Genomic DNA, 56,349 nt, shown 5'->3' with positions numbered 1-56,349 from the left:
ATCAGCGCCGAACCGGAATAGCCACCGGTGACCTTCTTGGCGGGGCAACCCATATTGATGTCGATGATGTCGGCGCCGTTATCGGCGGCAATCTTGGCAGCCTCGGCCATCCAGCGGGCCTCGCGACCGGCGAGCTGGACCATATGCGGAGAAATGCCGGCACCTTTCAGCCGGGCCCAGGACTCGCCGCGGTTCAGCACGAGTTCGCGGCTTGCGACCATCTCGGTCACGACCAGCCCGGCGCCGAAGCGCCATGCGAGCCGCCTGAACGGCAGATCCGTAACTCCCGACATCGGCGCCAGAACCACGCGATTACGGATGGAAACGGGCCCGATATGGAAAGGTTCGGCGAGATCTGGAAAACGCAAATGATGATCTTTCGGGCACATTGGATTGTTGCACTATTTTTATTCAGTCCCGAAGCATTTGCCAAGAGCAAATCGGGAACTGCGTTATTTTTGAGCGGCCTGCTGGAAAAGCCGCTTTTCATTCTATAGTTCTCGCCCTGTCAATCCTTCAGAACGCAGAAATGGGTACGGCGCGTGGACGACAACTCCATGACAATCGGCATCGTCATCGTCGCCGCAGGCCGCGGCGAACGGGCGGGATCGCCCGAAGACGGGCCGAAGCAATACCGGCGTATCGGGGGAAAGCCGGTGATCGCCCATACGCTCGAACGGTTTCTCAACTGGTCGCGTAGCGGCCCGATCGTGGTCGTCATCCATCCGGACGACGAAGCGCTGTTTGCGGCAGCGGCAGCGGAACTGCCCGGTGCGGCGAAGGTCGTCACGACTTTCGGCGGCGATACGCGGCAGCGCTCCGTTTACGAAGGCCTCAGAGCTTTGTCAGCGACCGAGGCCACCCATGTGATGATCCACGATGCGGCCAGGCCGTTCGTGGATCATGCGCTTCTCGATCGGATCGCCGAGGCGCTCGACCAGGGACAGGAAGGCGTGTTGCCGGCTATGCCTGTCACCGACACGCTGAAGCGAGGCGGACCGGATCACCTGGTTCACGAGACGGTGCCGCGGGCCGGGCTTTTTGCCGCACAGACGCCGCAAAGCTTTTCCCTCCCGTCGATCCGCACCGCCCATGAAAAGGCGGCAGCGCTCCGACGCGAGGATTTCACGGACGACGCCTCGATCGCCGAATGGGCTGGGCTGCCGGTCCTGCTGGTCGAAGGTTCCGTCGACAACATCAAACTCACCGTGAAGCGAGATATCGCCATGGCCGACGAAAAACTTTCGCACCATCCACTGCCCGACGTGCGCACCGGTAACGGCTACGACGTGCATCAGCTCGAGCCCGGCGACGGCGTGACGCTCTGCGGCGTCTTCATTGCCCACGACCAGCGGCTCGTTGGCCATTCGGATGCCGACGTCGTCATGCATGCGCTTACCGACGCGCTGCTCGCCACCTGCGGCGCCGGCGACATCGGCGACCATTTCCCGCCCTCCGACATGCAATGGCGGGGCGCGCCCTCCCAGATCTTCCTGGATCACGCGGCAAAGGTTGTACGAGAGCGCGGGGGCACGATCATGAATGCGGATATCTCGCTGATCGCGGAAGCGCCGAAGATTGCGCCGCACCGGCAGAAGATGCGCGAGAACCTGGCGGAGATCCTCGGTATTTCCCTGGACCGATGCTCGGTCAAGGCGACGACCAACGAGAAGATCGGTTTTGTCGGCCGCCGCGAGGGCATTGCCGCCATCGCAACCGCCACAGTGGTCTACCGGGGAGATGCCGGGTGAACCTGTTTCCCGCCGACATCGAAGACCAGGCAAGGCGGATCGTCGCCGACTTTTCCGCCTGCGGGCTGATGGTTTCAACGGCTGAGTCCTGCACAGGCGGGCTGATCGCCGGCGCGCTCACCGAAATTTCAGGCTCCTCGGCCGTCGTTGACCGGGGCTTCGTCACCTACACCAACCAGGCGAAGATGGATATGCTCGGCGTGACCGAAGCGACATTGGCAGCCTTCGGCGCGGTATCCCGGGAAACGGCGCTGCAGATGGCGGACGGCGCGCTGTTCCGTTCAAGGGCAAACCTCACCGTCGCCGTGACCGGCATCGCGGGACCGGGCGGCGGGTCGGCAGACAAGCCGGTCGGCCTGGTGCATCTTGCGGCAAAAACCCGCTCCGGCATCTCGCTCCATCGCGAGATGCGCTACGGCGATATCGGCCGAACGGCGGTGCGTCTCGCGACCGTCAGAACGGCGCTGGAGATGCTGACCGACGCCGCCAAAACGACGCTCGCAAATCAGGCGTAAATCTTGTCCGCCCGCGTCTCGAAAGCTTCGGCGAACATCCGGAAAGCGCGGTCGAACATCGATCCCATCAGTGCACCGAGAATCATGCTCTTGAACTCGTAGTCGATGAAAAAGTGCACCACGCAGCCGGCGGAAGAGCCATCAGAGGGCGGTTCAAAACGCCAGCGGTTGTCGAGATATTTGAACGGTCCTTCGATGTATTTGACATCGATGGCGCGTTCGGCAGGGTTGAGCAGAACCTGGGTCGTGAAAGTCTCGCGGATCGCCTTGTAGCCGACCGTCATATCGGCAAGCAGTAGCGTCTTGCCGTCGCGCTCCTTGCTGGACCGGATGACCAGCGCCTCGCAGAGCGGTAGGAATTCCGGATATTTCTCGACATCGGCAACGAGCGCGTACATCTGATCGGCGCTATGCTTCACGGGGCGGCGGATTTCGAACTTTGGCATGATCCGCAGTTAAGCGCGCGCTTCCAGAAGATCAAGAAGTTCGCGCATCCGTCGGCGGGATTTCAACACCAGGACAGGCTTCCCGCCCGCATGTTGTTCCAGCCCGGCGAGAACCCTCGGCGCGAATTCCCTCTCCCAGGTCCAGACAAACCGGAAAAACTCCCAATCCATTCTTTCCGGGCAGCCGGGCGCCATTTCCGGCCGAGTGCGTCCGATATATTTAAGCCAGCGGCTGAGGATACCCCAGACATTGACGGCACGCGGCATTCGCACCCAGATAACGATATCGCTTCGCGGAACGCGAATATCGAAGGTGGAGGTGCTGGTGCCATCCATGATCCAGCGCTCCTGCCGGATAAGCTCTTCGATGATCCGCCGCTGCTCACTTCCCTCCCGCTGAACCCAACCCGGCAGCCAAAGCACGTCCCGATCGTTGGAAATATAAGTAAGCGCAAACCGCTGGGCGATCTGCTGCGCCAGGGTCGATTTGCCGCCGCCCGAACAGCCGACGACCAGGATTCTCTCCGCATGGCGGATTTCATCGGCGGCTTCCGAGATTCCGACACAGCGAACCCCGGCTGGACCGGATTTGATATCCATCATGATCTCCCGACAACCGGATGTCAGGCGGCCACAGCCGCTCAACACAGCCCAAACAAATGCTGGTTAACGGAATTTAATGTGCTAATGCCAATTCAATTTGGTGCATTGCCGCAATCGCGGGTAAAATAAACACATCAGGTGACCCACTGGCGTAATCGGACGAAGCATACATGGACGATTTTTCTCAGATGATAAAGCTGCTGGAATCCGCAAAGCAGCTCGCCGACATGAACGAGCTACCCATGCTTGCCTATCTGATCGAAATGGCAAAAGGCGAAGCGCGCGGTCAGCGCTTCACGCTGCGGGGAAGACGGCGCGGCCAGAGCAAGAGCGAAAAGGTCGAGGCGGCAGAATAGCTCGGACGCCGCCTATTCGGCGGCAGCCAGAAGCTTCTTTTCGCGGGCAGCCTTCAGCCGCGCGAAATCGTCGCCGGCATGGTGCGAGGACCGGGTCAGCGGGCTCGACGACACCATCAGGAAGCCCTTGGTATAGGCGACGGTCTCGTAGGACTTGAATTCGTCCGGGGTTACGAAGCTCATCACCTTGTGATGCTTGCGGGTCGGCTGCAGATATTGGCCAATGGTCAGGAAATCCACATCCGCAGTTCTGAGATCGTCCATCAGTTGTAGCACTTCGTTGCGTTCCTCCCCGAGGCCTACCATGATGCCCGACTTGGTGAACATGGTCGGGTCGAGTTCCTTGACCCGCTGCAGCAGGCGGATGGAGTGGAAGTAACGGGCCCCGGGGCGGACCGTCAGATAGTTGCCGGCTACGGTTTCGAGATTGTGGTTGAAGACATCGGGCTTGGCGGCCACGACGCGTTCCAGAGCCCCGGGCTTCTTGAGGAAGTCCGGTGTCAGGATTTCGATAGTCGTCATCGGGGATGCGGCGCGGATCGCCCAGATCACCTTCTCGAAATGTTCGGCGCCGCCATCTTCCAGATCGTCGCGATCGACCGAGGTGATGACGACGTGGCTGAGCCCCATCTGCTTCACCGCCTTGGCGACGTTTTCCGGCTCGTCCATGTCAAGCGCGTTCGGCTTGCCGGTCGCCACGTTGCAGAAGGCGCAGGCGCGCGTACAGATCTCGCCCATGATCATGAAGGTGGCGTGCTTCTTGTCCCAGCATTCGCCGATATTCGGGCAGCCGGCCTCCTCGCAGACAGTGACGAGCTTGTTTTCCTTCACGATCGAGCGCGTTTCCGCGTAGCCTTTGGATACCGGCGCCTTCACGCGAATCCACTCGGGCTTGCGCATCACCTCCGTATCAGGACGATGTGCCTTTTCCGGATGGCGGACGCGCTTCTCTTCGTCGAGAGTGGTCCTGTCGAGGATGGTGACCATAAAAACCTGCTTTCAACCGCGACCGTCGCGGAATGTCGTCAGCGTCTGACGAGTTTGGCAACGAATAGCAAAATGCAGGAGCCCACGAAACCCTGCACCAGGTAACCCAGCCATCCGCCTGCGACATGGATGTTGGCGCTCTGGAAGATGGCATTGGCGAGCAAGGCGCCGACAATGCCGATGATGATGTTCATCAAGACGCCGAAGCGGAGATCCATCAAAATGCCGGCGAGCCAACCCGCCAGGCCACCAATGATGATCGCTGCAATCCAACCCACACCCATATGAATAGCCCCGTTTTAAAAAGATGTTCCAGAGATATGGGCGGCTGCGCGCCCTTTCGCAATGCCGGGAATGTCAGGCGTTCAGCGCCCGGCCGTAGGCGTCGAGCACGCTTTCCTTCATCGTTTCGGAAATGGTCGGATGCGGGAAGATCGTGTGCATCAGTTCTTCTTCCGTCGTCTCCAGGTTCATGGCAACAACGAAACCCTGAATGAGTTCGGTCACTTCCGCGCCGACCATATGCGCACCGAGGAGTTCGCCGGTCTTCTTGTCGAAGATCGTTTTTACCAGCCCCTGATCCTCGCCGAGAGCGATCGCCTTGCCATTGGCCACGAAGGGGAAACGGCCGACGCGGATGTCGCGGCCCTCGGCCTTCGCCTTGGCTTCCGTCAGACCGACGGAGGCGACCTGGGGGTTGCAATAGGTGCATCCGGGGATTTTCTGCTTGTCCATCGGATGGACGTTCGGCAGGCCGGCAATCTTTTCCACGCAGATGACCGCCTCGTGTTCCGCCTTGTGAGCGAGCAGAGGAGGACCCGCGACGTCGCCGATGGCGTAGATGCCCGGCACGTTGGTCTTGCCGTAGCCGTCGATGACGATGAAACCGCGGTCGGTCTTGACGCCGACCGCCTCGAGGCCGATGCCCTCGATATTGGCCTGCACGCCGACGGCGGAGATCATCCGGTCGGCCGTGATCTTCTCGACCGATCCGTCCTTCTTCTCGACATGGGCGGTGATCGAGTTTGCGCCCTTCTCCACCTTGGCGACTTTCGCCTCCAGATGGATCTTCATGCCCTGGCGCTCGAACTGCTTCTTGGCGACGGCGGAGATCTCCGCGTCTTCGACCGGCATGACCTGGCTCATGATCTCGACGACTGTGACGTCCACGCCCATGGTACGGTAGAAGCTCGCGAACTCGATGCCGATCGCGCCCGAGCCCATGACGAGTAGTGATTTGGGCATTTCCTCGGGCTTCATCGCCTCGAAATAGGTCCAGATCAGCTTGCTGTCAGGCTCGATGCCCGGAAGCGCGCGCGGACGGGCGCCGGTGGCGATGATGATGTGCTTGGCGGTATAGGTTCCCTCGCCGAGCGTATTTTTCGGCACCGGTCCGACCGGCTCGACCGGCTTCTTGGTGGGCTTGCCGACGACGACTTCGCCGGGCTTGGTGACCTTTGCCTCGCCCCAGATGATATCGACCTTGTTCTTCTTGAACAGAAAGCCGACGCCGTTGTTCATGCGATGCGCAATGCCGCGCGAACGGGCGACGATCGCCTTGACGTCCGGCTTGATCGTGCCTTCGAGCGTCAGGCCGTAATCCTTGGCGTGGCTCGCGGTGTGCATGACATCTGCGGAACGCAGGAGCGCTTTGGTCGGGATACAGCCCCAATTGGAGCAGATGCCGGCGAGATGTTCGCGCTCGACGACTGCAACCTTCATGCCGAGCTGGCTTGCGCGGATGGCGGCGATATACCCCCCTGGACCGGAGCCGATAACGATGACGTCGTAGGATTGAGCCATTGCTTTCCTGCCTTTTCATTGGGCGGCCAGCCTGACGCGACCCGCCTTTTGGAATTTTCTCTAGAGCCCAAGCATCATCCGGACGATCGGCTCGAGGCCGCGTCCGATCGCACGGGTATTTTCCGCAGTCAGATGTACGCCGTCGATCGGCGTCGTCTTGGCGACCGAGCCGGCATCGAAGAACCCGCAGCCGAGCTCGTCGGCCAGATCCCGATAGAGCGACGCGAGCATGGCGGACTGCTCGATGCCACCCCGGAAGATCGCCGAAAACACCGGATCGGCGGTTTCACAAAGCGGCGGCGGCGAGACGACCAGGATTTCCGGCACCTCGTATTCGAAGGAATAGTCGTGCCGGCGGATCAGCCCGACCAGCCGCTGGATGCCGGCACGCGCCGCATGCGCCGTCCCGGCGATCATGGGCTTCATGTCGTTGGTGCCGAGCATGACGATCACCAGATCGAGCGGCATGTGGGTATGCAGCACGGTCGGCAGGTTCTTCACGCCGTTGCGGTCGCAATCGGCGAGATGATCGTCATAACCCGTCGTGCGGCCATTCAGGCCTTCGGCAATCACCGTCACCTCAGGCCCGAGCGCCGTCTGAAGGACGCTCGACCAGCGGTCCTCAAAGGCATGCCGGCCCGGTCCTTCCGGGTCATAACCCCAGGTGAGTGAATCGCCGAAGCAGAGAACGGTCTTCACGACGACGCCCTCCCGCTCAGACGAGCATCGCCATCGGGTTTTCGATGTAGCGCTTGAACGCGGAAGCCAGTTCCGCACCAAGCGCGCCATCGATGACGCGGTGGTCGAAGGCGAAGGTTGCCGTCATCACCGTGCCCACCTCTATCTTGCCGTTCCTGACGACCGGCTTTTCGACGCCGGCGCCGATCGAGACGATCGAGGCCTGCGGCAGGTTGACGATCGAGGTGAATGAGGAGACGCCAAACATGCCGAGGTTGGAGACCGAGGTCGTACCGCCCTGGTATTCTTCCGGCTTCAGCTTCTTGTCGCGGGCCCGCTTGGCAAGATCCTTCACCTCGTTGGAGATGACGGAGAGCGTCTTTGTTTCCGCCTTGCGGACGATCGGGGTGATCAGACCGTCCGGGATCGAGACGGCGACGCCGACGTCGGAGTGCTTGTGCAGCACGCGGGCCGTCGACGTCCAGGAGGCGTTCGCCATCGGGACTTCGCGCAGCGCCAGCGCCATCGCCTTGATGATGAAGTCGTTGACGGAAAGCTTGAAGGCCGGGACCTCACCCTTCTCCGTCTTCTTCACCGGTGCCGATGCGTTGATCTCGGCGCGCAGCTTCAAAAGCGCGTCAATCTCGCAATCCATCGAGACGGTGTAGGACGGAACCGTCTGGGTCGACTCCGTCAAGCGCGCGGCGATCGTCTTGCGCATGCCGTCATGCGGCAGAAGCTCGTAGGAGCCTTCCGGGAAAAGCTTGAGCGTTGCATCATCCGACGGACCTTTGGCCATTGCCGGAGCTGCGGCGCCGGCAGGTGCTGCCTGCGGGGCTGCGGCCGGAGCAGCCTTGCCGGTGCCCGAGGCGACAGCCTTCTCGATATCGGACTTCACGACACGGCCGTGGGGGCCGGAGCCGGAAACTGCCGAGAGATCGAGACCGGCTTCCTTTGCGAGACGGCGGGCGAGCGGCGAAGAGAAGGGGCGAGCACCGGAAGCAGCCGGTGCCGGTGCAGCAGCGGCCGGAGCCGGCTCGGCAGCTTTTTGTGCCGGAGCCGCTTCCGCCTTGGGAGCAGGCGCAGCCTCGGCCTTCGGCGCAGGGGCAGCAGCCCCGCCCCCGGACGACGCAGCCGCCGACACGTCCTCGCCTTCGCCGGCGAGGATCGCGATGAGCGCGTTTACCTTGACCGCCTCGGTACCCGCCGGCACGACGATCTTGGCGACGGTGCCTTCATCGACGGCTTCCACTTCCATGGTCGCCTTGTCGGTTTCGATCTCGGCGATCACATCGCCGGACTTGACCTTGTCGCCTTCCTTGACGAGCCACTTGGAAAGATTGCCCTCTTCCATGGTCGGCGAAAGGGCAGGCATGGTGATGTTGATCGGCATCGAGACATCCTCCCCTTATTTGTAGCAGACGGTCTTCACCGCCTGGACGACCTCGCCGACATTCGGCAAGGCGAGCTTTTCGAGGTTCGACGCATAGGGCATCGGAACATCCTTGCCGGCGATCGTCAGGATCGGCGCATCAAGATAATCGAAGGCCTGCTGCATGACGCGGGTGGCGATTTCGGTGCCGACCGACGACTGCGGATAACCCTCTTCCACGGTAACGAGTCGACCGGTCTTCTTGACCGATTCGATCACCGTCGGCAGATCCATGGGCCGGATGGTGCGAAGGTCGATAAGCTCGACATCGATGCCTTCCTTGGAAAGCTCTTCTACCGCCTTCACCGCATAGGTCATGCCGATACCGAAGGAAACGACGGTGGCGTCCCTGCCCTGCTTGTGGATGCGCGCCTTGCCGATCGGCAGGACGAAGTCATCGAGCTTCGGCACTTCGAAGGACTGGCCGTAGAGGATTTCGTTTTCCAGGAAGATGACCGGGTTCGGATCGCGGATAGCCGCCTTCAACAGACCCTTGGCGTCGGCAGCCGTGTAAGGCATGACGACCTTGAGGCCCGGGATCTGGCTGTACCAGGCCGCGTAATCCTGGCTGTGCTGGGCCGCAACGCGGGCAGCCGCGCCGTTCGGGCCGCGGAAGACGATCGGAGCGCCCATCTGACCGCCGGACATGTAAAGCGTCTTGGCGGCAGAGTTGATGATCTGGTCGATCGCCTGCATGGCGAAGTTGAAGGTCATGAACTCGACGATCGGCTTCAGGCCGGCCATGGCCGCACCGACGCCGACGCCGGCAAAGCCGTGCTCGGTGATGGGCGTATCGACGACGCGGCGTGGGCCGAATTCCTGGAGCAGCCCTTGCGTGATCTTGTAGGCGCCCTGGTATTCGGCAACCTCTTCACCCATTACAAAAACGTCTTCATCGCGGCGCATTTCTTCGGCCATGGCGTCGCGCAGCGCTTCGCGCACGGTCGTCATCACCATTTCCGTGCCGGCCGGAATATCCGGGTCGGAGGCGACGTCCACCTTCGGCTGGGCCGGGACCTTGCTGTCAGCGGCAGCCGTCGGCTCTTCCGTCGATTGACGGGCCTTGCCCCCAGCGGCGTCGGACGCCGCAGCGGGCGTGTCCGCATCAGCCTTTGGCGCGGCCGGCGCGGAAGAACCGATGGAATCGGCGCTTTCGCCTTCGGCAAGGAGCACGGCTATCTTGGTGTTGACCTTGACGTTCTCGGTGCCGGCCGGAACCAGCAGCTTGCCGATCACGCCTTCATCGACAGCTTCCACTTCCATGGTCGCCTTGTCGGTCTCGATTTCGGCGATAACGTCGCCGGAGGTGACCTTGTCACCTTCCTGTTTCAGCCATTTGCTGAGCGTGCCTTCCTCCATGGTCGGGGAAAGGGCGGGCATAAGGATGTCGATAGGCATAAGGTTCCCTCCCCTCGATCAGAGCAGAATGTCGGTATAGAGCTCGGACACATCCGGCTCCGGATCGGCCTGGGCGAAATCGGCGGAATCGGCCACGATATCGCGCACGTCCTTGTCGATCGCCTTTAACTCGTCCTCGCTTGCCCAGCCCTTTTCAAGAAGGCGGGCCCGTACCTGTTCGATCGGATCATGCTCGGAGCGCATCTTCTGCACTTCGTCCTTGGAGCGATACTTCGCCGGGTCGGACATCGAGTGACCGCGATAGCGGTAGGTCAGCATTTCGAGGATGATCGGACCCTTGCCGGCGCGGCAATAGGCGACAGCCTCGTCCGCTGCCGCCTTGACGGCGCGCACGTCCATGCCGTCCACCTGATAGCCCGGAATACCAAAGGAGGCACCGCGCTGGGAGAAATCGGTCTGAGCCGAGGCGCGGGCAACGGAGGTTCCCATGGCGTAGCGGTTGTTCTCGATCACGTAGACGACCGGCAGCTTCCAGAGATTGGCCATGTTGAAGCTTTCATAGACCTGCCCCTGGTTTGCCGCACCGTCGCCGAAATAGGCAGTCGAGACATTGTCGTTGCCGCGATATTTGTTGGCGAAGGCGAGACCGGTACCGAGCGACACTTGCGCGCCGACGATGCCGTGGCCGCCGTAGAACTGCTTTTCCTTGGAGAACATGTGCATGGAGCCGCCCTTCCCCTTGGAATAGCCGCCCCTACGCCCGGTCAGTTCCGCCATGACGCCGCGCGCGCTCATGCCAGTCGCCAGCATGTGACCGTGGTCACGATAACCGGTGATGACCTGGTCCCCTTCCTTCAGCGCCATCTGCATGCCGACAACGACAGCTTCCTGGCCGATATAGAGGTGACAGAAACCGCCGATGAAGCCCATACCGTAAAGCTGGCCGGCCTTTTCCTCGAAACGGCGGATCAGCAGCATATCGCGATAGGCGGCAAGCTCCTGGCCCTTGTCGAACTCGGCGAAAATGCCGCCGTTGAAATCTTTCCTGGCTGGCTTGGAGCTGGTTTTGGTAGCAGACCTTGCCGCGGATTTGCGGCCGGATACAGACGCGGTTTTAGTCGGCGCCATTCATCCCTCCCTCTGTGCTGCGTTTTAGAACGGAACAGATGCCGAGACTTACGCCGCCCGGAATCCCATTCTGGTTTCGGGGCGTACCATAGGGAAGAAACCGCGCCCCAGCAATGCCATAAATGCATGGCTCACATTCCGTACAACCCACTGAAAAGATTGACGAAAGATAAAATTAACCGAATATTGGTTAATTCAGAAGTAGTTATTGAAGATGACGATCTCGTCCGGGCGCGAGACATTGAGCTGATAACGAGCGATTTCGTCCAGCATATCCTTTTCCAGCGAACCATCACTCATGAGCCGCACCTGGCGCTCGAGTGCCTCCCGTCTCGCGGTCAGTTTTGCGAGCTCTTCCGCACGCGCCTGCCGCTGACGTTCGAATTCCTCCGTGGCGATCAGCCCGAGATCACCATGCACGGAATGATAGCCGAAGTATGAAAGAAAGGCGACGGTAATGGCGGGAAGGACGAAACGGCCAAATTTTCTTTTTTTATGATGCTTGGTCCACATGCCGTTCAACGCCTTGCCACACTTGCCGGATCACGCGAACGATCCGAAACAGAAGGTAAAATTCGCAGAACTTGCTTAAGCAATCGTTTCCATTGCCGCGACGCAAAAAGCCCGCGCTTTCGGCGCGGGCTCTATAGACACATAAATGGAGCTGGTTCAGCCCTTCAGGACGGAGCGGCCGGCATAGGCGGCCTGCGGACCCAGCATTTCCTCGATGCGGATAAGCTGGTTGTACTTGGCAAGCCGATCCGAACGCGAAAGCGAGCCTGTCTTGATCTGACCGCAATTGGTGGCGACGGCAAGATCCGCGATCGTCGAATCTTCCGTCTCGCCGGAGCGATGCGACATGACGGCGGTGTAGTTTGCCTTATGCGCCGTTTCGACCGCATCCAGCGTTTCCGACAGCGAGCCGATCTGATTGACCTTCACCAGGATGGAATTTGCCACGCCCATCTTGATGCCGTCGCGAAGGCGCGCGGAATTGGTGACGAAGAGGTCGTCTCCGACGAGTTGGACCTTGGAGCCGATCTTGTCCGTCAGGGACTTCCAGCCATCCCAATCGTCTTCAGCCATGCCGTCTTCGATCGAGATGATCGGATACTTCGCCGCAAGCTCGGCGAGGTAATCCGCCATGGCTTCCGGCTCCAGCGTACGACCCTCGCCTTCCATCTCGTATTTGCCGTTCTTGAAGAATTCCGTCGAAGCGCAATCGAGCGCAAGGCAGACGTCGTCGCCCGGCTTGTAGCCTGCCTTCTCGACCGACTTCATGATGAAATCGAGAGCTTCCGGAGCGCTTTTCAGCCCCGGCGCAAAGCCGCCTTCGTCGCCGACATTGGTGTTGTGGCCCTGGGCCGCGAGTTCCTTCTTGAGAACATGGAAGATCTCAGATCCCATGCGCACGGCATCACGCAGCGTGTCAGCGCCGACCGGCATGATCATGAATTCCTGGAAGTCGATCGGGTTGTCGGCATGTGCACCGCCATTGATGATGTTCATCATCGGCACGGGAAGCACATGCGCATTCGGGCCGCCGACATAACGGTAGAGCGGCAGGCCGGTGGTTTCGGCCGCAGCCCTGGCGACGGCAAGCGATACGCCGAGAATGGCATTGGCGCCGAGGCGCGACTTGTTCGGCGTGCCATCGAGAGCGATCATCGTCTTGTCGATGTGGATCTGGCTCTCCGCATCGAAACCGCCGATCGCGTCGAAGATCTCTGTATTGACGGCTTCCACAGCCTTCTCGACACCCTTGCCGTGGTAACGCTTTCCGCCGTCACGCAGTTCAACTGCCTCATGCGCGCCGGTCGAGGCGCCCGACGGGACGGCCGCACGGCCAAAAGAACCGTCTTCGAGATGGACATCCACTTCGACGGTGGGGTTGCCGCGGCTGTCGAGGATTTCACGGGCGATGATATCGGTGATGGCGGTCATGGCTCTTCCTGCTGTGGTGGTTTGGTGGGACCTGTCTTAATGGAAGGCGTGCAAAATACAATCCGCGGACTGGCTCCTAGCGAAAGAGCGGTATCGGAAAAATATGTCATGGTTTTGAAGGCTGCCGGCTGGACAATCGTGATCATCAGCAAAGTCGACCTTATTTCGGAATTAACTATTGTATTTTACGGTTAATGGAAGATGAGGCAAGTATAGGCCGACGGAACACGCCGCACACAAGCCATCCTCGTCTAGATTTATTTGAAGGCAATTCATGCGGGCGATGGCCGCCCAGAGGGCTCTGTGGGGGAGCAACGATGAGACTCAATATCGCACGCAGCCTGGCAATCTTTGCCGCGGTGGTCACTACTGGACTTGTCATTTCGATCGGCATTCAAAATCACGCGTTCAACAAGCTTCGCGTCAACGGCGAGGTCTACCGGCAGATCATCTACGGCAAGGATCTCGTCGCCGATATCCTGCCGCCACCTCTCTATCTGGTGGAAAGTTACATGCTGGCGCTCGAGGCGGTCCAGAGACCAGCTGCCGCCAAACCCAATCTCGAACGTATTGCGGCCGTCCTGAAGCCGGCCTACGCGGACCGCCGGAAATACTGGCAGGAAACGGCGCTCAGTGCGGACCTCAAGCAGAAGCTTCTCGCGGACGTGCTTGTGAAAGGCGACGACTTCTGGAAGACGATGAAAGACGAGCTCTCGCCCGCAATCCTCGCCGGCAATACGCCAGTCGTCGGCGCCGCCTTCGAGAAGCTCGCCACGCAGTTTCATGTGCATGAAGCGGCGGTCAACGAGCTCGTGGAGATGGCGAACGTCTTCCTCGCGGATGCGGAGAAGGATGCGACCGAACAGACGCAGCTTCTTTCATCGATCACGCTTGCCGCAGCTGCCGCTTCCGTGCTTCTGCTGGTCGGAGGGCTCTATCTCTTCCGCCGCCGCGCCATCGTGCCGCTGTCTGTAATGCGCGACTACATGACAGTGCTGGCAGGCGGCGACTATTCGCGGGACGTGCCCTTCAGCGGCCGCGGGGACGAGATCGGCGAGATGGCGCAGGCCGTCACGATCTTCCGCCAATCGGGACAGGAGCGCGACAATATCCGGCTGCGGCAGGAAGCCGACCGGCAGGCGCAGGCCGAACGGGATCTGGCGCTGGCGAAGGACAAGGCGAGCGAAGAGGCCGAAAGAGAGAGCGTCATTTCGCATCTTCGGGCCGGCCTCTCCCGACTGTCGCAGGGCGACCTGACGGTGCAGATAGATCATCCTTTCCAGGCGGCCTATGAGGAGTTGCGGGAGGAATTCAACTCCAGCATCCGCACACTCTATTCCGTCATGCAGGAAATTTCCGGGGTAACGGAAACCGTGCGGACCGGTTCGGGCGTGATCGCTAACGGCACCGACGACCTGGCGCAGCGCACTGAGCATCAGGCAGCATCGTTGGAACAGGCCGCCTCGGCGCTCGACCAGATTACCGCCACCATGAGAAATGCGACGGCAAGAGCGCAAGAGGCGAATACCATGATGACGGCCGCTCAGCAGGGTGCCGCCCATTCTGCGGGTGTCGTGCGGGATGCCGTGGTGGCGATGGAGCAGATCGAGGCCTCCTCCACCCAGATCAGCAGCATCATAAACGTGATCGACGAGATCGCATTTCAGACGAATCTGCTAGCGCTCAACGCAGGTGTCGAGGCTGCGCGTGCCGGCGAAGCCGGCAAGGGTTTTGCGGTCGTCGCGCAGGAAGTCCGCGATCTCGCCGGGCGCTCGGCCAATCTTGCCCATGAAATCAAGCGGCTGATCGAAACCTCCGCGAGCCAGGTGGCGGCGGGGGTGTCACTCGTAAACCGCACCGGCGAGGCGCTGGGCGACATCGACGGCCAGGTCGCCAAGGTCACCGACCTCATCGGCTCGATCATGCGGGCCTCCTCGGAACAGTCGACGGCACTCCAGGAAGTCAATACCGCGATCAACCGTATGGACACGGTAACCCAGCAGAACGCTGCAATGGTGGAAGAAACAAGTGCTGCGTGCCATGAACTCGGCGAAGAGGCGGCCAAGCTCAACCGCCTTCTATCCCGCTTCAAGCTTCAGTCCACGACAGCCGGAAGTCACCGGCCGGCGACAGGCCTTCAAAAGGCTGGCTGAGAAATTTCTCAAGCCGCCTTTGCGATGGCGTCGAAGGCGAGAAGCTTTTCGAGCAGCCTCGGCATATCCTTCAGGTGCACCATGTTGGGGCCGTCGGAGGGAGCATTGTCGGGATCCTGATGGGTCTCGACAAAAAGACCGGCAATGCCGACCGCAACAGCCGCGCGCGCCAAAGTCTCCACGAATTCCCGCTGGCCTCCCGTGGAGCCTCCCTGCCCGCCCGGCTGCTGAACCGAATGGGTGGCATCGAACACAACCGGCGAACCCATGGCCGCCATGATCGGCAGCGACCGCATGTCCGAAACGAGCGTATTGTAGCCGAAGGAAGCGCCGCGCTCGCACAGCAGCACGTTCGGATTGCCGCTCTGGGTGAACTTGGCAAGCACGTTCTTCATGTCCCAGGGGGCGAGAAACTGGCCCTTTTTGACGTTGATGACGCGGCCGGTCCTCGCGGCGGCGACAAGCAAATCCGTCTGGCGGCAGAGGAAGGCCGGTATCTGCAGTATGTCCACAGTGCCTGCGACCATCGCACATTGTTCTTCGGTGTGGATGTCGGTCAGAACGGGGAACCCGAATTCCTTCTTCAGATCGGCGAAGATTTCCATGGCGTTTTCCAGCCCGATGCCGCGCTTTCCCGAAATCGAGGTGCGGTTTGCCTTGTCGAAGGACGACTTGTAGACGAGGCCGATGCCGAGCTTGCCGCAGAGTTCCTGGAGCGTGCCGGCGATCATGAAGGCATGGTCGCGGCTCTCCATCTGGCAGGGACCGGCGATCAAGGACAGGCGCGCATCCTGTGCAAAAACCACCTGGCCCTTTCCTTCGCCGACTAGGACGCGTGGATTGGCAGAAACTTCCATAAATCTATTCCTCGAAGCCGAACAAAACACCCTGGCCGGGTGCCGCCTGGACCAGAACGCGGCCTTCGCGGCGGACGAATGCCACGTCATTAGCAGCAAGGATGATCTCTGTCACGGCAAGATCGGCCGTCTTGAAGATGACGGCTCGGCCGTGCAAACCATCTGCACCAGCGACCGGCGGGAGCGCAAATTCCGCCTCCAGATCATCATTTCCCAAAATGCGAATCCGCGCGTTTGCGGCGGCCAATTTCAGAAAACCGGGCTCCACCTCCCCCCGGGCCATCAACACTTCCTCGACCAGAGGGGCGAAGTCGGACGGCGCTTGAGCGGACAGGATGACCTCGCTCAAACCGACAACCGTATTGGCGTGCCGCTCCAATTCGCCTCGGTCGGACGGCAGCGGAGCAAGGCGCTGAACGGAGAACAGGAAAAATTCGGGCGCCCGGTCATCGCCTGCAAATGCCAGCCGAAAGCTCGCCTCTGTCTCGGAACCGTCAGGCATCCTTACCGTGCGCGAAAACTCCAGAATGTCGCCGGCGGAAATTCCGCGCAGCCTGAACCGGGCATGATCGGCGACGGCATCCTGCGACGCGACGACCAGGGCAGAAAGCCCCTGCCTGTTGCGCCCTTTTCGAAAGGCGAGATCGCGCGCGGTAAAGACATTGCCCCGCTTGGCGGCAGCGCTCGCGTGACGGCGGTTGGTGATCGCCAGTGGCTCCAGATAGGTACCATCCGAGAAGAACACACAAGCATTGGCAGTGCCGAAAGGATGAAATGCATCCGGTGCGACAGTAAATCCGAGATCGGAGAGCCGCGAACGCGCGAACGCAAGGTCCGCCACCGGCAGTACGAGATGATCGATCGATCTTGCGTTCAAGCGAGGCCCCCAGGAATTTCAGAATCGCAAAGCTAAAATGGCAGCGGGCACGCCGTGCGCAAGTGGTAACGAAGCAGATATCTTGCAGACATCTATGAAGAAAAAATCATCATACTTCACGAAAATTTAGGGACTTGCGGAACACATATGGAACATATAGTGTCCGTTCTTGATTTGTTTCCGACTCTTGAGGGTGCCGAAAATGCTCACGCGCAAACAGCAGGAATTGCTTCTGTTCATACACGAACGGATGAAGGAATCCGGCGTACCGCCCTCCTTCGACGAAATGAAGGATGCGCTCGACCTTGCGTCCAAGTCGGGTATTCACCGGTTGATCACCGCGCTCGAGGAACGCGGCTTCATCCGCCGCCTGCCGAACAGGGCGCGCGCCCTGGAAGTCATCAGGCTGCCGGAAGCCTATGCGCCCAGCATTCAGCCGCGCCGGGGCTTTTCGCCCAGCGTCATCGAAGGCAGTCTTGGCAAGCCGCAACCGGCTGCCGCCTCTGCGAAGCCCCCCGCCAACGACGATAGTTCCAACTCAACCACGGTTCCCGTCATGGGCCGCATCGCGGCCGGCGTTCCGATCTCGGCGATTCAGAACAATACGCACGACATCGCCGTCCCTGCCGAGATGCTCGGGTCGGGCGAACATTATGCGCTGGAGGTCAAGGGCGATTCGATGATCGAGGCCGGCATCCTCGACGGCGATACCGTAATCATCCGCAACGGCAATACGGCCAATCCGGGCGATATCATCGTCGCATTGGTGGACGAGGAGGAAGCGACACTCAAGCGCTTCCGTCGCCGCGGGGCGTCGATCGCGCTGGAAGCCGCCAACCCGGCCTATGAGACGCGGATTTTCCCGCCGGACCGGGTCAAGATCCAGGGTAAGCTTGTGGGTCTCATCCGCCGCTATCATTGACCAGTTTGCCCAGCGGTTCCGGCAGGGATGAGCTGAAGATCTGGCGCCGCCAGTCGTAATGGCGATGGCGGGTCCATGGGCGGTCTTGGCCAAGGAGCGCTGCACGAAGCCGCCAGCGGTGGATGTCCGCGGAACCATCAAAAAACAGTTCGAGCGCTCCTGCGATCCTCAGCGCGTTGCCGTTGATCATCAGGGCTCCGGAACGGCAGCGGTCAAACCTGGCACGTGGAGCGACGACGATATGCGCAGCGTCGCAGGCGACGCCGGCATAACGCGCGTCCTCCACATGAACGACTACAGCGCCTGCGGCGGTTTTTGACGCGCACCAGGCTCGCGGGGTGCAGATGAACCGGCCGACCGGTACCTGCTTCATCCCGCGGCTTGACGTTTCTCTCTCCTCCGTCGTCAATTCAGCACGCTCGCCGAGACTGTTCGAAGGCAGCGGATTTCCTCCGGACTTTCCCTCCGGGAGCCTGTCTCCGGCCGGAGACTTGTCTTTCGCTGGCAGCAATTCCGGTTTCACCGGGTCCCCCAGCAGAAGCGCCCGCTTCCATTGATCATAGACAAATTCCGCGGGACGGGTGCGATTGGTGGCGATGCCATTACCATCTGTCAGGGCAATCATGGTGCCATCCTCGGAGATCAGGAGATCCGGAAGGGATCTCGACCGCTCCTGCCATGACAGCAACAAGCCGGCCACCAATAGAGGAATACCCAAGTATCTGAGCCGGGTTCTCAGTAGCGTCAGCAGAAGAAAGCCTGCCGTCGAGACGACCAGGAACCAGGGATGCTGGCGGCCGATGCCTACATCGCCGCCCCAGGCCGCCACATGCCTGGCGATCGCAATCACCGCTTCCAGGCCGAGGCCCATGAGCTTCAGGAACGGCCCATCGAGCCCGAAGGGCATCAGCAGCATGCCGATCAATCCCGCCGGCATGACCACGAAGGAAATGACCGGCATGGCGGCGAGATTGGCCGCAAGCCCATAAGTCGCGATGCGGTGGAAATGCTCGACAGAGAAAATCGCGGTCGATATGCCCCCAATCAACGAGGTCACGAAGATGCCGGCGGTAAAATTCCAGACCGCCGTGATCGGCATGACCACCGGGTGACGAAACGGCAGAGGCTCCGGGTCATGTTTTTTCGACCGATGCTTCCAAAGCGCGTAACCAGCGACCAGCGCGGCGGTGGCGGCAAAGGACATCTGAAAGCTCGGCCCAAGGATTTCCGAGGGAGATACGGCGATAATGACCAGTGCGGAGAGGGCCACATTGCGCAAGCTTATGGACGGCCGGTCGAAGAGGACTGCAACGAGCATGACTGCCATCATGATATAGGCCCTTTCGGCGGAGACGCCGAAGCCGGAAATGAGATAATAGGCGGTCGCCATGGCGAGAGCACCCAAGGCGGCAAGCTTCTTTACCGGGAAGGACTGGGCAAATCGTGTGAACAGCGAGAGGATAGTGCGTACGCCGACGAAGAAGATACCCGCAGCCAGCGCCATATTGAGCCCGGAGATCGCGACGATATGGGCAAGGCCGGAAAGCCTCAGCGCTTCGACGGTCTCCTCGGAAATCGCCCGCCGCTCATCGGTGACGATCGCGGCTGCGAAGGCGCCCGCGTCGCCGGGCACTGTCGCGCGGATCTTACCGCCGATCATGCTGCGAAGATCGAAGAGCCAGCGCTCGATATCCGAGAACCATCCATGAGGATGTCCGGCGTCGCGGCTCCCTTTCGGGGCTCCATAAAAGAAACCGACGGCGCCAATCCCATCGAAATAGGAAGAGAAGGCGAAATCATTGAGGCCTGGAAGCGCCGGTCCCGATGGCGGCGATAAACGAACCCTGCCGCTGATCGTATCTGCCGTCTGCACCGGCTCGTGACGCGCCCGCGCAAGCAGCGAAACGCGCTCCGGAGAGCGCCGGATTTCAGGACCCGAGGTACGCTCGACACGTACGATATAACGCCACCGGCCGCGGGCATCGATCTCCCTTCGTTCGACCACACCCGTCAGCTCGGTCGTAACCGGGGAATCGAGAATAATGGTGCCTCTTCGCCAGGTCTCCAGTTCGGCAAGCATCATTCCGCCGAGAAAAAGCGCGACAGCGGGAGGAAGCACACGCAAGGCGCCGGACGCATGACGCATGACGACTGCGTGCGTCACACAGATGAAGAAGGCCGCGAGGAGAGACCAGAACGGAGGCGTGGCAGGCAGCGAGAACCAGACAGCCGCCCCGGCACCGACGAGGACCGGTACAAAAAGAAACCCATGCCCGTGTGCTGCCTCCTCCTCCAGCATGCCGGGGAGGCTGAGGCGCAGCCGGCGGATTCCCCGAGACAGCCAATAGCCGCGGGTATAGGTCGCGGGACGGTTCCCCAGACGCGGGCGACGATCCGGAAGAGGCTCCAAAACATGCGACCCGGATTTGCCCGCATCTGGCAAAAAGCGGGCCTGCCGGAAGATCGCTCCCCTGCTCTCCACCAATTTCGGAAACGCTGTGTCTTCCGACATGAAACGCCCGCCCCACCTTGCCCCGCATGAGCGACAATACAACCTGCGCGTTTCCTCAGGCGTCGTCAACTGGCGGCGAAAACCAAGTATTCCCAAAGGACTCAAGTGAGTTGCACCGGAAAGTTGGGCATCCAAGTATGTGCCGCTGCCTCTTATCGTGCCGCGCTGCACAAAATGCTACCAAGGACTGCTTGGCATGAGCTTTCGGATCATATAGCAAAGCATGGACGCTTAATTCTTGTGGCGCTTTTTAGGCGCCACGCCGCCAAAAGGTTGGAGGATCAGCATGACGGGCAAAAGCGCAAATATGGCACTCGGCGACAAGCATGTCGACCTGCCGGTAAAGTCCGGCTCGATCGGTCCTGATGTGATCGACATCGGCTCGCTTTACAAACAGACCGGTGCCTTTACTTATGATCCGGGCTTCACCTCGACGGCATCCTGCGAGTCCAAGATCACCTATATCGACGGCGATGCAGGCATTCTTCTGCATCGCGGTTATCCGATCGAGCAACTCGCCGAGCATGGCGACTTCCTCGAAACCTGCTACCTGTTGCTCTACGGCGAATTGCCGACGGCTGCCCAGAAGAAAGACTTCGACTACCGCGTCACCCATCATACGATGGTCCACGAGCAGATGAGCCGTTTCTTTACCGGCTTCCGTCGCGACGCGCATCCGATGGCCGTCATGTGCGGCTGCGTTGGCGCGCTCTCGGCTTTCTATCACGACTCCACGGATATCACCGATCCGCATCAGCGTATGGTTGCCAGCCTACGGATGATCGCCAAGATGCCGACGCTCGCGGCGATGGCCTATAAATACCATATCGGCCAGCCGTTCGTTTATCCGCAGAACAACCTGGATTACGCGTCCAACTTCCTGCGCATGTGCTTCGCCGTGCCCTGCGAGGAATATGTGGTCAATCCGGTGCTTTCGCGCGCCATGGACCGTATCTTCATCCTGCACGCCGACCATGAGCAGAATGCGTCCACCTCGACGGTCCGGCTCGCCGGCTCTTCCGGCGCCAACCCGTTCGCCTGCATTGCAGCCGGCATCGCCTGCCTCTGGGGTCCGGCGCATGGCGGTGCCAACGAGGCAGCGCTCAACATGCTGACGGAAATCGGCTCGGTCGACCGTATTCCCGAATACATTGCCCGCGCCAAAGATAAGAGCGACCCGTTCCGGCTGATGGGCTTCGGCCACCGCGTCTACAAGAACTACGATCCGCGCGCCAAGATCATGCAGAAGACGACGCACGAGGTTCTCGGCGAACTCGGTCACAAGGACGACCCGCTTCTGCAGGTCGCCATGGAGCTGGAACGCATCGCGCTCACCGACGAATATTTCATCGAGAAGAAGCTTTATCCGAATATCGACTTCTATTCGGGCATTACGCTGAAGGCGATGGGCTTCCCAACCACGATGTTCACGGTGCTCTTCGCGCTTGCCCGTACCGTCGGCTGGATCGCCCAGTGGGCGGAAATGATCGAAGATCCGGAACAGCGCATCGGCCGTCCGCGCCAGCTCTATACCGGCGAACCGCAGCGCGACTACGTGCCCGTCTCCAAGCGCTGAGCGAGGCGCCTCCCAAACAAAAAACCGGTCAGCGATGACCGGGTTTTTTCGTATCCAAGACTTGCAGAACGATGCCGGCCGCCGCTTCGCCGGGTGGGACCGGCACCTGCAGACGCTGCCAGGTGAGATCGAAACCCTCCATCATCGCCTGGCGTTGGGTGGTATCGGAGGCGAGGCGTTCGGCCCAGCGGCACAGACTGCCAGGACGTACGACATCGTTTATATATTCCGGCACCACCGGATAATCGGCAATCAAATTGGGCAGCGCGCCCGACCAGATCTTGATGCGCTTGGACATCAAGGTGATCAGCCAGTCGGCCTTGTAGGCGGACACGACCGGCACGTTCGACAGGCCAAGCTCAAGAATCACCGTTCCGGATGCGGCGATGGCGGCGTCCGCATCGGCGAAAGCGGCCCACTTGCTCTGCGCGTCGACCGTGATCTCCGGCTTGATCGGCAAGGTCGCGGCAATCTCGCGCACCAGCTTCTCCTGACGGGGTACCGTCGGCAACAGAAAACGCGCGGGACCGTTGCGGGAGACGAATTCACGGGCGGCCTCCCCAAAGACCGGCAAAAGCGCCTTGATCTCTGCAGAGCGCGAGCCGGGCAGAAGCAGGATTGTCTTTTCTTCGTCCTTCCCCTTCACCGGGCGTTCCGCGCGGATGCTCCGCACCCGCAGCAGCGCCGGATCGTCCGTCAGGCGGTGGCCGACGAAAGTCGTTTCCGGCCCGCCAAGCCTCTTCATCGCCTCCGGCTCGAACGGCAGGACAGCCAGAACGTGATCCACATAGGCAAGCATGGCGCTTGCCCGGTATTCCTTCCAGGCCCAGACGCTCGGGCAGACGTAATCCACGATCGGCATGTCAGGCAGAGCGGCTCGAACCTTCTTCGCAACCCGGTGGGTGAAGTCCGGACTGTCGATAATGACAAGCACATCCGGCCTGGCTGCAATGATCGCATCGGCGGTCTGATTGATCCGCTTGATCAGGTTCGGCAGGCGGGCAAGCACCTGGGTCAGTCCCATGATCGACAGTTCGGAGAAATCGAAAAGCGAAGCAAGTCCCTGCGCCGCCAGTGCGTCGCCACCGACGCCTACCAATTCGACCGGTCCCGCATGAGCCGCTTTCAGCGCGGCGACCAGATCGCCGCCCAGGAGATCGCCAGAGACTTCACCGGCGATGACGCCGATCTTCAAGCTCTTCACCATCACAGTCCTCCCTGCGGCAGACCAAGGTCGATGCCGCAGACGAAGATACCTGCAGCATCCGCAGCGGCAATCATCTTCTGTTCCTCGAGCACCAGAGCCCGCCCGGCCTCAACGGCTATGCCCGCAAGCCCTGCCTTCACAGCATTCTCCACGGTGGAAGGACCTATTGTGGGAAGATCGGCACGCATATCCTGCTGGGGCTTGCACAATTTCACAAGAACACCCTTGCGGCGGGCGGAGATTCGTCCCTCGGCGCGCAACGCGGCAACGCGCTCGAGCATCCGATCGGTTCCTTCGACACCTTCGAGCGCAACGACGCGGCCGCCGACACTCACGCTTCCCTGGCCAATATCGAGCTCACCCAGCCTACGTGCGGCTTCGGCCGCCTTTTCGATATCGCGAATATCGTCCTGCGAAGGAGTATAGGCCCCGAGCTTACCGGTTTTCGCCAGAAGCCCCGGCGCAACCTCATGGGCGCCGATGACGCGGCAGCCCTGCGCTTCGATAATGCCAATGGCCACCTGCAGCAGCGCGTCATCTCCACCGGAGACGAGGGTGCGGAGCAGGAGGGGCAGCTTGCGCAGCACCTTCCAGTTCGGACGGATATCGCGCCAATCGGGCCGTCGGGTCACACCGCCGGACAACACGACCCTATCGATGCCATTTTCCTGGAAGATCTGCTCGAAGCTTTTGATATCTGCAATGCTGGCCGTCGCCGTTTCGAAACCGTCGAAACGCTGATCGGACTCATTGCGCAGCGAGATGATGAAAGGGTTTTCTCCTCCCTCCCGCGCGGCTTCGGCAAGATAGATGGGAAGAAATCCGTTCCCCGCGATGATCGCGAGCCGCCCCTTTGGCGCAAGGCTCGGGACGCCCCGCATGGCCGCTCAGCTCTTGCTGCGGAAGGGAGACGAAAGGGCGCGTTCGCTGTCGGCAGCGATGAAATCAAGGATCTCCATCACTTCCTTGCAATCGGCATAATCCTCGCGGATTGCCGCCGCATTGTTGCGGATGTTCCCTGCGCCTTCAAAGATCTGCTTGAAGGCGCGGCGTACGGTATGGATCGTGGCACGCTCCACGCCCGCACGTGTCATGCCGACGACGTTCAGGCCGCCCAGGATACCGGGATTGCCGTTCAGCATTCCATAGGGGATCACGTCGTAGTTGACGGCCGAAAGCCCGCCGATGAAGGCCTGGCGGCCGATGCGGGTGAACTGATGCACCGCACAGCCGCCGCCGAGAATTGCCTTGTCTCCCACATGAACGTGGCCGGCCAGCATGACATTGTTCGACATGATGATGTCGCTGCCAAGCTGACAATCATGCGCCACGTGGGAATTGGCAAGAAAGAGGCAATTGCTGCCGACCACGGTCTTGCCGCCGCCCCCGACGGTGCCGCAGTTCATGGTCACCCCTTCGCGCATCGTGCAATTATCGCCGACGGTGAGCGAGGAATCCTCTCCCGCTTCGTGGAGGCTCTGCGAAACGCCGCCGATAACAGCCATCGGGAAAATGCGGCAATTGCGGCCGATCTCCGTATTGCCGGTCACCACAGCGTGCGAGGACAGTTCGACGCCATCCTTCAGCACCACGCGCGAGCCCACATGCGAAAACGGCCCGACAACGACATTCTCGCCGATCACGGCGCCGTCCTCGACCACAGCAAGGGGATGAATCCGCGCGCTGGCAGCAATCTTGCTCATTCCGCGTCCTTACGCACGATCATCGCGCCGATATCAGCCTCTGCGACGAGCGCACCGTCGACCTTGGCGTCGCAATGAAACTTCCAGATATTGCCACGCTGCTTCTGCTTCGTGACGTGGTACTCCACCCGATCCCCCGGTATCACCGGCTTGCGGAAGCGGGCGTTGTCGATCGTCATGAAATAGACCAGGTTGCCGCCCTCGCCTTCCTTGCGCGCGCAAATCGCGCCGGCCGTCTGGGCCATGCCCTCGACCAGGAGCACGCCCGGCATGATCGGTCGGTCCGGGAAATGGCCGGTGAAATGCGGCTCGCTGGCGGTCACGTTCTTGATGCCGATCGCGGAGTTGTCACCATCGATTTCGACGATCTTGTCGACCAGAAGAAACGGGTAGCGATGCGGCAACAGCTTCATGATTTCCTGAATATCGGCCGCGCCGAGCATCGGCTTGGTCTCATCAGTCATTTTTCTTCTCTCCTTTGCGCTTAGCGCGCTCGTCCGACTGTGCCATCTTATCCGCCATTTCGCGGAGGAAATCCTTCATCGGCCGGGCCGGAATGCCGCCATATATGGAGCCGGCGGGCACGGAACCAATCACTCCGCTGAACGCGGCGAGCTGAACGCCGTCACCGATCGAAATATGCCCGTTGATAGCGGCCGCGCCACCAATCAACACGCCATTGCCGATCTTCGTGGATCCGGCAATGCCAACGCCCGCCGCAATGCCGCAATGCCGGCCGATACGAACGTTATGCGCAATCTGCACCTGATTGTCGATCTTCGTGCCTTCGCCAATGACCGTATCGTCCATCGCGCCGCGATCGACGGTGGTGTTGGCGCCAATCTCCACATTGTCCTGAATAATGACGCGCCCGATCTGAACGAGCTTGAGCATGCCCCGCGGGCCGGGCGCATTGCCGAAGCCATCCTGGCCGATACGTGCGCCATTGTGAATAATGACACCGTTGCCGATCAAAGCCGCCAGGACACTGGCGCCCGCCGCGATCGTACAATCGCGGCCGATCTTGACGTCCGCGCCGATCACGGTGCCCGCACCGATCCGCGTGCCGCTGCCGATTTCGGCCCGCGCGCCAACCACAGCCATAGGCTCGACCTCGACGCCGGGCTCGAGCATCGCCGTCGGATCGACATAGGCCGCAGGCGAAATACCCGATGGTGCGGATGTCACAGGCCCCGGGCGCATCGCGGCGGGATGCAGAACAGCACCGGCCATGGCAAAGGCCGTCAAGGGCGCCTTGGAAAGCAGGATCGGAATATGGTCCGGAACGATCGGCCGGATCGCCGCATCACATAGGATGGCGGAGGCGTGACACGTTTCCAGTTCGTGCCGGTTCTTGCGAGAGAGAATATAGCTGAGCTGCCCCTCGCCGGCCCTGGCAACCGGGGCGATCGACCGGATCATTCGATCGCCAGCATTCCCGTCAAGCAGTTCCACCCCAAGACGGGTGGCCAGCTCGCGCAGGCTCACGCCATCATGGGGCGGGAAAAATTCATTGTGATCCATAAAGCCAGAGCTCCGGAACAGATTCCCGCCCGTCGAGACGGGCGGAAACGATCAGAACTGGTTCGCCATGCTGAACCGGAATTCCTGAGTCTCGTCAAAGTCTTCCTTGACGACCGGAATGGCATAGTCGAAGCGGATGTTGCCGAACGGCGAAGCCCACATAATGCCGGCGCCCACCGAAGCGCGCCAGGACATATCTGTGCCCTGCGCAGTGCTGGTGCCAAGCGGTACATCGTTTCCGTAGAGCGTACCGGCATCGGCGAAGACGGCGGCCCGAAGACCGAAATCCTCCGGGAAAACCGGCATCGGCATGGACATTTCCGCAGACGCCGTAAAGTAGGTCGTACCGCCAAGAGCGTCGCCATGATCGACCGTACGCGGACCGATACCATCGTTCTCGAACCCGCGGACCTGACGACCGCCCAGCGTGAACTGGTCAAAGACATGCAGGTTGTCGCCGGTGGAAACTACATGGCCGGCACCGACTGCGACGGAGCCGATCAGATCGGCCTCGGTCGACAGAAGATGGAAGTAACGGGCACGGCCGGATATCTTGTAGAACTCGGAGTCGCCGCCGAGCCCTGCATATTCATGCGTGATCGTGGCGTAGATCCCTTCGCGCGGCAGCGACTGGCTGTCGAGCGTATTGTAGGTCAGCGTCTGCGAAACGGAAGACTGGACGAACTTGCCCTGATCGATCATGGAAATGTAAGGCGACGAAAGGTTGTCGTCGCCCGTGCCAGGAACGCCGTCGGAGCCAAACGCGCCGTCATCTTCGTAGTTGATTTCCTTATAGGTGTAGCGGAACGTCGTCGCCAGATCCTCGGTGATTGGCGCGGTCACGCGCAGGGTAACGCCCTGCTCGTCGTAATCGTAGTAGCTGTTCGAGGACGTCTTGCTCTTGAACAGGTCGAAACCGGCTGCCAGACGGTAACCGAGGAAGTAGGGCTCGGTGAACGAAAGGTTGTAGCTGCGGGCCTCTTCGAGACCGCCGCCGACGGCAACACGGATGAATTGGCCGCGGCCCAGGAAGTTCTTTTCCTCGATGGAGGCTTCCAGCATGAAGCCGTCGCCGCCTGCGGAGTAGCCGGCACCGATACCGAACGAACCGGTGGACTGGTCTTCAACATCGACCACAACGACCACGCGGTCCGGAGCGCTGCCCGGAGCAGTGGAGATATTGACCGTGGTGAAGTAACCAAGGGCTTCCAGACGACGCTTAGCGCGCGAAATCATTTCCTGATTGAATGCGTCGCCTTCGCTGAAATCGAATTCGCGGCGGATGACGTAGTCGCGGGTACGGGTATTGCCGCGAACTTCGATACGCTCGACGTAAGCGCGCTCGCCCTGATCAACGAGATAGGTCACGCCGATCGTGTGCGTTTCCATGTTGCGGTCGCCCCGCGGCGTCACGCGTGCAAAGGGGTAACCTTTCGCTGCGACGCGCTTGGAGATCGCCTCCATGGTCTTCTGGACTTCGCGGGCGTCATAGGTACGACCTTCCCGCGTCTCGACCAGACCCTGCAGCTCTTCGCTGCTGACGCCTTCAACAGTCGATTCGACGCCAACGCCGCCGTAGGAGTAACGCTGACCTTCTTCCACGGTGAAGGTGATGTTGTACTTGTTGTTCGCCTCGTCGAGAACCGCTTCGGAAGAGATGATGCGGAAATCGGGATAGCCGTGATTGTAATAGAACTGGCGCAACGTTTCCTCGTCGGCGCGCAGCTTGTCCTCGCTGTAGACGTCCTTGCGGGTGAGGAACGACAGCGGGCTGGATTCCTTGGTAATGATGACGGACTTCAGGCGACCGTCGCCATAGGCCTGATTGCCCACGAAATTGATATCGGCGATCTTGGTGCGATCACCCTCGTTGACGACAAAGGCCAGATTGACGCGGCCCTGACCGACAGGAGCGGTCTGCGTCGTGATCTCGACGTCGCTGCGGCCGATCGCGCGATAAGCCTCGCGCAGCCGCTCGATGTCGGCATTGATCATCGTCTCGCTATAAGGACCGAGCGGCTGGGTCTGAACAACAGCCTGCAGCTTTTCATCGGTAATCTTGCGGTTGCCGTTGAAGACGACCTGATTGACGAGCTGGTTCTCATTCACCGTTACGACGAGCGTGCTGCCGGAAACGCTGATACGGACATCGGAGAAATATCCGGTCGCATAAAGCTTGCGCACGGACTCATCGATGTCGTTGTTCGAAAAACTGACACCAGGGCGAATGGTCAGGTTGGAACGAACTGCTTCTTCGCCCGTGCGCTGGGCACCGCGAACCTGGACGCTCCGGATCACCGCCGCTTCTGCGGACGGCGCGGAAGCAAGCACCAGCACACCCGCGCCCGAGGCAACAACACTAGCAGACAGCGCAAACGCCGACACTGCGTTCAAAAACCTTGAACCAGCCTTCATTTCAATTCTTACCTTTTCCCGTTGTCCCTCGGCGGGTGGAGCCCGACTCCGGCCACGTGTGTCGTTTTACCTTCTTTTGCCCTACAAGCAAGGTATCGTGTTAATTTCTATTTACTTCCTTCTCAGGCGTGACCCAATGGCCACGCAAGAGTTGAAAACATAGTAAATAAACAGTTTCCTTCAACGATTTTGAGGGCATCAGCCAATGAGATTGCTGATGTCGTTGAAGGTCGCGAATACCATCAGGCTGAGCACCATTGCGAGACCGATGCGAAAGGCAATCTCCTGTGCACCGGCTCCCAGCGGTTTGCCACGAACCGCCTCTATTGCATAGAAAACGAGATGTCCACCGTCCAAAACCGGAACAGGCATCAGATTGAGAAGACCGATGGAAACGGACAGAACGGCGGCAAGCTGCACGACGGCGGCAAAGCCCAGCGTTGCCATCTGACCCGAAGCCTGCGCAACGCGCACCGGTCCCCCCAATTGATCGGCCCTCATGCGGCCGGTTACGAGGTTTCCGATATAGCGGACCGTGCCCGTGACGATGTGGCCCGTCTCCTTTACGCCTTCAGCCACCGCCTGCAGCGGGCCAAAAGTCTCGACCCGGAATTTGCCGCGCTCTTCATTGGTGACGATGCCGATCAGGCCCAGCTCGACCTTGTTGCCGAACTGATCGGTGATCTCGGTGCGCTTCGGCAGCATCGGCAGATCGATTTCCTGGCCGTTGCGGTCGACGGTCACGACAATCGGCGTTTCCGGACGGATGCTGACGTAACGCCGCACGTCGTCAAAGGTCCTGATGCGTGTGCCATCCAGCGCCACCAGTCGGTCGCCAGGCTGAACGCCGGCGGCCTGGGCCGCGCTGTTTGCCTGGACTTCGGCAACGACAGGATCGGCAACCACTTTTCCATAGACGCTAAACAACACGGCAAAGATCGCGATCGCCAGCAGGAAGTTGGCGATTGGCCCGGCCGCTACCGTCGCCGCCCTTTTCCACAGTTTCGCGCCAGCCAGCGTCTGCGCCTTCTCCTCCTCCGTCATGCCGACGAGGCCGCTCGCATCCGGCAGGCTCGCAACATCGTCATCGCCGTAGAATTTGACGTAGCCGCCAAGAGGAATCGCTGAAATCTTCCAGCGTGTACCGTGGCGGTCGGTGAAGCCCAGGAGTTCGGGGCCGAAGCCTACGGAGAAGGCGGTCGATCGGATGCCGCACCAACGTCCGACGAGGTAGTGTCCCATTTCATGCACGAACACGAGCAGCGACAGAACGAGAATGAATGGGATGATATAGCCGGTGACGAAGCTGAGGATGGCCATCAAAGTTTCCGTTTCAAATGCGATGGCGGCGAGGTCTCAAAGCCCGAAAAGAAAACCAGCCACCGGTATATCAAGATGGCCTGTAGCGGCCGTATAGACAAGAGTTAGCAGAAACGCCGCGAAACAGGCAAAAACGAGGCCATCCACCCGATCCATAACACCGCCATGCCCGGGAATGAGATGGCTGGAATCCTTGACGCCGAACCGGCGCTTGATGAACGATTCGAAGAGATCTCCGACCTGGCTTGCCACCGACAACGCGAAGGCGATGACGACGGTCCAAAAGGACAGCCGGGAAAAGACAGCCAATGTTACCGCCGAACTCGCAACCACGCCGGCAATGGTGCCGCCGATCGCGCCGGACCACGTTTTTCCCGGCGAGATTTTTGGGGCCAGCTTCGGACCCTTGAGTGCCCGGCCGACGAAATAGGCCAGGATGTCGGTTGCCCAGACGACGGCGAAAATAAAGATCGTCGCCACGAATCCGGCCTGGTCGTCCGCCCGGATTGCCGAAAGCGAAATGCCACTCAATCCTGCATAAACGATGCCGCCCGGCGACCACCAGCTGCCCTTGCGCCACAGAACCAGAAGAATGGCGGTGATGACAGACCCGCCAAGCAGCGGAATCGCCAGATCCTTCTCTCCGAAGACGATATTGACCGCGATCAGCAGAACGGCGACCCAGCTGAAGGCATTGGTGTGAAAATCCCGTTCATCGAGCCGGGTAATCGTCGACCACTCGTAATAGATCAGGACAGCCATCACGGCAGCGACGAGGCGGAAGGAAAAGCCACCGAACCATGTTGCCGCCAGCACGATCGCCGCCAGAATCAAGGCGGAGATGATCCGAAGCCTGAGTTCACTGCTCATCAGCCAACCACCGCGGCCGTCTTGCTCGACAGACCGCCAAAACGACGGTCGCGGGACGCAAAAACCTTCAATGCGTCAAAAAACAGATTCCGATCGAAATCCGGCCAGTAGTCCGGCAGGAACACCAGTTCCGAATAGGCGGCCTGCCACAACAGAAAGTTCGACAACCGTTCCTCGCCGCTTGTGCGTATAATAAGATCGGGATCCGGAATGTCGGCGGTGTCCAAATTCCTGCTGATCATGTCGGCGTCGATGTCCGAGGCCTTCAGAACGCCCGCCTCGACATCACGGGCGAGTTTTACGACGGCTCTGACGATCTCGTCTCTGGCGCCGTAGTTGAAAGCGATCACCAGCGTCAGAGCGGTGTTGTGTCGCGTCGTCTCCTCGGCCTCCACCAACAAGGGCAGAATGTCGCCTCGCAGGTTGTCTCGATCGCCGATCACCCTGATACGTACGTTTTCACGGTGAAGTTCCGCCAGATCACGACGGATGAAACGCCTGAGAAGACCAAGGAGATCGTTCACCTCCGAATGGGGGCGGCTCCAGTTCTCCGAAGAAAAGGCAAAAAGCGTCAGATATTTGACGCCCGCCTCGCCAGCGGCACGCACCGATTCCCGAACCGCCTCCACGCCTTTGCTGTGACCGATCGTACGGGGAAGCCCACGCTTGTTTGCCCAGCGGCCGTTGCCATCCATGATGATCGCAACGTGTTGAGGAATGATCGCAAGTTCGGGATTCGCCATATTTGATGCGGGTCCTTTAGCGGCCAAGATCAGGCTCAAGAGACGCCTGCGCTAGACCTGCATGATTTCCTTTTCTTTGTCGGCAAGCAAGCGGTCGACTTCGGAAATCGTATCGTCCGTCATCTTCTGCACCTTTTCCGACTGCGACCGGCTGTCGTCCTGACCGATTACGCCGTCCTTTTCGGCCTTTTTCAGGCCGTCCATCCCGTCACGCCGTACGTGGCGGATCGCGACCTTGGCTTTTTCGGCATAATCATGCGCGACCTTGACCAGCGACTTACGGCGCTCTTCGTTGAGTTCCGGAAGCGGAATGCGCAGATTCTGCCCGTCGACGATCGGGTTGAGACCGAGATGCGATTCGCGGATCGCGCGATCGACGGCGTTGACCATGGACTTGTCCCAGATAGACACGCCCAGCATTCGCGGCTCCGGAACGGTGATGTTGGCCACCTGGTTGAGCGGCACGCGCGAGCCATAGGCTTCGACCGTCACCGGATCGAGAATGTTGGCCGAGGCCCGGCCGGTCCTGAGCGATGCGATATCGCTCTTGAAAGCGGCAATGGCGCCGTCCATCCGGCGCTTGATGTCGTTGAGATCAACTGCTCCACTCATCCGTCTACTCCCGTATCATTATCTGGCGGCCTTCAGCGCCGCGCCTCAGTTGTCCGTTACGATGGTCTTGCGGCCGCCGCCGGTCAAGATTTGAGCGAAACCGCCCTTCTCGTGGATCGAGAACACGATGATCGGGATGGAGTTTTCGCGGGCAAGCGCGACCGCCGCCACGTCCATCACCGCCAATCCCTTGCCGAGCACCTCGCCATGGGTCAATGTCTCGAAACGCGTCGCGGCCGGATCCTTTTTCGGATCGGCCGAATAGATGCCGTCGACCTGCGTGCCTTTGAAGATGGCCTCGGCGCCGATTTCCGCGGCGCGCAGCGCCGCAGCCGAATCGGTGGTGAAAAAGGGGTTTCCCGTGCCGCCGGCGAAGATGACCACCCTGCCCTGGGCCATGTGGTGCACGGCGCGCCGCTGCGAAAAGCTCTCGCAGATTTCCGGCATCGAGATCGCCGACAGGACAACGGTTTCGACATCCAGCTTGCGAAGGGACGTGGCCAGCGCAAGAGCGTTGATGATCGTCGCCAGCATGCCCATGTGGTCGCCGGTCACCCGGTCGCCCCCCTTGGACGCCACGGCAACGCCCCGAAAGATATTGCCGCCGCCGACGACCACACCGACCTCTACGCCCATGGCGCAGGCTTCGGCGATATCCGAAGCGATGCGGTCGGCGACATTAACGTCGATCCCGAACCCTTGGCTGCCCATCAGGGCTTCTCCGGAGGCCTTGAGCAATACGCGCTTATAGATTGGCTTGGGCGACATGAAGGCTCCTTGAAATGAAAACTGCCTGCGGAGAACACAAACGGCTTGCGGATACACGAAGGGCACCGGCTTGTCACCCGGTGCCCTTCCGTTTTTAATCGCTTTAGAGACGGCCGCTCATCTTTTCACCGAATTGACGAGCGACCCTATCTCCTTGTTTTCCCGATGCTCCGGCAGGCCGCAAAGGCGCTCCCGAGGTCTATCGGCGGATATCAGCCCTTGGCGACTGCCGCGACTTCCGCCGCGAAATCCGTCTCTTCCTTTTCGACGCCTTCGCCGAGCAGCAAGCGGGCCATGCCGGTTACTTCGATCGGAGCGCCGACTTCCTTTTCGGCAGCCTTCACGGCGGCGCCGACGGTGAGGTCAGGATTGATGACGAAAGCCTGCGAAAGAAGAGCAACTTCTTCGAAGAACTTGCGCATGCGGCCTTCGACCATCTTCTCGATGATGTTGTCCGGCTTGCCGGAGGCGCGGGACTGCTCGATAAAGACGTTCCGTTCGCGCTCGGCTACAGCGGCATCGACTTCTTCCGGGCGAATTGCCAGCGGGTTGGTCGCAGCGATGTGCATGGCAACCTGACGGCCGATTGCGTTCAGCGCGTCCTTATTGCCGGTCGACTTCAAGGCCACCAGAACACCCAGCTTGCCGACGCGATCGGCAGCAGCATTGTGGATATAGGTCGCCACAACGCCGTCCTCGACGGAGAGCAGTGCCGAACGGCGCAGGCTCATGTTTTCGCCGATGGTAGCAACCGCGTCCTTGATGGTGTCGGTGACCGACTTGCCGGTCGCCGGAACGGTTGCCGCGCCGACGGCATCAACCGCGCCGTTGGTGCCGAGTGCTACATCGGCAACGCTGCGAACCATGGTCTGGAAGGCATCGTTGCGGGCCACGAAGTCGGTTTCGGAATTGATTTCGACGACGACTGCCTTGGTGCCGGCGCTGGCAACGCCGATCAGACCTTCGGCAGCGGTGCGGCCGGACTTCTTGTCGGCCTTTGCAATGCCCTTAGCGCGCAGCCAGTCGATCGCTGCTTCGATGTCGCCGTTGGTTTCAGCAAGCGCCTTCTTGCAGTCCATCATGCCTGCGCCAGACTTTTCGCGCAGTTCCTTGACCAATGCAGCGGTGATTTCAGCCATTTTCATGCCTCTTGTCGGTTTAAGTTGGGTATTGCCGGAAAACCATCGGCGACACCAAAGTTTTGGGACGAATGTACCCGGAAGTATGACAGCGTGATGAAGGACATCACGGCAGAGATTGTCTCAACGATTAGCGCAAGGCCGGCGGAGACCATCGTCTTGATCTTAAACGACTGAGGCCAGGGATAGCGGTATCTCTGGCCTCGGTCGAACTCGTACAGCAGAGCGGCAGTCACCGCTCCAGGCAAGCCTTAGGCTTCGGCTTCGCCTTCGAGCGCCGGCTCGATCGGAGCTTCAGCGGATGCGCCGATGTCACGGCCCGAGGCGCCCTGCTGACGGGCGATACCGTCGATGGCGGCGCGAGCGATCAGGTCGCAATAAAGAGCGACGGCACGCGAAGCGTCGTCATTGCCCGGGATCGGATAGTCGATGAGGTCCGGATCGCAGTTGGAGTCGATGATGGCGACGACCGGGATGCCCAGGCGCTTCGCTTCGTCGATGGCGATCTTTTCCTTGTTGGTGTCGATGATGAACATCAGATCCGGAACGCCGCCCATGTCGCGGATACCGCCGAGAGCCTTTTCCAGCTTCTCGCGTTCGCGCTCGAGGTTCAGGCGCTCCTTCTTGGTGAAGCCCGAAGCTTCCGAACCGAGGATCTCGTCGAGCTTGCGCAGACGCTGGATCGAGTTCGAAATGGTCTTCCAGTTCGTCATCATGCCGCCGAGCCAGCGGGAATTGACGTAATACTGAGCCGAACGCTTGGCGGAATCAGCGATGAGTTCCGAAGCCTGGCGCTTGGTGCCGACGAACAGGACGCGGCCGCCGCGAGCGACGGTGTCGGACACGACCTGCAGGGCGCGCGACAGCATCGGAACGGTCTGAGCCAGGTCGATGATATGGATATTGTTGCGATCGCCGAAAATATACGGCTTCATCTTCGGGTTCCAGCGATGGGTCTGGTGGCCGAAGTGAACACCAGCTTCCAGAAGCTGGCGCATGCTGAAATCAGGCAATGCCATGCCTTTTTCTCCTTTTCCGGTTGAACCTCCGCAAGGCGAACAGCAAACCCTTCGGGAATGCCACCGGCGGAAAAGCCCGGATTTCTCCCGGACGATCCCATGCCTTACGTGTGGAATGCCGGTGCCCATACATGCGATTTGGCGCAAAAGCAAGGGTATCGGCAAAAAAGTCTCGGATCATCGTCGAGCCGGGCCCTAACGGTAAGATCAGATCACTTTGCCGGCGCCGGGCACGGATCCTGCTGTTTCAGAAGCTCCAACCGGGTGAGGCTGCCCGACAGGACGAAGTCGCCATAATCCATGGTCAGATCGCGGGTGACGCCGTTTTCATAGAGCTTGAACGACATATTGTAGACGGGTGTCGGATCGCCCTGGGCCGTTTCGTTGAAATAGGCGATCGTCACCGGCCAGAACGGCGCCCGGGAAAATTCGCCGGCTTTGTCGGCGTCGACATCGCCTTTTTCCGGCTCCTGCTGCTTGCCGATGACGGTCGTCGTGAGCAGCGCCTGGTCGCCGTCCTCGGAACCGTCGAAGACGCGCGCTTCGAAGAAATTCTTGCCGTCCTTGGCATTCTGGATGACGTCAAGCATATGGCCGGTCGGAAAGACGCTCGCCGGCAGATCAACTTCGCGGCCGTCCGGCTGGGTGATTTCCACCTTCACGCCGTTTTCCGCCACGCTCGCCTCACCACTGATCTGTTTGTCGAGCTGCTCGTCGGTGAAGGACTTGGTCTCGAAATGGAACTGGCGGGCGGCCATGTCCTCGAAAGTCGTGGTCTGCTGGTCGCTGAGCCGCGTCTCCTCTCCCGTATTGATCTTTGTGACGAGCCGGAAGTTGGTCGAGAAACCGGTACAGGGCGAGCCGGTGAACTCGTAGACCATGCGCCCGACCATGCCTTCGATGCCGGAGCGTTCCGAGGCGTCCTTGAGCTTCAGGTCGTAAATTGCGCGATGCGGCACCAATGCGCGGGAGGCGCTATCGGTGTTGGCGTCCGCGGAAGCGCAAGCCACAAGGCTGACGCCGCCGGCAAGGATCACCCTTAGGCTTATGCGCAACATTCACAATCTCCTGTTGGACTCAGTCCGGGTGTTATAAGAACGCCATGGGTTGAGGTTATGGCCTTGATGCAAGATTTTTGAAGAATTTACAACAAAACGGGAGTCGAAAATGACCGAAGCCATCGAAGGCCGTTTGAAGGAACTGGGAATCACTCTCCCCGTAGCCGCGGCGCCTGCGGCCAATTATGTGCCTTATACGATCAGCGGAAATACGCTTTATCTTTCAGGCCAACTGCCCATCGAAGGCGGCAAAGTGGCGGTGACCGGTCTCGTCGGCCGCGACGTGGACGTGCCGGCTGCACAGCGGGCCGCCGAACTCTGCGCCATCAACATCCTCGCCCAGGCGAAGGCGGCCCTCGGGGGCGACCTCGGCAAAATCCGCCGCGTTCTCAAGCTCAACGGTTTCATCGCCTCGACACCGGATTTCGTGGAACAGCATCTCGTCATGAACGGCGCTTCCAACCTCATCGCCAATGTTCTCGGTGAAGCAGGCAAACATGCCCGCGCCGCCGTCGGCATGGCCGCCTTGCCGCTGAATGCCTCCGTCGAAGTCGACGCCATCATCGAGATCGAAGCATGAGCGCCGTTTCCTGGATCAAGAACCTTCCCGTCGCCCATCGCGGCTATCATGACATGAACCAGCAGATCTGGGAGAATACGCTTTCGGCCTTCGAACGCGCCGCCGAAGCCGGTTTCGCAATCGAATGCGACGTTCAGCTCGCCGCGGACAGCGTGCCGGTGATCTTTCACGACCACGACCTGGAACGCCTCTGCGGCATCAAAGGCGATGTGCGGGAACGGACATCGGCCGAGCTAGGAATGCTTGCCGTCGGCGGCACGAAGGACAAAATTCCGACGCTGAAGCAGATGCTCGACCTGGTGGCCGGACGGGTGCCGCTGGTCATCGAGATCAAGGGGCGCGTGGGTGAAGGCGAAGACGACGGGTTTGCAGAAGCGGTGCTGGAGGTGCTGGAAGACTACCAGGGAAAGGTCGCTCTGATGAGCTTCGACCACCACATCCTGCGTGATCTGAAAAGGGCCGGCTCACCTTATCCGCTCGGCCTCACTGCCGAAGGCAGCAAGCCGGGGGAATTTTTCGCGCATGACGAGGCGATGCAACTCGGCCTGGATTTCATTTCCTACCGCTATTCCCATCTGCCGAACACGTTCATCACCGCCCAGAGACAAACAGGAATTCCCGTCATCACCTGGACCGTAAGGGATGTAAACGGCCGCGAACATACCTATAAATACGCAGACCAAATGACGTTTGAAGGTTTTGATCCGCGGGAGGCTCCCGCCGCTTAAATTTGAGAATATGACCGGCAATCTCACCATCCGCATCGAAAAATCCTTCTGCGCGATCAGCCCACAAAGCTGGTCGCGCCTTTCAGGCGCTTCGAAAGCTCCGACCTCGGACACCCCCTATAATCCCTTCCTGTCGCATGCCTTTCTCTCGTCGCTGGAGGAATCCGGGTCAGCCACCGCCCGGACCGGCTGGCACGGTCACCACCTGCTCCTTGAGGACGACCGCGGCGCTCTGATCGGCGCGGTTCCGGGATATCTCAAAAGCCACAGCCAGGGCGAATATGTCTTCGATCACGGTTGGGCGGACGCATTCGAACGGGCCGGCGGGCGATATTATCCGAAGCTGCAGTGCGCGGTACCCTTTACCCCGGCGACCGGGCCGCGACTGCTCGTCGCCGAAAGCTATGACAAGGATACGACGGAGCTGACGCTTGCAGCCGGTCTTCAAGAGGTGACACGTCAGCTCGGAGTTTCGTCCGCGCATGTCACGTTCATTCCGGAAGACCAGCTTGCCGCCTTTGAGGACGCTGACTACCTGCACCGGACGGACAAGCAATTCCACTTCATCAACGAAGGTTATGCCGATCACGAGGCCTTCCTGGAAACGCTCGCGTCGCGCAAACGCAAGGCACTGAGGAAAGAGCGGCGTGCGGCATTGGACAACGGCATTTCGATCGACTGGCTGACCGGGCGAGATCTCACCGAGGAGATCTGGGACCAGTTCTTCAACTTCTATATGGACACGGGAAGCCGCAAATGGGGACGCCCGTACCTGACCCGCTCATTCTATTCCCTGGTCGGCGAGCGCATGCGCGATGACATCCTGCTGGTGATGGCCAAGCGCGAGGGCAAATATATCGCCGGCGCGATCAACTTCATCGGCGGGGACGCACTCTACGGACGGCATTGGGGCTGCATCGAAGACCATCCCTTCCTGCATTTCGAGGTCTGTTACCACCAGGCGATCGACTTTGCGCTCGCCAAGGGCCTCAAACGGGTCGAGGCCGGCGCGCAGGGAGAACACAAGCTGGCACGCGGATATCTGCCTGTCACCACTCATTCCATGCACTATATCGCCCATCCAGGGCTTCGCCGCGCGGTTGCCGATTATCTGGAACGGGAGCGGCAGGACGTGGAATACATGAACGAGTATCTGTCCGAGCACAGCCCGTTCCGCAAGGGCGAGCGCCAGCATGAAGATTGACGAGAACTCAAGGAGAGGATTCAGGATGAGCGGCCAGATCTACGACACCAACAACATCTTCGCAAAGATCCTGCGTGGCGAGATCCCTTGTCACCGGATTTATGAGGATGACGATACACTGGCGTTCATGGATGTCATGCCGCAGTCGCCCGGTCACCTGCTGGTGATCCCGAAAGCGCCGTCCCGCAACATTCTCGATGCCGATCCGGCGGTGCTTTCGAAGCTGATACCGGTCGTTCAGAAGCTTGCCAAAGCCGCGAAGGAGGCTTTCGAGGCGGACGGCATCACGGTGATCCAGTTTAACGAACCGGCATCCGGCCAGACGGTCTACCACCTGCACTTCCACGTCATACCGCGCTACGAAGGGCTGGCGCTGAAGCCTCATTCGGGCAAGATGGAGGACAATGAGGTGCTTGCTGCCAATGCCGAAAAGATCATCGGCGAGCTCGGCAACTAACGGTCTCCAAAGCCGGTCCACCAGAGGCCGGCGATCAGGAGCGCCATCGGCACCGCGACACCGACCGCAACCTTGCGTCCGGTCGCCAGAAAGACGGCAAAACCGATGCCGGCAGCGCCCAGCCGAAGCCAGAGCGGCGATTCCGCCAGCGTGCCGTTCGGAAAGACGATCAGCTTCGCCGTAACGGCCATCACGAGCGATGTCGCCACCGCCCTTACCCAATAAAGCGCCTCGGACTCCTCGTTCAACCGATTGCCGGCGACGACGCCGAGCCAGCGCCAGACGTCCGTTGCAAGGAAACCGGCAACAAAGATAACGATAAAGGTCCAGTACTCGTCGATCATCGTGAACCTGCCTTCGTGCCGCGCCTTTTCTTCCGCCTCCACCTATCGATGAGGTAGGCGGCAGTCCCTCCTCCGATTCCGGCATACAGTACGTCGAATTCAGGTGTGACCAGCGCAAGAAGCGGTCCGAGAACCACGCCCATGACGAAGGCCAGTTTTACCACAGGCTGGCTTGCGCTCGCCCAGATCGACGCGTTGAAATAGACCGGCGTCAGAAAGAAAAGCACGCCAGCGATCAGCGGCGGGAAGCTTGCAGCAATTCCGTAGAAAATCGCGACCACCAGTGTGCCGCTCGTCGTCAGGGTGACGCCAAAGCCTGCGAAATAGACTGCACGATGCTCGCGTGGCACGTTGCGCAACGTCGTGATCGCAAAGACCCACGCCGTGATCGCGACGAAATGCGACAGGATCAGAAGGAGCCATGTCGGCGTCCGCTTCGTCCGCATCTCCGGGATGACCGAGGCCACCATCGGCATCATCCGGATCGAGGACAGTGTGACCGCGAGAAAGCAGGCGGCTATATTGGCGCCGCTGGCCATGGTGCCGACCAAAATCACCTGTGCCGGAAGCGCCCAGATCGCGAACGACATGAAAACCGCCTCTGCGCGCGTCAAGCCGGATTCAAGTGCGAAGGCGCTGAACCCGACGATCGAAGTCATGAGGATCAGCGCCGGCAGCGAAAACATGCCCCGCATGCCGGTCAGGAACCAAGACAAGGCGCTGCGGTCGTCGCTATCTGGAGACATCGGCATTCCGGCGGTATCGGAGAGACTCACAAAAAAGACGATGCCGGGGCAAGCCCGGCATCGCAATGGCTAGATCTAAGAGCCTTATTTACTCTTCGGCACGCGCGGCACCGTCGAGCCCTTGCGCGCAGGCGCCTTGTGAGCACCCGGCGGCGTGGTCTCGGCGATCACGTCGGCATCGACCATGGCACGCGCCTTTGCGGAACCGCCATCCTTGTCCTTCGGCGCCGACTTCTTCGGTGCCTTGGGCTTCGAGACCTTCGCTTCGGTCTCTTCGACGGCCTCTTCCACCTCTGCCTCAGGCTTCGGCTTCACAGGCGTCGCCTCCGGAATGGCATCCAGGACAAGCTTGTCCTTGCCGTCCTCGCCCTTGCCGACCGTGACGTTCACCACACCACCCTTGCGCAGCTTGCCGAACAGGATCTCGTTTGCAAGCGGCTTCTTGATGTGTTCTTGGATGACCCGCGACAACGGGCGTGCGCCCATTCTCTCGTCGTATCCCTTGTCTGCCAGCCAGGCGATGGCATCCTGATGCAGGTCGAACGTGACGTTGCGTTCGGAAAGCTGCGTTTCGAGCTGCATGACGAACTTCTGTACGACTTGATGGATGACCTCCGTCGGCAGCGGCGCGAACGGGATGACGGCATCGAGACGATTGCGGAATTCGGGTGTGAACAGGCGATTCAGCGCCTCCTCATCCTCACCGGTGCGTTTCGACGAACCGAAGCCGATCGCGGCCTTGGCCATTTCCGATGCGCCCGCATTGGTCGTCATGATCAGGATGACGTTGCGGAAATCGATCTTCTTGCCGTTATGGTCGGTCAGCGAACCGTGGTCCATGACCTGCAGCAGGATATTATAGATATCCGGATGCGCCTTCTCGATCTCGTCGAGCAGGACGACGCTGTGCGGATGCTGGTCGACGCTGTCGGTCAGGAGACCGCCCTGGTCAAAGCCGACATAGCCGGGAGGTGCGCCGAGCAGCCGCGAGACCGTATGGCGTTCCATATATTCGGACATGTCGAACCGCAGCAGCTCAACACCGAGCGATGAAGCGAGCTGCTTGGCCACTTCCGTCTTGCCGACGCCCGTCGGGCCGGAGAAGACGTAAGAGCCAATCGGCTTGTTCGGCTCGCGAAGGCCTGCACGGGCGAGCTTGATCGCCGTCGAAAGGGCCTCGATCGCCGCGTCCTGTCCGTAGACAACCGAACGCAGTTCCTTCTCAAGGTTGGCGAGAACCATCTCGTCATCCTTCGACACGGTTTTTGCCGGAATCCGCGCCATCGTAGCGATCGTGGCTTCGATCTCCTTCTCGGTGATCAGCTTGCGGCGTTTGGAGGCTGGCAGAAGCATCTGAGCCGCCCCGGTCTCATCGATCACATCGATCGCCTTGTCCGGCAGCTTGCGGTCGGAGATGTAGCGCGCCGATAGTTCCACGGCGGACTTGATCGCCTCGTTGGTGTAACGCAGCTTGTGATAATCCTCGAAATAAGGCTTCAGGCCCTTCATGATCTCGATCGCATCATCGATCGAGGGCTCGTTGACGTCGATCTTCTGGAAGCGACGAACCAGAGCCCGGTCCTTTTCGAAGAACTGGCGGTATTCCTTATAGGTGGTAGATCCGATGCAGCGGATCGCACCCGAAGAAAGCGCGGGCTTCAGGAGGTTGGAGGCATCCATCGCGCCGCCGGACGTGGCGCCGGCGCCGATGACGGTGTGGATCTCGTCGATGAAGAGAACCGCGCCCGGATAATCCTCAAGCTCCTTGACGACCTGCTTCAGCCGCTCCTCGAAATCGCCGCGATAACGGGTGCCGGCGAGCAGCGTGCCCATGTCGAGCGAAAAGATGGTGGCATCTGCAAGCGCTTCAGGCACCTTTCCTTCGATGATCCGCTTTGCAAGGCCTTCGGCGATTGCCGTCTTGCCGACGCCCGGATCGCCCACGTAGAGCGGGTTGTTCTTGGAGCGGCGGCACAGGACCTGGATCGTCCGGTTGACCTCGGCGTTACGGCCGATGAGAGGATCGATGCGGCCCTCGCGGGCTTTTTCGTTCAGATTGACGCAATAGGCCTTTAAGGCATCCTGCGGCTTCTTGGCCGAACCCTCTTCCTGGTCGCGCGCAGGCTTGGCGTCGGATTCGCTTTCCTCGGCACCGCGCGGCGTGCGGGTCTGGGAGGAACCCGGACGCTTGCCGATACCGTGAGAAATATAGTTGACCGCATCGTAGCGGGTCATTTCCTGCTCCTGCAGGAAGAAAGCAGCATGGCTTTCCCGTTCTGCAAAGATCGCGACGAGAACGTTTGCTCCGGTCACCTCTTCGCGACCCGAGGACTGCACATGAATGACGGCGCGTTGAATGACGCGCTGGAAGCCGGAGGTCGGCTTCGAATCCTCGTCGTAACCGGTGACGAGATTGGCAAGCTCGTTATCAACATAATCCATAACGGTCTTGCGAAGAGCTTCCAAATTGACGTTACAAGCGCCCATAACCGCCGCCGCATCGGCATCGTCTATCAATGCCAGAAGCAGGTGTTCGAGCGTGGCATATTCGTGATGCCGCTCGTTCGCGAAGGTCAGTGCCTGATGCAGCGCCTTTTCAAGACTAGGCGAAAATGTTGGCACGTCGGGTTCCTCACTTCTTTTCCATGACACATTGCAGCGGATGCTGGTGTTGCCGGGCGAAGTCCATAACCTGGGACACTTTGGTTTCCGCTACTTCGTATGTAAATATTCCGCATTCGCCCACCCCGTGATTGTGGACATGGAGCATGATGCGCGTCGCGGCTTCCCGATCCTTCTGAAAGAAACGCTCCAGAATGTGAATGACGAATTCCATGGGAGTGTAGTCGTCATTCAGCAGGAGGACACGATAAAGGTTGGGCCGTTTGGTTTTAGGTTTCGTGCGTGTGATGACCGAGGTCCCGCGGCCCGCGTTATCTCCGTCTCCACCTTTTTCTCGTTGCATAAAGATCGGCAGTGCGATCATCTTCATTCATTCCCCAGGAATCCGGCGGCGGTTCAGTGAAGGGCCGATCAGCCGAACTTCAGTCTTCCTAACGTAGTTCACTGAGTAACGATTTTAAGCCCCCTTTGCGCCCACGCAATCACTATTCCGCTAGAGAGGCCGTGAAGATGCGGAAAAACGGGGTTTTCCGCTCGCGGTCGGAATCAAAAAAGGCCGGCAACGCGAAACGCCGCCGGCCTTCGATCATAAAGGCGTCGTTAAAAGGGCCTTGCCCGTCGTCAGGCCGCGTTTGCGGTGGCGACGGCGGTCGATTTGGCAACCGGAGCCTCGTAGGGCTTATAGGCCAATTTCGCGAGGTCCGCATACATGTCGCTCATCTTGGTCGCCTCGACGATGAAGCCATCGTAGGTCGACTTGATGTACTTTGTCTGGAGTTCGTAGGCCGCCTCGATGCTGCGCACCGACCTGAACGCCTCCATGAAAGAAGTCATGTCCTGGAATGACTTGCGGGAATAGTCGTTCGCCTCGGTCGCGATCGCCTGGAACCCCCTGGCGACCTCGGTATAGCTTTTCAGCACACCGTCCATCGCTTCCTTGCTCTTCTTGCTGGCTTCATCGAAGTTGAACATAGTCTGATCCCTTGTTCTATTCGGAGAAGCTCATACAACCGGCCTACCCGGCAAAAGTCAAGGCTGATTTGTGCAATGCAAAATAACCGACAGCCATACCTTGGTCTAGGTCGGAGCGAAAACTGATTCGATGCGATGATTTAGCAGAAATAGCTCATGTGCAGAAAAAGGGCTCTCGGTGCGGCGGCAGGTGTTTCCCTCCGCGGTTGCAATAGCCCTGAATCAAGAAGCAGACCAGAAAGCCTCCCTTAAAGGCAGGCGATCAGAGATCGACGTCGAGAATCGCCATCGAGAAGTTGTAAGAACGGTCGCCGTCCTCATCGTCTACATACACGACGCCCAGGAATTCCTCGCCCAGATAGACCTCGGCCGAATCATTCTTGCGCGGACGCGCCTTGACGACCGCCTGCGGATTGATCACGCGCTTAAAATAGGCGTCGAGCTTCTTGATTTCGTCCGGTTTCACCATTCTCTCCGTCAGCGATTCAAGTTGCGGCGCTTTTGACATGGGACAAAGGCGAAAGTAAAGCGGCCAGAACGTGTGGCCGCTCTTTCTGCTGTCGAGCAAGACGCTGGAACTCTTCAGATGTCGGCGCCCAGGAGCTGATCCATCAGGCGGGCCGGTTCGGAACACCCCGCTTCCCCGACCACCTTGGCCGGAACGCCGGCAACGGTGGACTTCGGCGGAACGGCCTTCAAGACCACCGAACCCGCAGCGACACGCGAGCAGGAGCCCACCTCGATATTGCCGAGGATCTTTGCCCCTGCTCCGATCAGCACGCCATTGCCGATCTTCGGGTGACGGTCTGCACCTTCCTTGCCGGTGCCGCCAAGCGTGACGCCATGGAGGATCGACACGTTATCACCGATCACGGCAGTCTCGCCCACCACGAGGCCCGTCGCATGGTCCAGGAATATGCCCTTGCCGATGCGGGCGGCCGGATTGATATCCGTCTGGAAGATGCTCGACGACCTGCTCTGCAGATAAAGCGCGAAATCCCGCCGACCGCGATCAAAGAGCCAGTGCGCCAACCGATGCGTCTGGATCGCATGGAAGCCCTTGAAATAAAGCACCGGCTCGAGGAACCGCAGGCAAGCGGGGTCGCGGTCATAGACGGCCTGAATGTCGACACGCAAGATTGCGCCCCATTCCGGCCAGTCTTCAAGCATTTCCATAAAAGTCTGACGCAGAAGCACAGCCTGCAGATCCGGGTGATCCAGGCGTTCGCAAATGCGGTGCACCACGCATTCTTCGAGAGAACGATGGTTCAGCACCGTGGAATAGAGAAAGGCAGCGAGCAGCGGATCCTGTTCGGCTGCCGTGCGCGCCTCTTCCCGCAGCGTATCCCAGATGGGATCCACCGTCGCGACCTGCTCCTTCTGGCGAGCTTCAGTTCTCGCGGCCATGGCCGTCTCCTCGTTCTATCGTCGGGCTCATTATATAGAATAACTTTACCGGAAGACCAACGGCCTCAAAATCGCATTCCGTTGATCGTTAGTATGAGGAAACCTGCGGCCTTTCCCCAGGCGGAGATCATTTCTCTGAAAGCTCTCCATAAAAATCGAGGACCGCTTTCTTGAAGACCCTATCGCCGACGGCGAGCATATGATCGCGGCCAGGAATGTCGAGAGCCACGGCATGCGGCATCAGGGCCGCCAGTTCCTGAGGCGACCCTGCAATATCGTCGGTAGTGCCCACTCCGATCAATGTCGGCGCGTCGATCTTGCCCATGTCGGCGCGCGAGACGAGGTCGCGTGAGCCGCGGATGCAGGCGGCAAGAGCTTCCCTGTTGCTTCTGGTCTGATCCGCGAAAGTGCGGAACGTGCGGCCGCGTGCATGGCTGACGTCATCGAGCGAAGGGGCAAGAAGGGCGTCGGCGATCGGGTCCCAATCCCCTACCCCGTCCGTCATGCCGATACCGAGACCACCGAGCACCAGCGAGCGGACCCGATGCGGATGGGCAAGCGCTGCGAAGACCGAGATCCGCGCGCCCATGGAATAACCAAACAGATGGGCTTCGGGAATGCGCAGGTGGTCGAGCAGCGCGATTGCGTCGTCCGCCATCACCCAGGGGCGATAGGCTTCCGGATCCATCGGCTTGTCGCTCGAACCGTGGCCACGGTTATCTATGGCAATCACTCGATAGCCTGCATCCCCCAGCGTCTTCAGCCAGCCCGGATGGACCCAATTGACCAGCGCGCTGGAGGCAAACCCATGAATGAGCAGGACCGGATCGCCCGAAGGATCACCCTCGTCGAAATAGGCGAGCTTCAGCCCGTTGTGGTGGAAAGAGGAAAAGGCTGGAGCATTGAGGTTCATCGAGGCATCCTTTTTTGGCGGAACATAGGCGATCCGCTCCGCGCTTTGAAGCCATGCATCAGGTGAAATCAGAAAGCCTGCGGCGGTTTTCCCACTACACATTTGGGATCGGGAACGATATTGTCCGCCGCAAATCAGACGCGCCTTCTGTTACGCATGGAGACTATCATGGCCGGGCACAGCATTCCCCATTTCCAGAACGACGGCGGACATCGCTTGGTCCAGATCGGCGTAAAGGAATTCATGTGCACCGGCGCATCCGTGCCGTTCGATCATCCGCATATCTTCATCGACATGGGCGACGACAACGAGAAAGTCTGCTCCTATTGCTCGACACTCTATCGCTATAACCCGTCGCTGAAGCCCGAACAGACGGATCCGCCCGGTTGCGTCTTCCACGTCAAGGCCGCCTGAGGCGCCGGCCCCGGGGATGCCAATCGAAAGGGTAGCAATCATCGGCGCCGGCGTGGCCGGGCTGACCGCTGCGCTGTCCTTCGCCCGCCACGGCATAGCCAGTGACATTTTCGAAGAAGCGTCCGAGCTGGTGGAAGTCGGCGCGGGGCTGCAGATTTCGCCGAATGCGTCCCGGGTTCTCGCCAGACTTGGCGTGCTTGCCTCGCTTGAAGCAATCTGGGCCGAACCGGAGCGGATCGCGCTGGTATCGGGGACCTCGCTGAGGCCCCTGGCACATGTCCCCGTCGGCCGTTTTGCCCGCGAACGTTGGAGGGCGCCCTACGGCGTTCTCCATCGGGCAACGCTGCAGAAAGCCCTGCTTGCGGCGGTCGAACGAAACCCGCTCTGCACGCTCCATCTCGATGCGCCGGTCCGGGATGACGTCCATCGGGCATTGGCGGCGATGACGGACCGAGACTACCCGTTGATCGTCGGCGCGGACGGGGTCTGGTCCAATCTTCGCGCTGCTATTCCCGGCGCTCCGGAGCCGGATTTTTCGGGCAACATCGCTTGGCGTTTCACCATTGCCCGCAGCGACGTACCCACGTGGCTGACCCCCAATCAGGTTACCGCCTTTCTCGGGCCTTCCACGCATCTCGTCGCCTATCCGCTGAAGGAGATGGACGGCTTCAACATCGTCGCGATTGCCTCGGGCGTGACACCTGGCGAAACATGGGACGCGGAGGCAAGCGAGGCCCAGAGGCACATGCTGACGTCGCAATTTTCCCGTTGGAACCGACGTATCGCCGGCCTGCTGAACCGGGCTCCAAGTCCCACATTCTGGCCGCTCTACGAGGTCAGCGCTGGACGCTGGCACAACGGAAGGGACAAGGTGCTGATCGGCGATGCGGCACATGCGATGATGCCGTTTGCGGCACAAGGCGCGGCCATGGCGATCGAGGATGCATTCGTGCTCGCAAATCGCGTCGCGGGCACCCTTACCCTCAGCGAGGCACTGGCGGCGTTTGAGGGCGTGCGGAGGGAACGGGCTGCGAAGGTTCGCGCCCGCGGCCTGTTCAACCGCTTCGCCTATCATGCCCGCGGCCCTATCCGGCTCGGACGGGACATTGTCCTGTCCCTGCGTCCGCCGCAATCGCTCGCGGCGGATCTTGACTGGCTTTACGGCTTCACGGCCGAATGATCAGACGGCTGCGGCGGCTGCGAAACCGGCCTCCAGGTCTTTTTTCAGATCCGCAACGTCTTCAAGCCCGATCTGCAGGCGGATCACCGGGCCTTCCGGCGGCGCCGTTCGGATGGTGCGATCGGAGAGATTGACCGCGACGGCGAGGCTTTCGTAACCACCCCAGGAATAACCGAGACCGAAGAAGGAAAGCGCATCCAGGAAGGCATGCGCCTTCGCCTTGGCCTTATCGGTTTCCGCCTTCAGAACGAAGGAAAAGACGCCGCTCGCGCCCTTGAAGTCACGCTTCCATATGTCATGTCCCGGGAAACTCGGCAAAGCCGGATGCAGGACACGGAAGACATCATCGCGAGTCTCCAGCCATCTTGCGATGTCGAGAGCGCTTTTCTGATGATGTTCGAGGCGGATGCCCATGGTGCGCAGACCGCGCAGGATCATGTAGGAATCATCCGGCGCCCCGCAGATGCCGAGGGTTATGCGTGCCTCTTCAAGCTTCGGCCAGTGTTTGGCATTCGCGGAAACCGAGCCCATGATGATGTCCGAATGTCCGGACGGGTATTTGGTCGTCGCGTGGATGGATACGTCGACCCCGAAATCCAGGGGGCGAAAAAAGAGCGGGGTCGCCCAGGTATTGTCCATGGTGACAACGCAATGATGCTTGTGCGCAGCATCCGCGATTGCCCGGATATCCTGCATCTCGAAGGTATTTGAACCAGGTGCCTCTGTGTGGACCAGTCTCGTGTTGGGCTTGATCAACGCCTCGATGCCGGCGCCGATTTCCGGGTCGTAATATTCGATCTCCACGCCCAGCCGCGTCAGCATCATGTTGCAGAAATTGCGGCATGGCGTGTAGACCGAATCGACGATCAGAGCATGGTCACCGGCAGAAAGATAAGCCAGGAACGGCACCGAGATTGCGGCCAGACCCGACGGGACGAGAATGGTGCCTGCCGACCCCTCCAGTTCGTCAAGAGCCTCGCAGAGGGCATCGGTCGTCGGTGTCCCGCGGGTCCCGTAAGTATATTTTTGAGAGCGCTTCTCCATGGTCGCGGAGTTCGGGAACAGGACCGTCGAGGCGTGCACAACGGGCGGATTGACGAAGCCATGGTATCCCAAGGGATCATGGCCCAGATGGGCGAGGCGCGTGTTGGCGCCAGCGCCGTTGAGCAGGGTTTCTTTCTTCTTCATATCCGGGAATGCTTTCGGTTGGCGATAGAGGCGCAGAGTTTTGCCGCCGGAACAATGCCCGGTCAACCCCGCCTTCGGGCCCCCAAACCGCCGGGTCAAGATTCTGGCGTTGGGGAGCGGCGCTTGCGTTTTGATCAAAGGCTGCTCAAACTTTGGGTATCTGATCGTTTAGCGGGCCGAGTTAACGAATTTACCTTATTTCGGTCGCAATTCGAAACTGCGACACTTGACCCTGCGTTGTTTTGCGAATGAGATAGGAAAGTCCGCACCGGGAGGTTGGCGGACGACCCGCCGTATTCGAAGGAATCGGGGAGCGGCGCGGTGTAACCAAATCACAAAGCCACAGATAAAAAGGTTGGGAAAATGAAAAAGACGCTTCTGTCAGCCGCTATTGGCGCAGCGGTCCTGGGGTTTGCCTCTGCTGCATCGGCTGCCACATTGGACAACGTGAAGGCCAAGGGTTTCGTCCAGTGCGGCGTCAACACCGGTCTTGCCGGTTTTGCCGCTCCGGATTCGGCTGGTAACTGGACTGGCTTCGACGTCGATTATTGCAAGGCTGTCGCAGCTGCGGTCTTCGGCGATGCCAGCAAGGTCAAGTACACGCCGACCACCGCGCAGAGCCGCTTCACCGCGCTCCAGTCCGGCGAAGTCGACCTTCTTGCCCGTAACACCACCTGGACCATCAGCCGCGACACCTCCCTCGGCTTGAACTTCCGCTACGTCAACTACTATGACGGCCAGGGCTTCATGATCCCGAAGAGCCTGAACGTGAAGTCGGCGCTTGAGCTCTCCGGCGCCGCTGTCTGCGTCCAGTCCGGCACCACGACGGAACTCAACCTTGCCGACTACTTCAAGTCCAACAATCTGCAGTACAACCCGGTTGTCTTCGAAAAGCTCGAAGAAGTGAACGCGGCCTATCAGGCAGGCCGTTGCGACGTCTACACGACCGACCAGTCGGGCCTCTACTCGCTGCGCCTGTCGCTTTCCAACCCGGACGACCACATCATTCTGCCGGAAATCATCTCCAAGGAGCCGCTCGGCCCGGCCGTCCGTCAGGGCGATGACCAGTGGTTCGACATCGTCACCTGGGCAGGTTACGCAATGGTGCAGGCCGAAGACTTCGGCATCACCCAGAAGAACCTCGAAGAGATGAAAAACTCGACCAACCCGGATATCCGTCGCTTCCTGGGCGTCGAAAAGGACACCAAGATCGGTACCGACCTCGGTCTCACCAATGAATGGGCCTACAATATCATCAAGAACGTCGGGAACTACGGCGAAGTGTTCGAACGCAACATCGGCGCAAACACACCTCTCAAGATCCAGCGCGGCCTGAACGCCCTGTGGTCGAAGGGTGGCTTGCAATACGCACCGCCGGTGCGCTAATCGCACATGCGAAATCGGGTAAGGCGGCAAAAGCTGCCTTACCCTCAATAACAAAAAATATAAAAAAGGCCTGAAACAGGCCGCAGGGGAAAAGGCCAGCATGACAGATCACGCTGTAATTGCGTCTACGGAGGCTCGTACGCTGAGGTCTTATGCGTATGACCCGAAGTTTCGCGGTATTTTCTACCAGGTACTCACTCTCCTTATCGTCCTGGTGGTCGGCTGGTGGATCTTCGATAACACCACCGAAAATCTTGCCCGTTCCGGAACGGCGTCCGGTTACGGCTTCCTGAGAGGTCGAGCCGGATTCGATATCGGCCAGTCGCTCATCGCCTATACGAGCGATTCCACGTATGGCCGCGCGATCGTTGTCGGCTTTCTGAACACGATGCTTGTGGCCATTCTCGGCATCTTCACGGCAACCGTCGTCGGCTTCATCATCGGTCTCGGTCGTCTGTCGCGGAATTGGCTCATTGCAAAGCTCTGCACGCTCTATGTCGAGATCTTTCGCAACATCCCGGTGCTGCTGATCATCTTCTTCTGGTACAAGGGAGTGCTGGATTCGCTGCCGCAGGTGCGGGATTCGATTGCGCTGCCCTTCAACATCTTTCTCAACAATCGCGGTCTCGCATTTCCGAATCCGATCTGGGGAGAAGGCGCCTGGCTGATCCCCGTCGCTTTCCTGGTCGGGGTCGTCGCGACCATCGTCGTCGCCAGGTGGGCCAGGCAGCGTCAGGCGGCGACCGGCAAGCAGTTCCATACGATCTGGACTGGCATCGGCCTCATCATCGGATTGCCGATCCTTGCATTTCTGATCATGGGCGCTCCGCTCACGTTCGATTCCCCGATCGCCGGCCGCTTCAACATGACAGGGGGCGCGCGCATCCTGCCGGAATTCGTCGCACTCTATGTGGCGCTTTCGCTTTATACGGCATCGTTCATCGCGGAAGTGATCAGGGCCGGCATCCGGGGCGTGGCCAAGGGACAGAGTGAGGCCGCCTTTGCGCTCGGTCTCCAGCCTTCGCATACGACACGGCTCGTCGTCGTGCCGCAGGCCATGCGCATCATCATTCCCCCGCTCACCAGCCAGTATCTCAACCTGACGAAGAATTCATCGCTCGGCGTTGCTATCGGCTTTCCCGAGCTCTTTTCCACGACCAGTACGACGCTCAACCAGACGGGCCAGGCAGTGGAGGCGATCTCCATCATGCTGACGGTCTATCTGGCGATCAGCATCGCGACATCGATCTTCATGAACTGGTTCAATGCCAAGATGGCGCTGGTGGAAAGATAAGCTCATGAATACCCAAAACCTCTCTTATGTCCGCAGCGACATGCTGAAGGCCCAGCCCGCCCCAATCAGTACCAGGACGGTCAGCGGCTGGGTCCGTACCAATCTTCTCGCCACTCCGAAGGACACCGTGCTGACGCTTTTGGCCGTCGTCCTGTTGATCTGGGCACTGCCCGGCATATTAGACTGGCTCTTCTTCAACGCCGTTTGGTCCGGTAGTGATCGCAGCGCCTGCACCACCGTCGCGCAGGGCGGCATACAGCCGGAGGGCTGGAAAGGCGCCTGCTGGGCATTTGTGGGCGACCGGTTCCAGCAGTTCATGTTCGGCCGGTATCCCTTGGACGAGCGCTGGCGGCCAATGCTCGTTGCCGCACTCTTCGTCGTGCTGCTCGTGCCTCTGCTGGTTCCCAAACTGCCGCGCAAGGGGCTTACCGCCCTCCTCTTCTTCGTCGTTTTTCCGGTTGTCGCCTTCTTCCTGCTGCATGGCGGCGTCTTCGGTCTTGAGGAAGTCGAGACCCCTCTCTGGGGCGGCCTGATGGTGACGCTCATCCTCTCCTTCGTCGGCATCGCCGTCTCTCTGCCCGTTGGCATCCTGCTTGCTCTCGGGCGCCGGTCGAAAATGCCTGTCATCCGGATGCTGTGCGTCGGCTTCATCGAAATCATCCGCGGTGTGCCGCTGATCAGCGTTCTCTTCATGGCGAACGTGATGCTGCCGCTCTTCCTGCCGACAGGCTGGACGATCGACAACTTTCTCCGTGCCTTGGTGGGGGTCGCGATCTTTGCGTCGGCCTATATGGCCGAAGTCATCCGCGGCGGTCTCCAGGCAATTCCCAAAGGCCAGACAGAAGGTTCCGAGTCCCTTGGCCTCAGCTATTGGCAGACGATGCGGCTGGTCATCCTGCCGCAGGCGATCAAGCTGGTTATCCCGGGCATCGTCAACACCTTCATCGGCCTCTTCAAGGATACCTCGCTCGTGTCGATCATCGGCATGTTCGATCTGCTCGGTATCGTGCGGCTCAACTTCACCGACACGACCTGGATCACGCCGGTGACGCCGATTACCGGACTCATCTTCGCAGGCTTCATCTTCTGGCTGTTCTGCTTCGGCATGTCGCGCTATTCCGCATTCATGGAACGGCACCTCGACACGAGCCACAAGCGCTAAACGCCGCAAAACGATAACAAAGGGGAAAAAAATGGCTGACGCCCAACCCAAGAAACTGACTGTCTCCGCTACCGACGTCGCCGTAGAGATCGTCGGTATGAACAAATGGTATGGCGACTTCCACGTGCTGCGCGATATCAACCTGAAGGTGATGAAGGGCGAGCGCATCGTCATCGCCGGGCCCTCCGGCTCCGGCAAATCGACGATGATCCGCTGCATCAACCGTCTTGAGGAGCATCAGGCCGGCACGATTATCGTCGATGGAATCGAGCTGACTAACGACCTGAAGAAGATCGACGAAGTGCGCCGAGAAGTCGGCATGGTGTTCCAGCACTTCAACCTCTTCCCGCATCTGACCATCCTGGAAAACTGCACGCTTGCGCCCATCTGGGTCCGTAAGATGCCGAAGAAACAGGCCGAAGAAATCGCGATGCATTACCTGAAGCGCGTGAAGATCCCGGAACAGGCCAACAAATATCCGGGCCAGCTTTCCGGCGGTCAGCAGCAGCGCGTGGCGATTGCCCGCTCGTTGTGCATGAAGCCGAAGATCATGCTGTTCGACGAACCGACCTCTGCGCTCGATCCTGAAATGGTCAAGGAAGTGCTGGATACGATGGTAAGCCTTGCCGAAGAAGGCATGACCATGCTCTGCGTCACCCATGAAATGGGCTTTGCCCGCCAAGTGGCCAATCGGGTCATCTTCATGGACCAGGGCCAGATCGTCGAACAGAACTCGCCTGCGGAATTCTTCGACAATCCGCAGCATGAGCGCACCAAGCTCTTCCTCAGCCAGATCCTGCATTGAGCAACGGGCAAACTGCGGTTTTCCAAGGGGCGCCAGACGCCCCTTTTCATTTTACCACCTGAAGAAATAGCGAGCCTTGATACTCGCCGCGGGTTCTGCGGAGTCCGATGAGCGGTCGATCGAGCCGCTCACCGTCATCCGCGTGCCGAGCTTCTTTTCCATGACCACCCCGGCAGTCACCGTCCTGAAGCCATCGCGGCCGGTAGCACGGCCGATCAGCGCGGTGCCGCTTGCGGCATGCGAAAGCCGCACCGACTGGCTGGCGTCGAGGCCCCGCCACTCGCCCGAAGCGCCGTCATAATGAACGCCGTAGCTGCTGCGCCTCTCGATATCGATCTGGGGCGTCGCAATTTCCTTGTCGTAATAGTTCATGGTGATCCCGGCGCTGCCTGTATTGCCGTCGAGATCGACACCGATGTCGCGACCAAACTGGCCCGCCGGGGTCTTGATTTTCTCGGCGGTAAAATTGCTCCAGAATCTGAGGGGCGTATCGACCGGTGCTCCGCTGCTTGTGGTATTGACGCCCATGGATATGCCAGCCTCGGTCTCGATCCGGGTGGGCAGTTTAAGGCCGAGCTTGACCGAATAGCTCGTATCGGAGGTTTTGGAAGGCTTCCAGATCAGCGGGTTGTCGTCCGCAAAACCCGGACCAGGTACAAAGACAGCCACAAAGACGCATACCGCTGCGGCATAGGACATCCTATTCATGCGATCCCCGCTAAAAGCGTAAAAACGATGCGAAGCGTGCGAGCAACCATCAGGCCGCCCGGACAAAAGTGATTTGAAGTGTATTGGAAGCGCGTCCGCGACCCTTGGGCCGGCGCTGCGCCAATTTGCTCTCCGCTCACCAAATCATGGCGGAGCCGACCTATCCGATGATACGAAACAATGCGGCTTTTCAGAATCCGCACTATGGCAAGAGTGGGATTTTGAAGATGCTGTTCTTCGGGCCAGCGCCTCCATTGAGCCCGACATTCGGATACATCCGGCAAGGACGTTCAAAACAGCTGGCGAACCGGCGCCTACGCCGTCATCCACCTGTCACATGACGATGCTGTGTTCATAATCGGACGCTGAATCGAAGCCTTACCGGAGCTGCGGCCAGAAACAGCGTTCGGGGCCATCGGGATCATAGTCATGGAATATTACTTCGCCTTCGCCGCAGCAGCCCTCCTGCTTGTCAACCTGATCAGCCTGGCCATAGCAATGTGGAGGTTGTCGCCCCGCGGCACACCGGCTCCCGGCATCTCCGATCGGCCGGCTGTTTCAATCGTCATCCCCGTCCGCGGCGTCGAAAACTTCACGGCATTGACCCTGGCGCGCGCCTTTGAGCTCGACTGGCCCCAACACGAGTTGATCTTCTGTGTTGCCGACGAGAGGGATCCGGTTGTCGGCAGGATCGAAGAAGCAATGGCTGCCCATCCCGAGATTGCTTCCCGCATTCTGGTGGGCGATGACCGCATAAGCGCCAATCCGAAGCTGAACAACTGCGTCAAGGGATGGCGGGCCGCCGAAAACGACTGGGTCATTCTCGCCGACTCCAATGTGCTCATGCCCGCCGACTACGTGGAGCATCTGATATCCGCCTGGAGGGATGATACCGGCCTGGTCTGCTCCACGCCGCTCGGCTCCCGGCCAGCCGGATTTTGGGCCGAGACCGAATGCGCCTTTCTCAATGGTCATCAGGCGCGCTGGCAATATGCCGGCGAGGCTCTCGGCTTCGGTTTTGCCCAGGGAAAAAGCATGCTCTGGTACAAGCCGATGCTCGATGCAGCAGGGGGAATCGAAGCGCTGGCCGCGGAAATCGCCGAGGACGCAGCTGCCACGAAGCTCGTCAACAGGCTGGGACGCAAGGTGCATCTCGTTTCCTCGCCGTTCGAGCAACCGCTCGGCCGGCGCGACCTTAGAGAAATCTGGGCGCGGCAGAGCCGCTGGGCAAGGCTTCGCCGTGTGACCTTCCCGATCTATTTTGCTCCCGAGATATTGCTCGGCGGCGTACCGCCGCTCACGCTGGGAGTTCTGGCCGCCCTGACCGCGGACATCAGCCCGGTCGCGCCGGCAGCAGCGATTCTCCTCATTACCTATCTTCCGGAGCTGGGCTTGGCATTTGCCAAAAACTGGCCCGTGTCATTTCGACTGTGCCTCGCCATGATCGTACGCGACCTTCTGATGCCTGCAATCTGGCTCAGAAGCTGGATCGGCGGATCGTTCGAATGGCGAGGCAATACGATGACAATCGGCACGGAGAGCAGCGAATTGAACGAGCCATCCGTGGCATGAGCCGCGGATGACGCTCATCCTACCGGGCGAGTGAGTTCTCTAATCAGGCTTATGTAGAGATTGATTGCGCGCTCGATCTCGCCAATGAGATCCTCGTTTGAGCCAGCTTCGGTCCAGAATCCGGTGTCCCGCAGCCACTCCTTATCCTCCCGCAAGCGAGCGATCGTTTCCTCGTGGCGTCTGATTCTCTCTTCAGGGACCATAGCGCTCTCCGTTATTGAAGAGACGATAGGGCCGAAGAACCGGCGGACAAGAGGTCGTCAGCCATGTCATAGGTACATTCTGTCACCCATGACTTCTCTATTCGGCGTGTTGAGGTCAAGCGCTTACGAGCGTCTCCGCCTCGTCGGAACATGACATCTTCCGCAGGTCCTCGCTTCTCTTCGGGAT

Annotated in this window: 56 protein-coding genes (1 of these 56 only partly in view); 17 read left to right on the top strand and 39 right to left on the bottom strand. The window is 60.0% G+C overall.

All coding sequences use genetic code 11. The features are described from left to right. A protein-coding gene (gene dusB / locus EDE09_RS23005) for a tRNA dihydrouridine synthase DusB (protein WP_112798268.1) crosses the window boundary here: on the bottom strand, positions 1–389 show its 5' portion. Its footprint begins 631 nt before the window's first position; only the first 389 of its 1,020 coding nucleotides appear in the window; the start codon lies at positions 387–389; its stop codon lies off the left edge, out of view. 168 nt (positions 390–557) lie between these two features. On the opposite strand from dusB, the gene EDE09_RS23000 reads away from it, so the two are divergent. Both EDE09_RS23000 and EDE09_RS22995 read left to right on the top strand, forming a co-directional pair. Then, the gene (locus EDE09_RS23000; protein WP_112798270.1) at positions 558–1,751 is read left to right on the top strand and encodes a bifunctional 2-C-methyl-D-erythritol 4-phosphate cytidylyltransferase/2-C-methyl-D-erythritol 2,4-cyclodiphosphate synthase; all 1,194 of its coding nucleotides are present in this window, start codon (positions 558–560) and stop codon (positions 1,749–1,751) included. After that, on the top strand, positions 1,748–2,266 hold the full coding sequence (locus tag EDE09_RS22995; RefSeq protein WP_105372537.1) for a CinA family protein: 519 nt from the start codon (positions 1,748–1,750) through the stop codon (positions 2,264–2,266). Before EDE09_RS23000 ends, EDE09_RS22995 begins: the two co-directional genes overlap by 4 nt. Here EDE09_RS22995 and EDE09_RS22990 read toward each other — a convergent pair. Together EDE09_RS22990 and EDE09_RS22985 are read right to left on the bottom strand one after the other, a co-directional pair. After that, a complete protein-coding gene (locus EDE09_RS22990; RefSeq protein WP_112798272.1) occupies positions 2,257–2,712 on the bottom strand; it encodes a type II toxin-antitoxin system RatA family toxin in 456 nt (151 codons plus the stop codon). The two genes, EDE09_RS22995 and EDE09_RS22990, sit on opposite strands and share 10 nt — an antisense overlap. Before the next feature lie 9 nt (positions 2,713–2,721). After that, positions 2,722–3,315, bottom strand: a complete 594-nt coding sequence (locus tag EDE09_RS22985) for an AAA family ATPase (RefSeq protein WP_112798274.1) — start codon at positions 3,313–3,315, stop codon at positions 2,722–2,724. 170 nt (positions 3,316–3,485) lie between these two features. Between EDE09_RS22985 and EDE09_RS22980 the strand changes: the two genes are divergently transcribed. After that, positions 3,486–3,671 (top strand): hypothetical protein, encoded by a 186-nt coding sequence (locus EDE09_RS22980; protein ID WP_105372534.1) that lies wholly within the window; start codon positions 3,486–3,488, stop codon positions 3,669–3,671. 12 nt (positions 3,672–3,683) lie between these two features. Here the strand turns inward: EDE09_RS22980 and lipA are convergent, their stop codons facing one another. From lipA to eno, 9 genes are all read right to left on the bottom strand, one after another. After that, on the bottom strand, positions 3,684–4,658 hold the full coding sequence (gene lipA / locus EDE09_RS22975) for a lipoyl synthase (protein ID WP_105372533.1): 975 nt from the start codon (positions 4,656–4,658) through the stop codon (positions 3,684–3,686). Between the two features lie 38 nt (positions 4,659–4,696). Further along, positions 4,697–4,942 (bottom strand): GlsB/YeaQ/YmgE family stress response membrane protein, encoded by a 246-nt coding sequence (locus EDE09_RS22970; protein WP_112798276.1) that lies wholly within the window; start codon positions 4,940–4,942, stop codon positions 4,697–4,699. Between the two features lie 73 nt (positions 4,943–5,015). Further along, positions 5,016–6,461, bottom strand: a complete 1,446-nt coding sequence (gene lpdA / locus EDE09_RS22965; protein WP_112798278.1) for a dihydrolipoyl dehydrogenase — start codon at positions 6,459–6,461, stop codon at positions 5,016–5,018. A 60-nt stretch (positions 6,462–6,521) separates the two neighbouring features. Continuing rightward, positions 6,522–7,160 (bottom strand): SGNH/GDSL hydrolase family protein, encoded by a 639-nt coding sequence (locus EDE09_RS22960; protein ID WP_112798280.1) that lies wholly within the window; start codon positions 7,158–7,160, stop codon positions 6,522–6,524. A gap of 16 nt (positions 7,161–7,176) precedes the next feature. Further along, the gene (locus tag EDE09_RS22955; protein WP_112798282.1) at positions 7,177–8,532 is read right to left on the bottom strand and encodes a pyruvate dehydrogenase complex dihydrolipoamide acetyltransferase; all 1,356 of its coding nucleotides are present in this window, start codon (positions 8,530–8,532) and stop codon (positions 7,177–7,179) included. Positions 8,533–8,547: 15 nt separating this feature from the next. Then, positions 8,548–9,969, bottom strand: a complete 1,422-nt coding sequence (locus EDE09_RS22950; RefSeq protein WP_112798285.1) for a pyruvate dehydrogenase complex E1 component subunit beta — start codon at positions 9,967–9,969, stop codon at positions 8,548–8,550. Positions 9,970–9,987: 18 nt separating this feature from the next. Then, on the bottom strand, positions 9,988–11,058 hold the full coding sequence (gene pdhA, locus EDE09_RS22945; protein WP_105372527.1) for a pyruvate dehydrogenase (acetyl-transferring) E1 component subunit alpha: 1,071 nt from the start codon (positions 11,056–11,058) through the stop codon (positions 9,988–9,990). Between the two features lie 195 nt (positions 11,059–11,253). After that, a complete protein-coding gene (locus tag EDE09_RS22940) occupies positions 11,254–11,571 on the bottom strand; it encodes a septum formation initiator family protein (protein WP_105372526.1) in 318 nt (105 codons plus the stop codon). Between the two features lie 156 nt (positions 11,572–11,727). Next, complete coding sequence (eno, locus tag EDE09_RS22935) at positions 11,728–13,002, bottom strand: phosphopyruvate hydratase (protein WP_112798288.1); 1,275 nt, start codon at positions 13,000–13,002, stop codon at positions 11,728–11,730. 317 nt (positions 13,003–13,319) lie between these two features. On the opposite strand from eno, the gene EDE09_RS22930 reads away from it, so the two are divergent. Further along, the gene (locus EDE09_RS22930) at positions 13,320–15,155 is read left to right on the top strand and encodes a methyl-accepting chemotaxis protein (RefSeq protein WP_112798290.1); all 1,836 of its coding nucleotides are present in this window, start codon (positions 13,320–13,322) and stop codon (positions 15,153–15,155) included. An 8-nt stretch (positions 15,156–15,163) separates the two neighbouring features. Here EDE09_RS22930 and kdsA read toward each other — a convergent pair whose 3' ends face one another. Together kdsA and EDE09_RS22920 are read right to left on the bottom strand one after the other, a co-directional pair. Continuing rightward, a complete protein-coding gene (gene kdsA, locus EDE09_RS22925; protein WP_112798292.1) occupies positions 15,164–16,012 on the bottom strand; it encodes a 3-deoxy-8-phosphooctulonate synthase in 849 nt (282 codons plus the stop codon). A gap of 4 nt (positions 16,013–16,016) precedes the next feature. Beyond that, entirely contained in the window at positions 16,017–16,889 is an 873-nt protein-coding gene (locus EDE09_RS22920; RefSeq protein ID WP_112798294.1) for a VOC family protein, read from the bottom strand. 202 nt (positions 16,890–17,091) lie between these two features. Here EDE09_RS22920 and lexA point away from each other — a divergent pair, with 202 nt between their 5' ends. Continuing rightward, positions 17,092–17,811: a transcriptional repressor LexA gene (lexA, locus tag EDE09_RS22915; protein WP_112798296.1), complete on the top strand. Its 720-nt coding sequence runs from the start codon at positions 17,092–17,094 to the stop codon at positions 17,809–17,811. Here lexA and EDE09_RS22910 read toward each other — a convergent pair. After that, on the bottom strand, positions 17,792–20,323 hold the full coding sequence (locus EDE09_RS22910; protein ID WP_132413010.1) for a ComEC/Rec2 family competence protein: 2,532 nt from the start codon (positions 20,321–20,323) through the stop codon (positions 17,792–17,794). The two genes, lexA and EDE09_RS22910, sit on opposite strands and share 20 nt — an antisense overlap. A gap of 286 nt (positions 20,324–20,609) precedes the next feature. Here EDE09_RS22910 and gltA point away from each other — a divergent pair, with 286 nt between their 5' ends. After that, entirely contained in the window at positions 20,610–21,899 is a 1,290-nt protein-coding gene (gene gltA / locus EDE09_RS22905; RefSeq protein ID WP_105372519.1) for a citrate synthase, read from the top strand. Between the two features lie 28 nt (positions 21,900–21,927). Here gltA and lpxB read toward each other — a convergent pair whose 3' ends face one another. From lpxB to EDE09_RS22835, 14 genes are all read right to left on the bottom strand, one after another. Continuing rightward, on the bottom strand, positions 21,928–23,106 hold the full coding sequence (gene lpxB / locus EDE09_RS22900) for a lipid-A-disaccharide synthase (RefSeq protein WP_112798300.1): 1,179 nt from the start codon (positions 23,104–23,106) through the stop codon (positions 21,928–21,930). Continuing rightward, positions 23,106–23,987: an LpxI family protein gene (locus tag EDE09_RS22895; protein WP_112798302.1), complete on the bottom strand. Its 882-nt coding sequence runs from the start codon at positions 23,985–23,987 to the stop codon at positions 23,106–23,108. The genes lpxB and EDE09_RS22895 overlap by 1 nt, the downstream gene beginning before the upstream one ends. 6 nt (positions 23,988–23,993) lie before the next feature. Next, entirely contained in the window at positions 23,994–24,809 is an 816-nt protein-coding gene (lpxA, locus tag EDE09_RS22890; RefSeq protein ID WP_112798304.1) for an acyl-ACP--UDP-N-acetylglucosamine O-acyltransferase, read from the bottom strand. Continuing rightward, on the bottom strand, positions 24,806–25,273 hold the full coding sequence (gene fabZ, locus EDE09_RS22885; RefSeq protein ID WP_105372515.1) for a 3-hydroxyacyl-ACP dehydratase FabZ: 468 nt from the start codon (positions 25,271–25,273) through the stop codon (positions 24,806–24,808). Before fabZ ends, lpxA begins: the two co-directional genes overlap by 4 nt. Continuing rightward, the gene (gene lpxD / locus EDE09_RS22880; protein WP_112798306.1) at positions 25,266–26,333 is read right to left on the bottom strand and encodes a UDP-3-O-(3-hydroxymyristoyl)glucosamine N-acyltransferase; all 1,068 of its coding nucleotides are present in this window, start codon (positions 26,331–26,333) and stop codon (positions 25,266–25,268) included. The genes fabZ and lpxD overlap by 8 nt, the downstream gene beginning before the upstream one ends. 51 nt (positions 26,334–26,384) lie before the next feature. Then, on the bottom strand, positions 26,385–28,748 hold the full coding sequence (bamA, locus tag EDE09_RS22875; RefSeq protein WP_112798308.1) for an outer membrane protein assembly factor BamA: 2,364 nt from the start codon (positions 28,746–28,748) through the stop codon (positions 26,385–26,387). Positions 28,749–28,946: 198 nt separating this feature from the next. Continuing rightward, positions 28,947–30,068 (bottom strand): RIP metalloprotease RseP, encoded by a 1,122-nt coding sequence (gene rseP, locus EDE09_RS22870; protein ID WP_105372512.1) that lies wholly within the window; start codon positions 30,066–30,068, stop codon positions 28,947–28,949. Between the two features lie 36 nt (positions 30,069–30,104). Beyond that, complete coding sequence (locus EDE09_RS22865; RefSeq protein ID WP_105372511.1) at positions 30,105–30,938, bottom strand: phosphatidate cytidylyltransferase; 834 nt, start codon at positions 30,936–30,938, stop codon at positions 30,105–30,107. After that, positions 30,938–31,681, bottom strand: a complete 744-nt coding sequence (locus EDE09_RS22860) for an isoprenyl transferase (RefSeq protein WP_105372510.1) — start codon at positions 31,679–31,681, stop codon at positions 30,938–30,940. Before EDE09_RS22860 ends, EDE09_RS22865 begins: the two co-directional genes overlap by 1 nt. Positions 31,682–31,732: 51 nt before the next feature. Continuing rightward, positions 31,733–32,293: a ribosome recycling factor gene (gene frr, locus EDE09_RS22855; RefSeq protein ID WP_105372509.1), complete on the bottom strand. Its 561-nt coding sequence runs from the start codon at positions 32,291–32,293 to the stop codon at positions 31,733–31,735. Positions 32,294–32,338: 45 nt separating this feature from the next. Next, positions 32,339–33,061, bottom strand: coding sequence for a UMP kinase (gene pyrH / locus EDE09_RS22850; RefSeq protein ID WP_105372508.1), 723 nt, complete (start codon positions 33,059–33,061; stop codon positions 32,339–32,341). Positions 33,062–33,273: 212 nt separating this feature from the next. Further along, positions 33,274–34,200 carry a translation elongation factor Ts gene (gene tsf, locus EDE09_RS22845; RefSeq protein WP_105372507.1) on the bottom strand — a complete coding sequence of 309 codons (927 nt, stop codon included), beginning with the start codon at positions 34,198–34,200 and terminating at the stop codon, positions 33,274–33,276. Between the two features lie 251 nt (positions 34,201–34,451). Beyond that, complete coding sequence (gene rpsB / locus EDE09_RS22840) at positions 34,452–35,219, bottom strand: 30S ribosomal protein S2 (RefSeq protein WP_105372505.1); 768 nt, start codon at positions 35,217–35,219, stop codon at positions 34,452–34,454. 212 nt (positions 35,220–35,431) lie between these two features. Next, entirely contained in the window at positions 35,432–36,277 is an 846-nt protein-coding gene (locus EDE09_RS22835; RefSeq protein WP_112798310.1) for a cell envelope integrity EipB family protein, read from the bottom strand. Positions 36,278–36,386: 109 nt separating this feature from the next. On the opposite strand from EDE09_RS22835, the gene EDE09_RS22830 reads away from it, so the two are divergent. The 4 genes from EDE09_RS22830 to EDE09_RS22815 are packed head-to-tail and all read left to right on the top strand — an operon-like array spanning position 36,387 to position 39,246. Next, positions 36,387–36,857: a RidA family protein gene (locus EDE09_RS22830; RefSeq protein ID WP_112798312.1), complete on the top strand. Its 471-nt coding sequence runs from the start codon at positions 36,387–36,389 to the stop codon at positions 36,855–36,857. Next, positions 36,854–37,585 (top strand): glycerophosphodiester phosphodiesterase, encoded by a 732-nt coding sequence (locus tag EDE09_RS22825; protein ID WP_162712315.1) that lies wholly within the window; start codon positions 36,854–36,856, stop codon positions 37,583–37,585. The genes EDE09_RS22830 and EDE09_RS22825 overlap by 4 nt, the downstream gene beginning before the upstream one ends. A 10-nt stretch (positions 37,586–37,595) precedes the next feature. After that, entirely contained in the window at positions 37,596–38,789 is a 1,194-nt protein-coding gene (locus tag EDE09_RS22820; protein ID WP_112798314.1) for a GNAT family N-acetyltransferase, read from the top strand. A 25-nt stretch (positions 38,790–38,814) separates the two neighbouring features. Then, positions 38,815–39,246, top strand: a complete 432-nt coding sequence (locus tag EDE09_RS22815; RefSeq protein WP_132413008.1) for an HIT family protein — start codon at positions 38,815–38,817, stop codon at positions 39,244–39,246. Here EDE09_RS22815 and EDE09_RS22810 read toward each other — a convergent pair. From EDE09_RS22810 to EDE09_RS22775, 8 genes are all read right to left on the bottom strand, one after another. After that, complete coding sequence (locus tag EDE09_RS22810) at positions 39,243–39,590, bottom strand: AzlD domain-containing protein (protein ID WP_112798319.1); 348 nt, start codon at positions 39,588–39,590, stop codon at positions 39,243–39,245. The two genes, EDE09_RS22815 and EDE09_RS22810, sit on opposite strands and share 4 nt — an antisense overlap. Beyond that, positions 39,587–40,336 carry an AzlC family ABC transporter permease gene (locus EDE09_RS22805; protein ID WP_112798321.1) on the bottom strand — a complete coding sequence of 250 codons (750 nt, stop codon included), beginning with the start codon at positions 40,334–40,336 and terminating at the stop codon, positions 39,587–39,589. Before EDE09_RS22805 ends, EDE09_RS22810 begins: the two co-directional genes overlap by 4 nt. 84 nt (positions 40,337–40,420) lie before the next feature. After that, entirely contained in the window at positions 40,421–42,958 is a 2,538-nt protein-coding gene (gene clpA / locus EDE09_RS22800; RefSeq protein ID WP_112798324.1) for an ATP-dependent Clp protease ATP-binding subunit ClpA, read from the bottom strand. Between the two features lie 10 nt (positions 42,959–42,968). Then, entirely contained in the window at positions 42,969–43,322 is a 354-nt protein-coding gene (clpS, locus tag EDE09_RS22795; RefSeq protein WP_105372613.1) for an ATP-dependent Clp protease adapter ClpS, read from the bottom strand. Between the two features lie 257 nt (positions 43,323–43,579). Then, positions 43,580–43,930 carry a phasin family protein gene (locus tag EDE09_RS22790; RefSeq protein ID WP_112798326.1) on the bottom strand — a complete coding sequence of 117 codons (351 nt, stop codon included), beginning with the start codon at positions 43,928–43,930 and terminating at the stop codon, positions 43,580–43,582. Positions 43,931–44,192: 262 nt separating this feature from the next. Next, on the bottom strand, positions 44,193–44,396 hold the full coding sequence (locus EDE09_RS22785; protein ID WP_105372612.1) for a DUF3126 family protein: 204 nt from the start codon (positions 44,394–44,396) through the stop codon (positions 44,193–44,195). A 116-nt stretch (positions 44,397–44,512) separates the two neighbouring features. Further along, the gene (cysE, locus tag EDE09_RS22780) at positions 44,513–45,337 is read right to left on the bottom strand and encodes a serine O-acetyltransferase (protein ID WP_112798328.1); all 825 of its coding nucleotides are present in this window, start codon (positions 45,335–45,337) and stop codon (positions 44,513–44,515) included. 127 nt (positions 45,338–45,464) lie between these two features. Then, positions 45,465–46,250, bottom strand: coding sequence for an alpha/beta hydrolase (locus EDE09_RS22775; RefSeq protein WP_112798375.1), 786 nt, complete (start codon positions 46,248–46,250; stop codon positions 45,465–45,467). A gap of 168 nt (positions 46,251–46,418) precedes the next feature. Between EDE09_RS22775 and EDE09_RS22770 the strand changes: the two genes are divergently transcribed. After that, on the top strand, positions 46,419–46,664 hold the full coding sequence (locus EDE09_RS22770; protein ID WP_105372495.1) for a zinc-finger domain-containing protein: 246 nt from the start codon (positions 46,419–46,421) through the stop codon (positions 46,662–46,664). Positions 46,665–46,680: 16 nt separating this feature from the next. After that, positions 46,681–47,844: an FAD-dependent monooxygenase gene (locus tag EDE09_RS22765; protein WP_112798330.1), complete on the top strand. Its 1,164-nt coding sequence runs from the start codon at positions 46,681–46,683 to the stop codon at positions 47,842–47,844. On the opposite strand, the gene EDE09_RS22760 is transcribed toward EDE09_RS22765, so the two are convergent. Next, complete coding sequence (locus EDE09_RS22760) at positions 47,845–49,032, bottom strand: cystathionine beta-lyase (RefSeq protein WP_112798377.1); 1,188 nt, start codon at positions 49,030–49,032, stop codon at positions 47,845–47,847. A 363-nt stretch (positions 49,033–49,395) separates the two neighbouring features. Here EDE09_RS22760 and EDE09_RS22755 point away from each other — a divergent pair, with 363 nt between their 5' ends. From EDE09_RS22755 to EDE09_RS22740, 4 genes are all read left to right on the top strand, one after another. Beyond that, positions 49,396–50,418, top strand: coding sequence for an amino acid ABC transporter substrate-binding protein (locus EDE09_RS22755; protein ID WP_105372493.1), 1,023 nt, complete (start codon positions 49,396–49,398; stop codon positions 50,416–50,418). Positions 50,419–50,518: 100 nt separating this feature from the next. Further along, positions 50,519–51,712 (top strand): amino acid ABC transporter permease, encoded by a 1,194-nt coding sequence (locus EDE09_RS22750; protein ID WP_112798332.1) that lies wholly within the window; start codon positions 50,519–50,521, stop codon positions 51,710–51,712. Between the two features lie 4 nt (positions 51,713–51,716). After that, positions 51,717–52,874, top strand: a complete 1,158-nt coding sequence (locus EDE09_RS22745; protein ID WP_112798334.1) for an amino acid ABC transporter permease — start codon at positions 51,717–51,719, stop codon at positions 52,872–52,874. Positions 52,875–52,905: 31 nt separating this feature from the next. Continuing rightward, complete coding sequence (locus tag EDE09_RS22740; RefSeq protein ID WP_105372490.1) at positions 52,906–53,679, top strand: amino acid ABC transporter ATP-binding protein; 774 nt, start codon at positions 52,906–52,908, stop codon at positions 53,677–53,679. A gap of 51 nt (positions 53,680–53,730) precedes the next feature. Here EDE09_RS22740 and EDE09_RS22735 read toward each other — a convergent pair whose 3' ends face one another. Beyond that, complete coding sequence (locus EDE09_RS22735; protein ID WP_132413006.1) at positions 53,731–54,387, bottom strand: hypothetical protein; 657 nt, start codon at positions 54,385–54,387, stop codon at positions 53,731–53,733. Between the two features lie 429 nt (positions 54,388–54,816). On the opposite strand from EDE09_RS22735, the gene EDE09_RS22730 reads away from it, so the two are divergent. Then, complete coding sequence (locus EDE09_RS22730; RefSeq protein WP_132413004.1) at positions 54,817–55,959, top strand: glycosyltransferase; 1,143 nt, start codon at positions 54,817–54,819, stop codon at positions 55,957–55,959. Positions 55,960–56,349: the final 390 nt, after the last annotated feature.

Source organism: Neorhizobium sp. S3-V5DH (assembly GCF_004343065.1).
Taxonomy (GTDB): domain Bacteria; phylum Pseudomonadota; class Alphaproteobacteria; order Rhizobiales; family Rhizobiaceae; genus Neorhizobium; species Neorhizobium huautlense.
The sequence above is the reverse complement of the archived record's forward strand: the minus strand, read 5'-3'. Positions and strand labels throughout refer to the sequence as shown.

Bases quoted from the DNA above. Each gene is read 5' to 3' on its own strand.
- EDE09_RS23000 (WP_112798270.1), top strand. From the start codon at position 558: ATGACAATCGGCATCGTCATCGTCGCCGCAGGCCGCGGCGAACGGGCG.
- EDE09_RS22990 (WP_112798272.1), bottom strand. From the start codon at position 2,712: ATGCCAAAGTTCGAAATCCGCCGCCCCGTGAAGCATAGCGCCGATCAG.
- EDE09_RS22985 (WP_112798274.1), bottom strand. From the start codon at position 3,315: ATGATGGATATCAAATCCGGTCCAGCCGGGGTTCGCTGTGTCGGAATC.
- EDE09_RS22980 (WP_105372534.1), top strand. From the start codon at position 3,486: ATGGACGATTTTTCTCAGATGATAAAGCTGCTGGAATCCGCAAAGCAG.
- lipA (WP_105372533.1), bottom strand. From the start codon at position 4,658: ATGGTCACCATCCTCGACAGGACCACTCTCGACGAAGAGAAGCGCGTC.
- EDE09_RS22970 (WP_112798276.1), bottom strand. From the start codon at position 4,942: ATGGGTGTGGGTTGGATTGCAGCGATCATCATTGGTGGCCTGGCGGGT.
- lpdA (WP_112798278.1), bottom strand. From the start codon at position 6,461: ATGGCTCAATCCTACGACGTCATCGTTATCGGCTCCGGTCCAGGGGGG.
- EDE09_RS22955 (WP_112798282.1), bottom strand. From the start codon at position 8,532: ATGCCGATCAACATCACCATGCCTGCCCTTTCGCCGACCATGGAAGAG.
- EDE09_RS22950 (WP_112798285.1), bottom strand. From the start codon at position 9,969: ATGCCTATCGACATCCTTATGCCCGCCCTTTCCCCGACCATGGAGGAA.
- pdhA (WP_105372527.1), bottom strand. From the start codon at position 11,058: ATGGCGCCGACTAAAACCGCGTCTGTATCCGGCCGCAAATCCGCGGCA.
- EDE09_RS22940 (WP_105372526.1), bottom strand. From the start codon at position 11,571: ATGTGGACCAAGCATCATAAAAAAAGAAAATTTGGCCGTTTCGTCCTT.
- eno (WP_112798288.1), bottom strand. From the start codon at position 13,002: ATGACCGCCATCACCGATATCATCGCCCGTGAAATCCTCGACAGCCGC.
- EDE09_RS22930 (WP_112798290.1), top strand. From the start codon at position 13,320: ATGAGACTCAATATCGCACGCAGCCTGGCAATCTTTGCCGCGGTGGTC.
- kdsA (WP_112798292.1), bottom strand. From the start codon at position 16,012: ATGGAAGTTTCTGCCAATCCACGCGTCCTAGTCGGCGAAGGAAAGGGC.
- lexA (WP_112798296.1), top strand. From the start codon at position 17,092: ATGCTCACGCGCAAACAGCAGGAATTGCTTCTGTTCATACACGAACGG.
- EDE09_RS22910 (WP_132413010.1), bottom strand. From the start codon at position 20,323: ATGTCGGAAGACACAGCGTTTCCGAAATTGGTGGAGAGCAGGGGAGCG.
- gltA (WP_105372519.1), top strand. From the start codon at position 20,610: ATGACGGGCAAAAGCGCAAATATGGCACTCGGCGACAAGCATGTCGAC.
- lpxB (WP_112798300.1), bottom strand. From the start codon at position 23,106: ATGGTGAAGAGCTTGAAGATCGGCGTCATCGCCGGTGAAGTCTCTGGC.
- EDE09_RS22895 (WP_112798302.1), bottom strand. From the start codon at position 23,987: ATGCGGGGCGTCCCGAGCCTTGCGCCAAAGGGGCGGCTCGCGATCATC.
- lpxA (WP_112798304.1), bottom strand. From the start codon at position 24,809: ATGAGCAAGATTGCTGCCAGCGCGCGGATTCATCCCCTTGCTGTGGTC.
- fabZ (WP_105372515.1), bottom strand. From the start codon at position 25,273: ATGACTGATGAGACCAAGCCGATGCTCGGCGCGGCCGATATTCAGGAA.
- lpxD (WP_112798306.1), bottom strand. From the start codon at position 26,333: ATGGATCACAATGAATTTTTCCCGCCCCATGATGGCGTGAGCCTGCGC.
- bamA (WP_112798308.1), bottom strand. From the start codon at position 28,748: ATGAAGGCTGGTTCAAGGTTTTTGAACGCAGTGTCGGCGTTTGCGCTG.
- rseP (WP_105372512.1), bottom strand. From the start codon at position 30,068: ATGGCCATCCTCAGCTTCGTCACCGGCTATATCATCCCATTCATTCTC.
- EDE09_RS22865 (WP_105372511.1), bottom strand. From the start codon at position 30,938: ATGAGCAGTGAACTCAGGCTTCGGATCATCTCCGCCTTGATTCTGGCG.
- EDE09_RS22860 (WP_105372510.1), bottom strand. From the start codon at position 31,681: ATGGCGAATCCCGAACTTGCGATCATTCCTCAACACGTTGCGATCATC.
- frr (WP_105372509.1), bottom strand. From the start codon at position 32,293: ATGAGTGGAGCAGTTGATCTCAACGACATCAAGCGCCGGATGGACGGC.
- pyrH (WP_105372508.1), bottom strand. From the start codon at position 33,061: ATGTCGCCCAAGCCAATCTATAAGCGCGTATTGCTCAAGGCCTCCGGA.
- tsf (WP_105372507.1), bottom strand. From the start codon at position 34,200: ATGGCTGAAATCACCGCTGCATTGGTCAAGGAACTGCGCGAAAAGTCT.
- rpsB (WP_105372505.1), bottom strand. From the start codon at position 35,219: ATGGCATTGCCTGATTTCAGCATGCGCCAGCTTCTGGAAGCTGGTGTT.
- EDE09_RS22835 (WP_112798310.1), bottom strand. From the start codon at position 36,277: ATGTTGCGCATAAGCCTAAGGGTGATCCTTGCCGGCGGCGTCAGCCTT.
- EDE09_RS22830 (WP_112798312.1), top strand. From the start codon at position 36,387: ATGACCGAAGCCATCGAAGGCCGTTTGAAGGAACTGGGAATCACTCTC.
- EDE09_RS22825 (WP_162712315.1), top strand. From the start codon at position 36,854: ATGAGCGCCGTTTCCTGGATCAAGAACCTTCCCGTCGCCCATCGCGGC.
- EDE09_RS22820 (WP_112798314.1), top strand. From the start codon at position 37,596: ATGACCGGCAATCTCACCATCCGCATCGAAAAATCCTTCTGCGCGATC.
- EDE09_RS22815 (WP_132413008.1), top strand. From the start codon at position 38,815: ATGAGCGGCCAGATCTACGACACCAACAACATCTTCGCAAAGATCCTG.
- EDE09_RS22810 (WP_112798319.1), bottom strand. From the start codon at position 39,590: ATGATCGACGAGTACTGGACCTTTATCGTTATCTTTGTTGCCGGTTTC.
- EDE09_RS22805 (WP_112798321.1), bottom strand. From the start codon at position 40,336: ATGTCTCCAGATAGCGACGACCGCAGCGCCTTGTCTTGGTTCCTGACC.
- clpS (WP_105372613.1), bottom strand. From the start codon at position 43,322: ATGATCGCACTGCCGATCTTTATGCAACGAGAAAAAGGTGGAGACGGA.
- EDE09_RS22790 (WP_112798326.1), bottom strand. From the start codon at position 43,930: ATGTTCAACTTCGATGAAGCCAGCAAGAAGAGCAAGGAAGCGATGGAC.
- cysE (WP_112798328.1), bottom strand. From the start codon at position 45,337: ATGGCCGCGAGAACTGAAGCTCGCCAGAAGGAGCAGGTCGCGACGGTG.
- EDE09_RS22775 (WP_112798375.1), bottom strand. From the start codon at position 46,250: ATGAACCTCAATGCTCCAGCCTTTTCCTCTTTCCACCACAACGGGCTG.
- EDE09_RS22770 (WP_105372495.1), top strand. From the start codon at position 46,419: ATGGCCGGGCACAGCATTCCCCATTTCCAGAACGACGGCGGACATCGC.
- EDE09_RS22765 (WP_112798330.1), top strand. From the start codon at position 46,681: ATGCCAATCGAAAGGGTAGCAATCATCGGCGCCGGCGTGGCCGGGCTG.
- EDE09_RS22760 (WP_112798377.1), bottom strand. From the start codon at position 49,032: ATGAAGAAGAAAGAAACCCTGCTCAACGGCGCTGGCGCCAACACGCGC.
- EDE09_RS22755 (WP_105372493.1), top strand. From the start codon at position 49,396: ATGAAAAAGACGCTTCTGTCAGCCGCTATTGGCGCAGCGGTCCTGGGG.
- EDE09_RS22750 (WP_112798332.1), top strand. From the start codon at position 50,519: ATGACAGATCACGCTGTAATTGCGTCTACGGAGGCTCGTACGCTGAGG.
- EDE09_RS22745 (WP_112798334.1), top strand. From the start codon at position 51,717: ATGAATACCCAAAACCTCTCTTATGTCCGCAGCGACATGCTGAAGGCC.
- EDE09_RS22740 (WP_105372490.1), top strand. From the start codon at position 52,906: ATGGCTGACGCCCAACCCAAGAAACTGACTGTCTCCGCTACCGACGTC.
- EDE09_RS22735 (WP_132413006.1), bottom strand. From the start codon at position 54,387: ATGAATAGGATGTCCTATGCCGCAGCGGTATGCGTCTTTGTGGCTGTC.
- EDE09_RS22730 (WP_132413004.1), top strand. From the start codon at position 54,817: ATGGAATATTACTTCGCCTTCGCCGCAGCAGCCCTCCTGCTTGTCAAC.